This is a genomic window from Mycolicibacterium houstonense, assembly GCF_900078665.2.
GTDB classification, from domain to species: domain Bacteria; phylum Actinomycetota; class Actinomycetes; order Mycobacteriales; family Mycobacteriaceae; genus Mycobacterium; species Mycobacterium houstonense.
Map to the genome: position 1 here is coordinate 21,502 of NZ_LT546208.1, position 56,727 is coordinate 78,228.

55 protein-coding genes and 2 pseudogenes (1 of these 57 only partly in view) are annotated in these 56,727 nt (G+C 66.3%); 12 read left to right on the forward strand and 45 right to left on the reverse strand.

What is annotated here, in order from left to right; all coding sequences use genetic code 11:
- Positions 1–27 precede the first annotated feature (27 nt).
- The 3 genes from BN4332_RS28025 to yczE are packed head-to-tail and all read right to left on the reverse strand — an operon-like array spanning position 28 to position 2,383.
- The gene (locus BN4332_RS28025; RefSeq protein ID WP_066902831.1) at positions 28–870 is read right to left on the reverse strand and encodes an NUDIX hydrolase; all 843 of its coding nucleotides are present in this window, start codon (positions 868–870) and stop codon (positions 28–30) included.
- Positions 867–1,736 (reverse strand): ABC transporter ATP-binding protein, encoded by an 870-nt coding sequence (locus BN4332_RS28030; RefSeq protein WP_066902833.1) that lies wholly within the window; start codon positions 1,734–1,736, stop codon positions 867–869. Before BN4332_RS28030 ends, BN4332_RS28025 begins: the two co-directional genes overlap by 4 nt.
- Positions 1,667–2,383, reverse strand: a complete 717-nt coding sequence (gene yczE / locus BN4332_RS28035) for a membrane protein YczE (RefSeq protein WP_066902835.1) — start codon at positions 2,381–2,383, stop codon at positions 1,667–1,669. Before yczE ends, BN4332_RS28030 begins: the two co-directional genes overlap by 70 nt.
- Positions 2,384–2,651: 268 nt before the next feature.
- Between yczE and BN4332_RS28045 the strand changes: the two are divergent.
- A pseudogene (locus BN4332_RS28045) lies at positions 2,652–3,704 on the forward strand (aminotransferase-like domain-containing protein); the annotation flags it as partial.
- A 9-nt stretch (positions 3,705–3,713) separates the two neighbouring features.
- Here the strand turns inward: BN4332_RS28045 and BN4332_RS28050 are convergent.
- From BN4332_RS28050 to ctaD, 3 genes are read right to left on the reverse strand one after another with little or no spacing between them, the layout of a single operon-like run.
- Positions 3,714–4,022 carry a hypothetical protein gene (locus tag BN4332_RS28050; protein WP_066902837.1) on the reverse strand — a complete coding sequence of 103 codons (309 nt, stop codon included), beginning with the start codon at positions 4,020–4,022 and terminating at the stop codon, positions 3,714–3,716.
- 46 nt (positions 4,023–4,068) lie between these two features.
- Positions 4,069–5,322 carry a phosphoserine phosphatase SerB gene (gene serB / locus BN4332_RS28055; protein ID WP_066903119.1) on the reverse strand — a complete coding sequence of 418 codons (1,254 nt, stop codon included), beginning with the start codon at positions 5,320–5,322 and terminating at the stop codon, positions 4,069–4,071.
- A gap of 42 nt (positions 5,323–5,364) precedes the next feature.
- A complete protein-coding gene (gene ctaD / locus BN4332_RS28060; protein WP_066903121.1) occupies positions 5,365–7,092 on the reverse strand; it encodes an aa3-type cytochrome oxidase subunit I in 1,728 nt (575 codons plus the stop codon).
- Between the two features lie 176 nt (positions 7,093–7,268).
- Here ctaD and BN4332_RS28065 point away from each other — a divergent pair, with 176 nt between their 5' ends.
- A complete protein-coding gene (locus tag BN4332_RS28065) occupies positions 7,269–8,336 on the forward strand; it encodes an iron-siderophore ABC transporter substrate-binding protein (RefSeq protein ID WP_066902839.1) in 1,068 nt (355 codons plus the stop codon).
- Here the strand turns inward: BN4332_RS28065 and BN4332_RS28070 are convergent.
- The 8 genes from BN4332_RS28070 to BN4332_RS28105 are packed head-to-tail and all read right to left on the reverse strand — an operon-like array spanning position 8,329 to position 16,934.
- Entirely contained in the window at positions 8,329–9,393 is a 1,065-nt protein-coding gene (locus BN4332_RS28070; protein ID WP_200820454.1) for an isopenicillin N synthase family dioxygenase, read from the reverse strand. The two genes, BN4332_RS28065 and BN4332_RS28070, sit on opposite strands and share 8 nt — an antisense overlap.
- Entirely contained in the window at positions 9,390–9,923 is a 534-nt protein-coding gene (locus tag BN4332_RS28075; RefSeq protein WP_235654316.1) for a hypothetical protein, read from the reverse strand. The genes BN4332_RS28070 and BN4332_RS28075 overlap by 4 nt, the downstream gene beginning before the upstream one ends.
- Positions 9,920–10,777, reverse strand: a complete 858-nt coding sequence (locus tag BN4332_RS28080) for an N-acyl homoserine lactonase family protein (protein ID WP_066902843.1) — start codon at positions 10,775–10,777, stop codon at positions 9,920–9,922. Before BN4332_RS28080 ends, BN4332_RS28075 begins: the two co-directional genes overlap by 4 nt.
- Positions 10,777–12,357 carry an ABC transporter substrate-binding protein gene (locus BN4332_RS28085; RefSeq protein ID WP_066902845.1) on the reverse strand — a complete coding sequence of 527 codons (1,581 nt, stop codon included), beginning with the start codon at positions 12,355–12,357 and terminating at the stop codon, positions 10,777–10,779. Before BN4332_RS28085 ends, BN4332_RS28080 begins: the two co-directional genes overlap by 1 nt.
- Positions 12,354–12,989: a cysteine hydrolase family protein gene (locus BN4332_RS28090; protein WP_066902847.1), complete on the reverse strand. Its 636-nt coding sequence runs from the start codon at positions 12,987–12,989 to the stop codon at positions 12,354–12,356. The genes BN4332_RS28085 and BN4332_RS28090 overlap by 4 nt, the downstream gene beginning before the upstream one ends.
- Positions 12,990–13,994 (reverse strand): ABC transporter permease, encoded by a 1,005-nt coding sequence (locus BN4332_RS28095; RefSeq protein WP_066902849.1) that lies wholly within the window; start codon positions 13,992–13,994, stop codon positions 12,990–12,992.
- A gap of 31 nt (positions 13,995–14,025) precedes the next feature.
- Positions 14,026–14,895, reverse strand: coding sequence for an ABC transporter permease (locus BN4332_RS28100; protein WP_066902852.1), 870 nt, complete (start codon positions 14,893–14,895; stop codon positions 14,026–14,028).
- Positions 14,895–16,934, reverse strand: coding sequence for a dipeptide ABC transporter ATP-binding protein (locus BN4332_RS28105; RefSeq protein WP_084459436.1), 2,040 nt, complete (start codon positions 16,932–16,934; stop codon positions 14,895–14,897). The genes BN4332_RS28100 and BN4332_RS28105 overlap by 1 nt, the downstream gene beginning before the upstream one ends.
- Positions 16,935–17,158: 224 nt before the next feature.
- Here BN4332_RS28105 and BN4332_RS28110 point away from each other — a divergent pair, with 224 nt between their 5' ends.
- The 3 genes from BN4332_RS28110 to BN4332_RS28120 all read left to right on the forward strand — a co-directional run bounded on the left by BN4332_RS28110 (position 17,159) and on the right by BN4332_RS28120 (position 19,333).
- Complete coding sequence (locus BN4332_RS28110) at positions 17,159–17,836, forward strand: TetR/AcrR family transcriptional regulator (protein WP_066902854.1); 678 nt, start codon at positions 17,159–17,161, stop codon at positions 17,834–17,836.
- 10 nt (positions 17,837–17,846) lie between these two features.
- Complete coding sequence (locus tag BN4332_RS28115) at positions 17,847–18,122, forward strand: YciI family protein (protein ID WP_066902856.1); 276 nt, start codon at positions 17,847–17,849, stop codon at positions 18,120–18,122.
- Between the two features lie 161 nt (positions 18,123–18,283).
- On the forward strand, positions 18,284–19,333 hold the full coding sequence (locus BN4332_RS28120) for an NAD(P)-dependent alcohol dehydrogenase (protein ID WP_066902858.1): 1,050 nt from the start codon (positions 18,284–18,286) through the stop codon (positions 19,331–19,333).
- Here BN4332_RS28120 and BN4332_RS28125 read toward each other — a convergent pair.
- The 6 genes from BN4332_RS28125 to BN4332_RS28155 all read right to left on the reverse strand — a co-directional run bounded on the left by BN4332_RS28125 (position 19,330) and on the right by BN4332_RS28155 (position 27,709).
- Positions 19,330–19,686 carry a DUF3349 domain-containing protein gene (locus tag BN4332_RS28125; RefSeq protein WP_066903127.1) on the reverse strand — a complete coding sequence of 119 codons (357 nt, stop codon included), beginning with the start codon at positions 19,684–19,686 and terminating at the stop codon, positions 19,330–19,332. The genes BN4332_RS28120 and BN4332_RS28125 overlap by 4 nt on opposite strands.
- 1,602 nt (positions 19,687–21,288) lie before the next feature.
- The gene (locus tag BN4332_RS28135; RefSeq protein WP_066902860.1) at positions 21,289–22,665 is read right to left on the reverse strand and encodes an alpha/beta hydrolase; all 1,377 of its coding nucleotides are present in this window, start codon (positions 22,663–22,665) and stop codon (positions 21,289–21,291) included.
- A gap of 253 nt (positions 22,666–22,918) precedes the next feature.
- The gene (locus tag BN4332_RS28140; RefSeq protein WP_066902862.1) at positions 22,919–23,905 is read right to left on the reverse strand and encodes an FAD binding domain-containing protein; all 987 of its coding nucleotides are present in this window, start codon (positions 23,903–23,905) and stop codon (positions 22,919–22,921) included.
- Positions 23,902–24,426: a (2Fe-2S)-binding protein gene (locus tag BN4332_RS28145; protein WP_066902863.1), complete on the reverse strand. Its 525-nt coding sequence runs from the start codon at positions 24,424–24,426 to the stop codon at positions 23,902–23,904. The genes BN4332_RS28140 and BN4332_RS28145 overlap by 4 nt, the downstream gene beginning before the upstream one ends.
- Positions 24,423–26,651 (reverse strand): xanthine dehydrogenase family protein molybdopterin-binding subunit, encoded by a 2,229-nt coding sequence (locus BN4332_RS28150; protein WP_066902865.1) that lies wholly within the window; start codon positions 26,649–26,651, stop codon positions 24,423–24,425. Before BN4332_RS28150 ends, BN4332_RS28145 begins: the two co-directional genes overlap by 4 nt.
- Positions 26,648–27,709: a cupin domain-containing protein gene (locus tag BN4332_RS28155; protein ID WP_066903129.1), complete on the reverse strand. Its 1,062-nt coding sequence runs from the start codon at positions 27,707–27,709 to the stop codon at positions 26,648–26,650. Before BN4332_RS28155 ends, BN4332_RS28150 begins: the two co-directional genes overlap by 4 nt.
- A 195-nt stretch (positions 27,710–27,904) precedes the next feature.
- Between BN4332_RS28155 and BN4332_RS28160 the strand changes: the two genes are divergently transcribed.
- Positions 27,905–28,558, forward strand: a complete 654-nt coding sequence (locus tag BN4332_RS28160) for a response regulator (protein WP_066902869.1) — start codon at positions 27,905–27,907, stop codon at positions 28,556–28,558.
- Here the strand turns inward: BN4332_RS28160 and BN4332_RS28165 are convergent.
- Positions 28,536–28,898 (reverse strand): response regulator, encoded by a 363-nt coding sequence (locus tag BN4332_RS28165; RefSeq protein WP_066902871.1) that lies wholly within the window; start codon positions 28,896–28,898, stop codon positions 28,536–28,538. The genes BN4332_RS28160 and BN4332_RS28165 overlap by 23 nt on opposite strands.
- Before the next feature lie 105 nt (positions 28,899–29,003).
- Between BN4332_RS28165 and BN4332_RS28170 the strand changes: the two genes are divergently transcribed.
- Entirely contained in the window at positions 29,004–30,512 is a 1,509-nt protein-coding gene (locus BN4332_RS28170; RefSeq protein ID WP_096867152.1) for an ATP-binding protein, read from the forward strand.
- An 88-nt stretch (positions 30,513–30,600) separates the two neighbouring features.
- Here the strand turns inward: BN4332_RS28170 and nrdF are convergent, their stop codons facing one another.
- From nrdF to BN4332_RS28185, 3 genes are all read right to left on the reverse strand, one after another.
- Positions 30,601–31,563, reverse strand: coding sequence for a class 1b ribonucleoside-diphosphate reductase subunit beta (nrdF, locus tag BN4332_RS28175; protein WP_066902874.1), 963 nt, complete (start codon positions 31,561–31,563; stop codon positions 30,601–30,603).
- A gap of 75 nt (positions 31,564–31,638) precedes the next feature.
- Positions 31,639–33,180: a flavin-containing monooxygenase gene (locus BN4332_RS28180; RefSeq protein WP_066902876.1), complete on the reverse strand. Its 1,542-nt coding sequence runs from the start codon at positions 33,178–33,180 to the stop codon at positions 31,639–31,641.
- A gap of 80 nt (positions 33,181–33,260) precedes the next feature.
- Positions 33,261–34,001 (reverse strand): TetR/AcrR family transcriptional regulator, encoded by a 741-nt coding sequence (locus BN4332_RS28185; RefSeq protein ID WP_066902877.1) that lies wholly within the window; start codon positions 33,999–34,001, stop codon positions 33,261–33,263.
- Positions 34,002–34,152: 151 nt separating this feature from the next.
- Here BN4332_RS28185 and BN4332_RS28190 point away from each other — a divergent pair, with 151 nt between their 5' ends.
- On the forward strand, positions 34,153–35,337 hold the full coding sequence (locus BN4332_RS28190; RefSeq protein WP_066902879.1) for an NAD(P)/FAD-dependent oxidoreductase: 1,185 nt from the start codon (positions 34,153–34,155) through the stop codon (positions 35,335–35,337).
- 117 nt (positions 35,338–35,454) lie between these two features.
- Here BN4332_RS28190 and BN4332_RS28195 read toward each other — a convergent pair whose 3' ends face one another.
- From BN4332_RS28195 to BN4332_RS28210, 5 genes and pseudogenes are all read right to left on the reverse strand, one after another.
- The gene (locus BN4332_RS28195) at positions 35,455–36,387 is read right to left on the reverse strand and encodes a class I SAM-dependent methyltransferase (RefSeq protein ID WP_066903133.1); all 933 of its coding nucleotides are present in this window, start codon (positions 36,385–36,387) and stop codon (positions 35,455–35,457) included.
- Positions 36,374–37,087: a TetR/AcrR family transcriptional regulator gene (locus BN4332_RS28200; RefSeq protein ID WP_066902881.1), complete on the reverse strand. Its 714-nt coding sequence runs from the start codon at positions 37,085–37,087 to the stop codon at positions 36,374–36,376. The genes BN4332_RS28195 and BN4332_RS28200 overlap by 14 nt, the downstream gene beginning before the upstream one ends.
- A 100-nt stretch (positions 37,088–37,187) precedes the next feature.
- A complete protein-coding gene (locus BN4332_RS28205; RefSeq protein ID WP_066902883.1) occupies positions 37,188–38,060 on the reverse strand; it encodes a GNAT family N-acetyltransferase in 873 nt (290 codons plus the stop codon).
- Between the two features lie 57 nt (positions 38,061–38,117).
- Positions 38,118–38,453: a cupin domain-containing protein gene (locus tag BN4332_RS33860; RefSeq protein ID WP_200820466.1), complete on the reverse strand. Its 336-nt coding sequence runs from the start codon at positions 38,451–38,453 to the stop codon at positions 38,118–38,120.
- Positions 38,448–39,125, reverse strand: a pseudogene (locus tag BN4332_RS28210) (LysR substrate-binding domain-containing protein); the annotation flags it as partial. The gene BN4332_RS33860 and the pseudogene BN4332_RS28210, both read right to left, overlap by 6 nt.
- A 94-nt stretch (positions 39,126–39,219) precedes the next feature.
- Here BN4332_RS28210 and BN4332_RS28215 point away from each other — a divergent pair.
- The gene (locus tag BN4332_RS28215; RefSeq protein WP_066902885.1) at positions 39,220–39,606 is read left to right on the forward strand and encodes a DUF5997 family protein; all 387 of its coding nucleotides are present in this window, start codon (positions 39,220–39,222) and stop codon (positions 39,604–39,606) included.
- An 84-nt stretch (positions 39,607–39,690) separates the two neighbouring features.
- Here BN4332_RS28215 and BN4332_RS28220 read toward each other — a convergent pair whose 3' ends face one another.
- From BN4332_RS28220 to BN4332_RS28265, 10 genes are all read right to left on the reverse strand, one after another.
- Entirely contained in the window at positions 39,691–40,071 is a 381-nt protein-coding gene (locus BN4332_RS28220) for a WhiB family transcriptional regulator (protein WP_066902887.1), read from the reverse strand.
- Entirely contained in the window at positions 40,068–41,714 is a 1,647-nt protein-coding gene (locus BN4332_RS28225) for an APC family permease (RefSeq protein WP_066902889.1), read from the reverse strand. Before BN4332_RS28225 ends, BN4332_RS28220 begins: the two co-directional genes overlap by 4 nt.
- A 331-nt stretch (positions 41,715–42,045) precedes the next feature.
- Complete coding sequence (locus BN4332_RS28230; protein ID WP_066903135.1) at positions 42,046–43,059, reverse strand: amidohydrolase family protein; 1,014 nt, start codon at positions 43,057–43,059, stop codon at positions 42,046–42,048.
- A gap of 5 nt (positions 43,060–43,064) precedes the next feature.
- Entirely contained in the window at positions 43,065–43,586 is a 522-nt protein-coding gene (locus tag BN4332_RS28235; protein WP_066902891.1) for a 3-hydroxyanthranilate 3,4-dioxygenase, read from the reverse strand.
- The gene (locus tag BN4332_RS28240) at positions 43,583–43,999 is read right to left on the reverse strand and encodes a RidA family protein (RefSeq protein ID WP_066903137.1); all 417 of its coding nucleotides are present in this window, start codon (positions 43,997–43,999) and stop codon (positions 43,583–43,585) included. Before BN4332_RS28240 ends, BN4332_RS28235 begins: the two co-directional genes overlap by 4 nt.
- A 26-nt stretch (positions 44,000–44,025) precedes the next feature.
- Entirely contained in the window at positions 44,026–44,796 is a 771-nt protein-coding gene (locus BN4332_RS28245) for a 2-keto-4-pentenoate hydratase (protein WP_066902894.1), read from the reverse strand.
- Positions 44,793–45,848, reverse strand: a complete 1,056-nt coding sequence (gene dmpG / locus BN4332_RS28250; RefSeq protein ID WP_066902896.1) for a 4-hydroxy-2-oxovalerate aldolase — start codon at positions 45,846–45,848, stop codon at positions 44,793–44,795. Before dmpG ends, BN4332_RS28245 begins: the two co-directional genes overlap by 4 nt.
- Entirely contained in the window at positions 45,835–46,800 is a 966-nt protein-coding gene (locus BN4332_RS28255; RefSeq protein ID WP_074133212.1) for an acetaldehyde dehydrogenase (acetylating), read from the reverse strand. The genes dmpG and BN4332_RS28255 overlap by 14 nt, the downstream gene beginning before the upstream one ends.
- A 1-nt stretch (position 46,801) precedes the next feature.
- On the reverse strand, positions 46,802–47,611 hold the full coding sequence (locus tag BN4332_RS28260; RefSeq protein WP_066902898.1) for a 2-keto-4-pentenoate hydratase: 810 nt from the start codon (positions 47,609–47,611) through the stop codon (positions 46,802–46,804).
- On the reverse strand, positions 47,608–49,074 hold the full coding sequence (locus BN4332_RS28265; protein ID WP_066903141.1) for a 2-hydroxymuconic semialdehyde dehydrogenase: 1,467 nt from the start codon (positions 49,072–49,074) through the stop codon (positions 47,608–47,610). The genes BN4332_RS28260 and BN4332_RS28265 overlap by 4 nt, the downstream gene beginning before the upstream one ends.
- Before the next feature lie 147 nt (positions 49,075–49,221).
- Here BN4332_RS28265 and BN4332_RS28270 point away from each other — a divergent pair, with 147 nt between their 5' ends.
- Entirely contained in the window at positions 49,222–50,193 is a 972-nt protein-coding gene (locus BN4332_RS28270; RefSeq protein WP_276079607.1) for a LysR substrate-binding domain-containing protein, read from the forward strand.
- A gap of 19 nt (positions 50,194–50,212) precedes the next feature.
- Here the strand turns inward: BN4332_RS28270 and BN4332_RS28275 are convergent, their stop codons facing one another.
- From BN4332_RS28275 to BN4332_RS28290, 5 genes are all read right to left on the reverse strand, one after another.
- Positions 50,213–50,896 carry a flavin reductase family protein gene (locus BN4332_RS28275; RefSeq protein WP_084459440.1) on the reverse strand — a complete coding sequence of 228 codons (684 nt, stop codon included), beginning with the start codon at positions 50,894–50,896 and terminating at the stop codon, positions 50,213–50,215.
- Positions 50,897–50,907: 11 nt separating this feature from the next.
- Complete coding sequence (locus BN4332_RS28280; RefSeq protein ID WP_074133213.1) at positions 50,908–51,684, reverse strand: SDR family NAD(P)-dependent oxidoreductase; 777 nt, start codon at positions 51,682–51,684, stop codon at positions 50,908–50,910.
- Positions 51,685–51,988: 304 nt separating this feature from the next.
- Positions 51,989–52,690, reverse strand: coding sequence for a DUF6891 domain-containing protein (locus BN4332_RS28285; RefSeq protein WP_235654318.1), 702 nt, complete (start codon positions 52,688–52,690; stop codon positions 51,989–51,991).
- A gap of 59 nt (positions 52,691–52,749) precedes the next feature.
- A complete protein-coding gene (locus BN4332_RS33865) occupies positions 52,750–52,914 on the reverse strand; it encodes a hypothetical protein (protein ID WP_200820456.1) in 165 nt (54 codons plus the stop codon).
- A gap of 284 nt (positions 52,915–53,198) precedes the next feature.
- Entirely contained in the window at positions 53,199–53,495 is a 297-nt protein-coding gene (locus BN4332_RS28290; RefSeq protein WP_066902905.1) for a hypothetical protein, read from the reverse strand.
- 115 nt (positions 53,496–53,610) lie between these two features.
- On the opposite strand from BN4332_RS28290, the gene BN4332_RS28295 reads away from it, so the two are divergent.
- Positions 53,611–53,925, forward strand: a complete 315-nt coding sequence (locus BN4332_RS28295) for a hypothetical protein (protein ID WP_066902907.1) — start codon at positions 53,611–53,613, stop codon at positions 53,923–53,925.
- Positions 53,926–54,071: 146 nt separating this feature from the next.
- Positions 54,072–54,905: a MerR family transcriptional regulator gene (locus BN4332_RS28300; RefSeq protein ID WP_066902909.1), complete on the forward strand. Its 834-nt coding sequence runs from the start codon at positions 54,072–54,074 to the stop codon at positions 54,903–54,905.
- Between the two features lie 104 nt (positions 54,906–55,009).
- On the opposite strand, the gene nrdE is transcribed toward BN4332_RS28300, so the two are convergent.
- On the reverse strand, positions 55,010–56,727 hold the 3' portion of the coding sequence (gene nrdE / locus BN4332_RS28305; protein ID WP_074133214.1) for a class 1b ribonucleoside-diphosphate reductase subunit alpha. It continues 451 nt past the right edge of the window; 1,718 of the gene's 2,169 nt are visible here — the last part of the coding sequence; its start codon lies off the right edge, out of view — the gene reads right to left on this strand; its stop codon occupies positions 55,010–55,012.

The following is a 56,727-nucleotide window of genomic DNA, read 5'->3' on the forward strand; positions in this document are numbered from 1 at the left end:
CCCCGGTGATGACGTGGACGAATTCGTTCACTGGCTCGATTCCCCGGCCGTCGCCCCGTCCCGGCCCAGTGGCGCCCGGTGGTTCCTGGCCGCGTTGTAGCGGCCGCTGTCGAAGAACTCGATCTGCCAGCTGCCCTCACCGAGGGAGAGGTTGGGTTCGATGGGCACGATCTTGCGCTCGGTGGCCAGGACGTCGGCCACGGTGCGTCCGTGGAGGGAGTTCAGCTGAGTCCAGGTCGGCGGCAACAGGAACGACTCGCCCTGCTCGAAGGCGTCGAGACCGGCCTGCGGGGTGCTCCAGAACGCCTGGTCGGTTTCGGTGTTCTCACCGTCGGCCCGCTGCCCCTCTGGCAGTGCACCGACGAAGAAGAAGGTGTCGTAGCGGCGGGTGCGTTCCTCTTTGGGCGTGATCCAGTTGTCCCATGGGCGCAGCAGGTCGGCCCGCAGCACGAGTTTCTCGTCGCGCAGGAAGTCGGCGAACGACAGCGTGTGGTTGGCCAGGGCGGCACGCGCCTCGCCGTAGACCGATGCGTCGCTGACGATCCCGTCGGGGTCGTCGGCCGGGCCGGCGAACAACACCCCGGACTCCTCGAAGGTCTCGCGGGCCGCGGCGCACACGAGCGCCTCGGCCAGCCCGGTGTCCACGCCGAGACGCCGGGCCCACCAGTCCGGTTCGGGACCGAACCAGGCGATGTCGGCGTTGCGGTCGCGGTCGTCGACGCCACCGCCGGGGAACACCATCACCCCGGCCACGAAATCCATCGCCGCATGCCGGCGCATCATGAACACCTTGATGCCGGACGGTGTGTCCCGCACCAGCATCACCGTCGCCGCCGGCCGCGGCACCAGTGGGTCCGTCGTCGCGCTCATTCTCGCCTCCTGTGAGCCGCACGGCTCCTGGTCCGCCGGGCGAAGTAACGCCCGTCGATCACGTCCAGCGCGATCGACTGACCGAACGCCTTGGACAAGTTCTCAGCAGTCAACACCTCGGTCAGCAGACCCGAGGCAACCGCCTTGCCCTCCGACAGGATCAGCGCGTGGCTGAATCCGACCGGGATCTCCTCGACATGATGGGTGACCAGCACCATGGCCGGCGCATCGGGGTCGGCTGCCAGATCGGTCAACCGTGCCACCAGCTCCTCGCGCCCGCCCAGGTCCAGCCCCGCCGCGGGCTCGTCGAGCAGCAGCAGTTCGGGATCGGTCATCAGCGACCGGGCGATCAGCACCCGCTTGCGTTCACCCTCGGACAGGGTTCCGTAGGTCCGCTCGGCGAGATGTTCGGCACCGACGCTTTCCAGCATGTCGATGGCCTGGGCGTAGTCGACGTCCTCGTAGTCCTCGCGCCAGCGGCCCAGCACGGCGTAGCCGGCCGACACCACCAGATCGCGTACCACTTCACTGTCGGGGATCCGCTGCGACAGTGCCGAGCTGCTGAGTCCGACCCGCGCCCGCAGCTCGGACATGTCGGTGCGGCCGAGCCGTTCACCGAGCACGTAGGCGGTACCCGACGAGGGATGTTCGGTGGCGGCGGCGATCCGCAGCAGCGAGGTCTTGCCTGCGCCGTTCGGGCCGATCACCACCCAGCGCTCATCGAGTTCCACGGTCCAGGTGATGGGACCGACCAGGGTGTTGCCGCCTCGGCGCAGGCTCACCCTGGCGAAGTCGATCAACAGGTCGGGGTCGGTTCCGTCTCCGTCATCGTTGGTTGTCGAGTCGGTGAGTTCCCCTGCGGCCACTCGCTCATCGTAGTGACCGGATCCTGATCCGCTCGGGCGCGCCCGCCGCTGAAATCGTGGAACAACAACGAGCGCGGGGTGAGCCGCAGGAACAGCTGCACGAGCGGGCCGATTCCGACGGCATAGACCACGGTGCCGACGCCGACGGTGCCACCCAGCAGCCAGCCCACGGCCAGCACGGTCGCCTCGATCGCGGTGCGCACCAACCGCACTGACAATCCGGTGCGGGCCACCAATCCGGTCATCAGGCCGTCACGGGGCCCGGGGCCGAGGCCGGCACCGATGTACAGCACGGTGCTGATCGCGTTGAGCACGACGCCGCCGAGCAGCATCGCGATGCTCGCCGGCAGCGCCGACGGCGCGGGCAGCACGGCCAGCGTCGCGTCCACCGTCACGGCGAGGACGATGACGTTGAGGATGGTCCCGATTCCGGGGCGGTTGCGCAGCGGGATCCAGGCCAGCAGGACCACGACGCCGACGACGGCCGAGGCCATGCCCAGGCTCAGCGGGGTGTGCCGGGTCAGGCCCTGGTGAAAGACGTCCCACGGATCCAGCCCCAGCCCGGCGCGGACCATCATCGCCATGGATACGCCGTAGCCGCACAGGCCGATCACGAGCAGCGCGCCGCGAGTGAACGCCGTCCTCATGCGTGATCGGGGAATCGGGCGCGGATCGCGTCGAGCTCGCTCTGCACGCGGCGGGCGTCCACGTCACAGGCCCCGCCGGGCAGGTTGGCGGGGTCGTGCAAACGGCGGAGATTCTCCGCCAGTCGAGAAATCCAGTTCCGAGGCATGCGTCCATATTCCTGGTGATGTGGCTTGCTACTCAATAGCCAGTTAGCGCATACTGGCCTTATTATGTCGACAGATATGGCTGCCCGCGCCCTCGATGTGGACCTTTTGGCCCGCGAACTTGGCAACTGGCGTCNGCGACATCGCGCCGTACCTGCGCGAGCCCGGGCACGAGTTGATGGGCGTCGCCCCGCTGCGCGCCGCCATCGCCGAAAGGTACTGCGCCCGTGGGTTGCCCACCGATCCCAGCCAGATCATGGTGACCAGCGGCGCCCAGCATGCCATCGGTCTGATCCTGGCCAGCCACACCCAGCCCGGTGATCGGGTGCTCGTCGAGCAACCCACGTATCACGGTGCGCTCTCGGCGATCTCGACCGCCGGGGCACGGGCGGTCCCGGTCGCCCTGACCGACGACGGCTGGGAGCTCGACGCGGTCCACGCCGCCGTGCGGCAGCTGGCCCCCAGCCTGGCCTACCTGGTTCCCGACAGTCACAACCCCACGGGGTTCACCATGTCCCCCGCGGAGCGAAAGCGGTTGGGGCAGATCATTTCCGACACCCGGACCCGGACCATCGTCGACGAGTCGATCGCGGACATGTGGATCGACGAGGCTCCTCCCGAGCCGCTGGCCGCCTCGGTGGCCCGCGATGACCTGGTGCTCACCATCGGCTCGATGTCGAAGTCGTTCTGGGGTGGCCTGCGGGTCGGCTGGATTCGCGCCGAACGAGGCACCCTGGCCACCATCGCGGCGATCCGGCCGTCGGTGGATCTGGGCACCCCGATCCTCGAACAGCTCGCCGCGGCACGGTTGCTGGGGATGCGCGCGGAGGTCCTGCCCGAACGACGCGAGATCATCCGCGCGCGTAGGGAGTTCCTGGTGGCGCTACTGGCCCGCGAACTTCCGGATTGGCGGCCCGGCCACGGGCGCGGCGGGATGTCGTTGTGGGTGAGGCTGCCCGCGCCGATGAGCACGGCGTTGTCCGCCGCCGCGATGCGCCTCGGCCTGGACGTGCCGGCAGGCCCACGGTTCGGGGTGGATGGCACCCTCGAACGGTTCATCCGGTTGCCCTATGCGCTGCCGGAACCGGAACTCGAAGAGGCCGTGCAGCTGCTGGTCCGCGCCTGGCACAGCATCACCGGCACGCACAGTGCGACGCCGCAGACGCTGGTGGTGTAGCCGAAGGCCCTACGGCTGCTGCGACATGGCGTAGCAGGTGCTGTAATGCTCGATGGTGCACGGAATTCCGTTCACCGTCGGCAGCTGGCCGGGCCGGCTCTGGATGTTGGCGTCTCCGGTGCCCGGCGCCATCACCGGCGGTGCCACCGCACCCATCCCGCCGCCGGAACCACCGGCCACGCACACGCCGTCGAACTTGGTGGCCTTGGTGCCCGACGGGCAACGCTTGGCCTCGGCAGGGGCCGCGACCGCCAGCTGGCCCAGGACTGCCGCCACGGCGAACGCGCCAACCATGACCGTGTGCTTCAGGTTCGCCATGGCCCCACCCTACTTCAGAACGGGCGCCGAGTTCACCCGCGTGCGCTCAGTCCTCGGGGATCTCGACGCGGCGCAGCACACCGTCGAGAGCGTCCGCGGCCTCGATCTCGCCGCGGGTCACCCCGAGGATGAACAGCACGGTGTCCAGGTACGGGTGGCTCAGCGAGGCGTCGGCTACCTCCCGCAGCGCGGGTTTGGCGTTGAACGCGACGCCGAGCCCCGCGGCGGCCAGCATGTCGATGTCGTTGGCCCCGTCGCCCACGGCCACGGTCTGTTCCATCGGCACCCCGACCTGCTGGGCAAAGTCGCGCAGCGCCTTGGCCTTTCCCGGCCGGTCGACGACCTGGCCGATGACCCGCCCGGTCAGCTTGCCGTCTACCACCTCGAGTTCGTTGGCGGCGACGTAGTCCAGCATGAGCTCGTGCGCCAGCGGTTCGATCACCTGGCGGAATCCGCCTGACACCACACCGCAGTAGAAACCGAGCCGGCGCAGGGTCCTGATCGTGGTGCGCGCCCCCGGTGTGAGTTCCACCTGCTCGGCGACGTCGTCGAGCACCGAGGCCGGAAGCCCGGCCAAGGTGGCCACCCGGCGGTGCAGGGATTCGGCGAAGTCGAGTTCGCCGCGCATCGCGGCTTCGGTGACGGCCGCCACCTGAGCTTCCATCCCCGCCCGGGCGGCCAGCATCTCGATGACCTCGCCCTGGATCAGGGTGGAGTCGACGTCGAAGACGATGAGCCGCTTGGCCCGCCGGGCCAGGCTGTAGTCCTCCAGCGCGATGTCGACGCCCTCGTCGGCCGCCACCTGCGACAGCGCCGATTGCAGTGCGCTGTACACCGAGTTTTCTGGACCGGCCGGAACCGACACCCGCAGTTCCAGCCCGGTCACCGGGTAATCGGAGACGCCACGGATGGTGTCGATGTTGACACCCAGCCCGGCCACGGCGCGGGCCACCACACTGAACGCCTCCGCGGTGATGGGCCGGCCCAGCACCACGATCGTGTGGGTTGACGGCTCCCGCATGACGGGCATGTCGTCGCTGCGCTCGACCGTCACCTCCATGCCGAGCTGGTGGATCGCCGCTTCGACGTCCGTACGCAGGACGTCCCCGTCGACGGTCTCGGTCGGCGCCGCGACCAGCACACCCAGGGTGAGCCGGCCGCGGACGACGACCTGTTCGACATTGCGCAGTTCGACCTGATGCCGCGCCAGCACCTCGAACAGCGCCGAGGTGACGCCGGGTCGGTCGACTCCGGTGACGGTGATCAGTACCGACGAGCGCTCGCGTGAAGCACCGGTCATCGGATCACCTTCGACGTGCTCACCCCCGGATGCTGTCACCCGTCAACTGGAGCGGTCCGCGGACTCGAGCTCCGGGTGATGCGTGCGGCCCACGTGGGCCTCGGCGCGCATCCGCTCGACCATGTGCGGGTAGTGCAGCTCGAACGCCGGGCGCTCGGAACGGATCCGAGGCAGCTCGGTGAAGTTGTGCCGCGGCGGCGGGCAGGAGGTCGCCCACTCCAGCGAGTTGCCGTAGCCCCAGGGGTCGTCGACCATCACCGGCTCGCCGTAGCGCCAGCTCTTGAACACGTTCCACACGAACGGCAGCGTGGAGATGCCGAGGATGAAGGCACCGACCGTGGAGATCACGTTGAGCGTGGTGAAGCCGTCGGTGGGCAGGTAGTCGGCGTACCGACGCGGCATGCCCTCGTCACCGACCCAGTGCTGCACCAGGAAGGTGGTGTGGAAGCCGATGAAGGTCAGCCAGAAGTGCAGCTTGCCCAGGCGCTCGTCGAGCAGGCGTCCGGTCATCTTCGGGAACCAGAAGTAGATGCCCGCGTAGGTGGCGAACACGATGGTGCCGAAGAGCACGTAGTGGAAGTGCGCGATGACGAAGTAGCTGTCGGTGACGTGGAAGTCGATCGGCGGGCTGGCCAGCAGCACGCCGGACAGGCCACCCAGCAGGAAGGTGATCAGGAAGCCGACCGAGAACAGCATCGGCGTCTCGAATGTCAGCTGGCCCTTCCACATCGTGCCGATCCAGTTGAAGAACTTGATGCCCGTGGGCACCGCGATCAGGAACGTCATGAAGGAGAAGAACGGCAGCAGCACCGCACCGGTGGCGTACATGTGGTGCGCCCACACCGCGACCGAGAGTGCCGCGATGGCCAGCGTCGCGTAGATCAGGGTGGTGTAACCGAAGATCGGCTTGCGGCTGAACACCGGGAAGATCTCCGACACGATGCCGAAGAACGGCAGCGCGATGATGTACACCTCGGGGTGACCGAAGAACCAGAACAGGTGCTGCCACAGCAACACACCGCCGTTGGCGGGGTCGTAGATGTGGGCGCCCAGGTGGCGGTCGGCGGCCAGACCGAACAGCGCGGCGGTCAGGATCGGGAAGGCGATCAGCACCAGGATCGAGGTCACCAGGATGTTCCAGGTGAAGATCGGCATGCGGAACATCGTCATGCCCGGTGCGCGCATGCACACCACGGTGGTGACCATGTTGACGCCACCGAGGATGGTGCCGAGACCACCGACGGCCAGGCCCAGGATCCACAGGTCACCGCCGGCACCCGGCGAGTGGATGGCGTCGGTCAGCGGCGAGTAGGCCGTCCAACCGAAGTCAGCGGCACCGCCCGGCGTGATGAAGCCGCCCAGGGCGATCAGCGCGCCGAACAGGAACAGCCAGAACGACAGGGCGTTCAACCGCGGGAACGCCACGTCGGGCGCGCCGATCTGCAGCGGGAGCACCAGGTTGGCGAACCCGAACACGATCGGGGTGGCGTAGAACAGCAGCATCACCGTGCCGTGCATGGTGAACAGCTGGTTGAACTGCTCATTGCTCAGGAACTGCAGGCCGGGCATCGCCAGTTCGGTACGCATGAACAGCGCCATCAGACCGCCGATGAAGAAGAAGGCGAAGCAGACGACGCAGTACATCATGCCGATCAGCTTGTGATCGGTCGTGGTGATGAGCTTGTAGATCAGGTTGCCCTTGGGGCCCATCCGTTCCGGAAAAGGACGACGTGCCTCGAGTTCTCCGATTGGGGGCGCTTCGGCTACCAAGAGATCCTCCAAAGATTCGTCGGGAAATCCCGCTTATCGAACTGAATCCTAACGCTCCCGGCGGCCCGGGCGCCCCTGGGTCCTACAAACTGTCGTACTGCGTGGCGTTCCGTCGTCGCAACTTTCCGCGGCAACGCCCTGACCAGCGGCGAAGCGCTGAATGTTACGGTCGCCCGGTGCTGACCAACCGACCCCGCGCCGCCGCCGCGGCGATCGTCGCCGTCGCAACGCTTGCCAGTGGGTGCGGCTCGTCCGCGCAGACCCCTCCGGCGCAGCCGTCGATGACCACGAGCGTCACCAAGATCGCCGACGCCGGGGTGCTGGGTAATCAGCGCCGCCCCGACGAATCCTGTGCGCCGGAGCCTGCGCCGGCCGATCAGGGGGCGCGGGAGGTCCGCAACGCGCGGGGTGACGGTGTCGCCGAGGCCACCGAGGTTCGGGGCGATCCACAGCGCATCGTCGCGCTGTCCGGCGACCAGCTCGATGCGCTGTGCGCGCTCGGCCTGCAGTCTCGGATCGTCGCGGCCGCGCTTCCCGACGGCTCGTCGCAGCAGCCGTCCTATCTGGGCACCGTGGTGCACGAGGTGGCCCCTGCCGGCAGCCGGGGCGCACCCGACCTGGCGGCCATCGAGGCCGCCAAGCCGGAGCTGATCCTGGGTTCGGCCGCCCTCACACCGACCGCCTTCGGGGCACTGTCGGCGATCGCACCGACCGTGTTCACCGGTGCGCCCGGGGCCGCGTGGCGCGACACGTTGCGGGCGGTGGGCGCGGCGACCGGCCGCGCCGACGCGGCCGCCGATCTGATCGCCAAGTTCGACGACGCCGCCCGCGAGACCGGCATACAGAACGACGCCGGTCACTTCCAGGCCTCCGTGGTGCAGCTGACGGACAACACCGTGCGGGTCTACGGCGCCGACACCTTCGCCGGCAGCGTGCTCGCCACGGTCGGCCTCGATCGACCTGCGGCGCAACGATTCACCGACAAGCCGTACGAGGAGTTGGGCACCACCGACGCCGATTACGGCATCGCCGACGCCGACATCGTCTATGTCTCCTTCGCGTCGGCGGCGGCCAAGGACAACGCCCCGAAGATCCTCGAAAGCCCGGCCTGGCGGGCGCTGTCCGCGGCCCGCGACAACCGGGTGTTCGTGGTCAACAACGAGATCTGGCAGACCGGGCAGAACATCGTGGCCGCCCGCGGCATCCTCGACGACCTGCGCTGGGTGAACGCCCCGATCAACTGATCCGGCCGTCGGCCTCGCCGACAGCCTGCCGACCGAATTGACCGGTGGCCAGCGACCCGTCGGGTAACACCAGTTCTCCCGCCTGGATGCGGCGGCGCAGATAGGTGAACGTCTGCGCGGTCTGGGCGAACAAGTGCTCCCCGGCTCGCAACGGCGGGCGCTGGGGCCCGCCCTCTGTGACGAACCGAGGCAGCGGTCTCACCTCGGTGTGGTAGTCGACGTTGAAGAACAGCGGGAACGAATACCGCTCCTCGACCACGCGACGCACCCGGTGGCTGGTGGCGACGAACGTCCCGTTGGTCCACAGTTCGAGCAGATCCCCGATGTTGACGACGAAAGTCCCGTCCACCGGGGGCACGTCGATCCACTCCCCGGCGCCGTTGAGCACCTCCAGGCCGGGGGCGGTGGGCTTGAGCAGGGTGAAGCACTCGTAGTCGGTGTGCGCGCCGATGCCCTGGCCGTCCTGCGCGTCGGCGTTGTACGGGTAGTGCATCAACCGAAGTTGGCTGGGTGTCTTGGTGGCGTGCCGGGCGAACACCTCGGGATCCTCCCCCAGCGCCACCGCGAACGCCCACAACAGTTGCTTGCCGACGCCGAGTACGGCCCGGTAGTACGACGTCACCGCCTCGGCGAACCCCGGGAGATCGGGCCAGGTGTTCGGTCCGAGCATCGGATTGCCCGCCAGGTGGTCGGGGTCGTCGGCCGGCAGGTCCAGGGCGGTGTCGAAGGCTTCCTTCAAATCGGGGCGGCTTTCGTTCTCGAGGCCTTCCTCCCCCACCGGGACGTAGCCTCGATGGCACCGCGACAACCCGATGTAGCTGCGCATCTTCTCTTCCAGCGGCAGCGCGAAGAACTCCTGCGTGGCTGCCAGCATCCGCTCGAACAACGCCTCGTCGATACCCGTTCCGCCGATGTAGAAGAAGCCGATCTCCCGTGCCGCCGTGCCGATCTCGGCCGCCACCCGGTCCCGCTCGTCCCGCCGTTCCGAACGCAGCCCACTGATGTCGATGACCGGCACGCAGTCGAACGCCGCCAACGATGATCCACTGCCACTCACAGATCCACTGTCCCTTCACTTCGCTCCACGACCCAGTGCACGCCGTTGGCCCGGATCTGCTCATCTGCCAGATCGATTGCGAGCGCATCCCAAAGTGGTCCGCCCACGGTGCCGATCACCACCTCACCGCCGCCCAACCAGCCGAACGTCGGGCCGACCCGAACCAGGACGGCCGGGCTTCGGTCCGGCGCCCTCAGGAACAATCCACCGCGTGGCACCGTCGGCCCGGAATCGCGCACCCAGTGCTCGACGTAGTCCTCGTGGACGCCGGTCTCGATCAGAGTGTCTCCGTCCCAGCGCATCTCGCCCTCGTCGGGGACCGGTCCCGACGGCGTGAGCTCGACATCACGCCGCCAGGAGAAGACGGCGCCACGCTGGATCAGCTCACCACCGAAGCCGCGGGAGTCGACGTAGGCACTGCCGGCCTGTAACCACTCGACATCGGTGGCGGTGTCGCGCGATCCGTCCGCTTCGATCAGTAGGGTGCGCCGCCACCGCCCGGCGCATTCCGAGGCCACGACCGGTTTCACGGGCATTCCTGGTGGCGCCCATGGGTGACGGGCCCGAAGCGCTCGTGAAAGTGCTCGGTCAATCCCGGCCAGACCTCCGGGTCATGACCGGGGATCAGCTGATATCCCTTGTCGCGCGCCAGCTTCTTGAGCTTGCGGATCGGTTCCACCGTGTCCTCGGGCGCGACGTCGATGAATCCGCCGATCGGCAGTTCGTGCTCGATGTTCTCCGTCAGATCCGCGGCGTCGAAAGCGAACACGAATCCGCCGCCGCCGACCGCCTCGTCGAGTTCCACCGCGAAACTCTGATGCCCTGGCGTGTGTCCGTACGTCGGTATCGCGGTGATACCGGGTGCGATGGTGGCCTCACCATCGGCCAGCCGCCAGTCGATGTTCGGATCGTCGAAGTCGACCCGAACGATCGCATTGCGTTCCGGCTCAGGGTGATTCGACAGGCCGTACTCGAGCTCTCGACGTTGGGCGTGCACCGGAACCTTGCCCGCGAACAGCTTGAGCCCACCGGCGTGGTCGTGGTGCAGGTGGCTGACCGCGACGGTGTGGATGTCGTCGATGTCGACGCCGACCTCGGCGAGCCGCTGCTCGATCGGCTCGCCGGGGCCCGGCAGCACCGGTCGGTACTCGACGGTCGGGAAGAACCGGCGGTACAACGCGGGGTCGCGCACCAGCGCGGTGTTGAATCCCGTGTCGAGTAGCACCCAGCCGCCGTCGGTCTGAAGCAACACACCCGGAACGGGTTCGCGCATCCGCGCCTCGGCCGGCGCCCCGTACACCGACACCGATTTCGGCAGTTCCTCCCAACCCAGGGTGAGCAGAATGATGTGGCGGACTCCGCTCTTGCGGACCAGTGTCGCCATCAGCCCACCGACAATGCGGCAAGCCGCAGCGAGTTCGGATTGGTCACCACATGGGCCTGTTCGACACCCTTGAGCCATGGCTGGGCCACCATGAAGTCGTTGACATCGGCGATGTTCAGCCAGCAGCCGGTCTTCACCGCTTCCATCCCGGCCCGTGAGAACACGGCGGAGTCACCGGTGGGCAGGCCACTGGCGAGCGCCTCGGTGACCGGCGCCGCGGAGCAGCCCAGATAGTTGAGTCCCCCGTCGGGATCCCACGAGATATGACCCCAGGTGTACGGGGACGGCGCGTCGGGCCAGGCCAGGGCGGTGAAGATCTCCGGTGCGGACTGGCCGTCGGTGCCGATCCACCCGTAGATCTCCGATGTCGGGTAGGCCTGCACTTTCGCGGTCAATCCTGCTGCGGCGAGCTGTGTCTGGAGGAGGTTGCTGATCAGTTGGTTGTCGGGGTTGCTCGAGTCGTAGCCGATCGTGATGGACTTCTGCTCGGCAGGCAGTCCCCCCGCGATGCCACTGAGTGCCGACGGGTCATGAGCCACGGCCTGATTGGCGAGGTCCGAGGCCATCATGTTGGGCGGGTAGATCTGCCCGGCCACATCTCCGCGCCCGAAATATGTCTGCTTGACCAGCTCCTCGACGTTGATCGCCCGCAGCACCGCTGTGCGATTCTCGCCGTCGGCCATCATGCCCTTGTGTGGGTTGATGTACAGGTAGTTCGACATCATGGTCGGCAGTGAGTAGTGCGCGAAAGCCTGGTTGTCCAGGTAGGACTGGACCGCGGACGAGGGCAGGTCATGCAGGATCGCGGCCAGCTGCCCATTGTTGAACTGCAGCTGCTGCGCCGAGACATCGGTGATCACCGGCATCTCGACCTTCTCGAAGTACGGTTTGGCTCCCCAGTACTCGGGGAAAGCCGCCAGCGCATAGCGTGATCCGACCTCGGCCGCGGTGAGCGTGTACGGGCCGGTCCCCAGGTCGTGATTCGTCAGGTAGCTCTGGGCGTGGTCGGAACCTGCGTTCCGTTGCAGGCCAGTGGGACTCAGCATCCTGGGTCCGTACGCACAGGCGAGGTAGTCGAGAAAGGCCGCGTTGGGGGCCTTCAGCGTGATGGTGACGGCGTAGTCACCTTGTGCGGTAACCGATTCCACGTCCTTTACCATGTAGGACGGGCCCTGGTCGACGGCGAGGCGGCGATCGAAGGAGGCTTTGACGGCCTCCGCGGTGAACGGTGTGCCGTCGTGGAACTTGACGCCTTCGCGCAGCTTGAAATCGAACACCCGGTTGTCCGGCGAGGCTTTCCACTCGGTCGCCAGCAGCGGTTCCAACTCGGGCTTGTCGGTGCCCGCCTTGTACTGCAGCAGACCCTCGTAGACGTTGGTGGTGAGCAACAGGCCCTGGCCGGCGTAGTAGATGTCGGGGTCGGGTGGCTGACCGGGGTCCTGCAGGAACGACAGGTGCAGCACCTTGTCGGTCGGCGCGGCGCTCGGCGTGGCGGTGCCCGAATCCGATCCGCCGCAGGCACTCAGCGTCAGCGCCGCCACCGCACTCACGGCAGCGACGAGCTTCCATCGGTTGATCATCGGGCGGCTCCTTCAAGAACGGGCTGGGCGGTACCGAGTTCCTCGAAGGCGGCGAGGATCTCGTCGGAGGTTCGCAGAGCACCGGTCTGCAGATATTCCATGGCGTCGAGCGCGGCATCGTGCCGGTACTGCGACGATCCGCCCACACAGTCGGTGACGACGCGGACATAGAAATCGCGCTGATGGGCGTCGGCGAACGTGTAGTGCACACACACGTCGGTGAGTCCGCCGATGAGGATGAGCGTCGACGCCTTGAGACCGGACAGCACGATCTCGAAATCCGTTCCGATGAAACCCGAGTAACGTCGCTTCACGATGTGGAACTCGTCGGGCAGCGGTCGCAGGCTGGGCTCCAGGTCCGTGCCCGGCCTGCCCTCGACACAGTGGACGCCCTCGGTGCCGTCGAGCTCGCGGCCGAAGTCGATTCCGCTGGGCCGGTGCATCTCCTGGAAGAACACCACCGGCACCCCCGCCGCGCGCGCGGCCGCGAGCAGCTTCTCGGCGACCGCGACGCGCTCGGCATGACCGGGCATCACCGCGATGCCCGCGTCTTGGGCCGACATACCACCGCCTTCCTGTATGTCGACCACGACAAGGACCGGATTACCCACGATGAGTGGCTGTTTGGGCACCTAACCTCCTACTACTGCGATACGGGGATCGGCTGCCGCCTGGAGCAGGTCCACGGCGGTGTTGATGACTACGTAGAGCGCACCCAGCATCAAGGTGACGCCTGCGATGGCCGGGAAATCGGCGACCGGGATGCTCTGCGCGATGTACTGGCCGATACCGGGCCAGCCGAAGACCTGCTCGACGACGAGCACGCCGGAGAACATCAGGCCGACCTGAAGGCCCGTCATCGACAGCGCCGAGCTCATGGAGTTGCGCAGCACATGACGCGCCATGATCTGCCCCTCCGACAATCCCTTGGACCGGGCGGTGCGCGCGTAGTCACTGTCGATCTCGGTCATCAGGCTGCTGCGCAATACCCGGCCGATCGCCACCGCAGGCGCGATGGCGATGACCAGCGCAGGCAGGAGTAGGTGATGTAGGGCGTCGGCCACCACGTCGAACCGACCGTGCACGAGCCCGTCGACCGTGAGCAGCCCGGTCGGCCCGGTGGGCGGGTCAGCCACGGCGACCCGGCCGTTGGCCGGAACCCACCCGAGGTTCTGATAGAACACGATCAGCCCGAGGATGCCGAGCAGGAACATGGGTGCGGCGGCACCGGTGAACAACACCGCCCGAAGCGCCTGGGCGCCGGGCCATTTCAGCGTGGTACCGAATGCCAGCAGGGTGGCCAGCACCACGGCGATTGCGATTCCGAAGATCGCCAGTTCCAGCGTGGCGGGCAGGAAACTACCGAGGTCGGACAACACCGGGTGCCGGGTGCGGTAAGAGGTTCCGAGATCACCGGTGACCGCATTGGTCAGGTAATGCCAGAACTGCACCAGCACCGGCTCGTTCAGACCGAGTGCCTCGCGCCTGTCGGCGACCGCCTGGGCCGAGGCCTGGGCCCCCAGTTGCGCCTTCACGGGGTCGAGCGGTGAAACTTGCTGGAGCACGAACATCACTCCGGTCAAGGCGATCAGGATGACCACCATCGCACCCAGCCGGGACACCACGAAAGTTTTCACTGCCGAACTCCTCTCGTCCTCGCCACGCCGGTCACCGGTTCTTCATCAGATTGCGCAGGCAGTCCCCCGCGATGTTGCCGACCAGCGCCAGCACCAGAACGCCGAGACCCGGCATGACCGGAATCCACCACTGCTGCAGGAAATAACTCAGGTTTCGCGCCGAGTCGGCGCCCAGTTCGGGGGCCGGTGCGGCTTGGCCCAGCCCAAGGAACGACAGCGCGGCCACGGTGAGGATCAGGGTGCCCAGATCGAGGCTCGCGGCGACGAGTGCGTTCGGCACCGCACCGGGCAACAGGTGCCTGGTCGCCAGCCGGAATCGGCTCACCCCAGCCAGTTTCGCGGCCTCGACGTGGGGCCGGGCGGCCAGGCGCGCGATCTCGCCGCGCACCAGCCTGGCGTAGAACGGCCACCAGACTATCGACACCGCGATCAGGGTGTGGGCGAAGCCCGGCCCGAGCGCGGCGACAACGGCGATGGCGAGTACCGGGGCGGGAAGGGACAGAAACGCGTCGGTGATGCGCATCAGCAGGGCGTCCAGCCAGCCTCCGGACGCACCGGCGATCAAGCCGATCAGCCCACCGACCACCAGACCGACGGCGACGACGACGAGCGCCGCGAACCAGCTCGAGCGGGCGCCGTAGAGGACCCGGGACAAGATGTCGCGGCCTACCGAGTCGGTGCCGAGCAGAAATCCGTCCTTACCCGGGGCCTGCAGCGGCATGCCCACCGGGGTGAGCGGGTCGTGCGGGGCGATCAACGGCACCGCGATGACGAGCAGGGTGAGCACGACCACCATCGAGAAGCCGGCCCAGTTGAGCACCGTGGCCCGCGGCCAGGCCCATGACAACCGGCCGGGAGTACGGCGGTCGGCCAGGGTCGGAAACGCAACGGCTATCGCCATCAGATCGCCCGCCTTTCGATACATGCCACGTGGTGGGGATTGCCCGGTGTGCCTTCCAGCCGGACGTCGAGTTCGCGACCGCCACAGGCCGGCACCGAGATCGGACATCTGGGATGGAATGCGCAGCCGTCCGGCGGCGACAGTGGGCTGGCGGGCTCGCCCGGGAGTACCCGCGATTCGCGCCCGAGGTCGGGGATGGCGTCGACAAGCGCCTGGGTGTAGGGGTGGGCCGGGTCGCCGATCACGCGATCGGCGGGGCCGATCTCGACGATGCGGCCCAGGTACATCACCGCGATCCGGTCGGCCACCACCCGGGCCACCGACAGATCATGGGTGACGAAGACGACGGACATGTCCAGGCTGCGTCGCAGTTCTGCGATCAAGTTGAGCACTGAGGCGGCAAGCGAGACATCGAGCGCGCTGGTCGGCTCGTCGCACAGCAACACCGATGGCGGCACGATCGTGGCCCGTGCCAGCGAAACCCGTTGGCGCTGACCGCCGGACAACTCCCCTGAGCGCGCTTTGGCCACCTCGGCCGGAAGGCCCACCCGTTCCAGGACGTCACGCACGGCGATCCGGCGCTGCGCCGCGGACATTTTGGTGCCGCGCAGTCGTTCGCCGACCAACTCACCGACCGACAGCCACGGGGTCAGTGAGGCGCCGGCGTCCTGGAAGACCATTTGCGGACGTTTCCCACCGGTCACCTCGACCGAGCCCGAGGTCGCGGTCTCCAGCCCGGCGATGATCCGCAAGAGTGTCGACTTGCCCGAGCCGCTCTCGCCGACCAGTGCCACGGATTCGCCCTGGCGCACCCGCATGGTCACACCGCGCAGGGCGTGCAGTTTTCCGTGATTGTCCGAGCGGTCCAGCCGGCGTCGCGACACGGCAAACGTCTTGGTGACATTGGCCAGTGCCACGGCCGGTGGCTGCTCAGGGCCGCCTTGTTCGCTGGCCATGAGCACCGATTCGGGGCCGACCGAGGTCGCCGGCGTGTTGCTCACCTCCGGCCGGATGCAGGCGCTGATCCGTTGGGGAGCAACCACAACCGGCTCCGGCACCGATGTCGAGCAGTCCCGGATGGCCGTGGTGCAGCGCGGCGCGAACGCGCAACCGGGCAATGGTGCCGCCGGGCTGGGCACCGCGCCGGGCAGCGCCGTGAGCTTCTGGCCGCGTGGGGTGTCGAGGGTGAGCCGGCTGGCGAGCAGCCCCTTGGTGTACGGGTGAGCCGGCGCGGCCAGCACTTCGGCGGCGGGGCCGATCTCGGCGATCCGCCCGGCGTAGAGCACCGCGATGCGGTCGGAGATCTGCGCGGCCACACCCAGGTCGTGGGTGATCAGCACAATGCTGCAACCGATCTCGTCCCGCAGCCGCTGTAGTAGCCGCAACACCTGAGCCTGAACGGTGACATCGAGTGCGGTGGTCGGTTCATCGGCGATGACGAGTTCGGGGTCTCCCGCGACCGCCATCGCGATCATCACGCGTTGGCGCAAACCGCCGGAGAGTTCGTGCGGGTACGCCCGCATCCGACGCTCGGGTTCCGGGATGCCCACCGCGGTGAGCAGACGCAGCGCCTCGGCCTCGCTACCGGCCGCCTCTGCCACCTGCTTGCCGATCCGCATCGTCGGGTTCAACGAGGTCATCGGATCCTGGAACACCGCACCCAGGTCGAGGCGACGCACTTTGCGCAACGCCTTGGTGTCGCCGTTGACCATGTCGGAGCCCGCCACCCTCACCGACCCGCCGACCGCGGCACCGGAAGGCAGCAAGCCGAGCATCGTGAACCCCAGAACGCTTTTGCCGGAGCCTGATTCGCCGACCAAACCGATGATCTCCCCGGCGGCGACGGTGAGGGAGACTCCGCGTATCGCGTGCACGTGACGGCCGTTGCGGCGAAAGGTGACGCACAGGTCATCGATGGCGGCAACCGGTTGTGGACGTGAGAGTGCCGCTGCTGCAACATGTATCGACGAGTCATCAGCCGCGGAGACATCGGCACCGAGGTCCGCGGGAAGGGTGACGTCGATCGTGGCCTCAGCCATCGTGGGCCTCCCAGAAGCGATTTGGCAACATCTGCGCCACCACCGTGTGCCACAGCCTGTCGAGCGACAGTTTTCACTGATCGCGGCGTCGCTGGGTGTCAAAGGCGTTAATGCGGCGTAAAGGAATCGACGGGTCCGGTAACCGTCAGGTGTCCCGCGTTTCTATCGAATGACCGATACCGCGTGCGCTGGCCCTTCGTCGCCCGAGGGCCAACTATGGCTTTATGGCGGGACGACCACGCGTGCACGCCCAACGCCGGCACGGGATAACGGCCCGCGACGAAATCCTCGACGCCGCAGGCGAATTGTTCACCACAACCGGGTACTCCGGAACGTCGACGCGGGCGATCGCCGAAGCGGTCGGCGTCCGGCAAGCATCCCTGTACCACTACTTCGACACCAAGGACGACATTCTGTGCGCACTGCTCGAGCAGACCGTGGCACCGACACTTGAGTTCGTCCCAGCCTTACTGGGCACCGAGCCCGCCCTGACCGCCGACGAACATCTACACGCCTTGGCGGCGTTCGACGGTGGCCAGCTGTTGTCCGGGCGGTGGAACCTCGGCGCGCTCTATCTGCTTCCCGAGTTGCGTGAGGCCAAGCTGGAGCCGTTCTGGTCGGACCGGGAGCGGCTGCGGTTGCACTATCTGTCGTTGAGCCGCGCGCTGAGCCGGCGGACCGGGGTTCACGAAGCCGCGGCCGACCTGCCGTTCCGGCTCGTCGAATCGTTGGTCTACGTGTGGTCGATGCCGGCCGGGCCGGAGCGTTCCGAAATGCCGTTCCATGTGGCGGACGCCTGTATGCGCGTCCTGGGCCTTCCCGGCGACGCGGCGGCAGCCCGGCGTTCGCGGAGTCGCCTGGAGATCGACCGACATAATCGGGACCGACCGGCCGGCCCGTAGTCTGCTTGGCATGTTCCACGTCCTCACCACGACTTACCTGAAGCCCCTCGACGTCGTCGACCAGACCCGGCCCGCCCATATCGCGTGGCTCGAGGAAGAGGTGGCCGCGGGCCGCATCGTGCTGGCCGGGCGGCTGGAATCGGCGACCGGCGCGGTGCTCATCACCGGCGACCTCACCGATGAGGAGGTCGAGGACGTCATCGCCCGCGATCCCTACACCGTGGCCGGGCTGGTCAGCTGCGAGCGCACGTCCTTCAACGGGGCGTTCCGCGCGCCCGGGTTGTGACCGCTGCCGGCGCCGAGCCGGGAGATATGTCACATCTGCGGCGGGATTAACTTCGATGCCCTGCGTCGTTGCAGGAGCTGGTCTGCCTCTCAGGCAGTAGTCAGTTAACCGGACTAATCTTTTCCGGGAAAGCCTAAAGACGACGAACAAAGAGGGCCTCGATGAGCACTGTTTATGCCTATGCCGCGAACTCGGCGACCGAGCCGCTGGCCAAGACCACCATCACCCGCCGCGAGGTAGGGCCGCATGACGTGGCATTCGACATCCACTTCGCCGGCATCTGCCATTCCGACATCCACACCGTGAAGGCCGAGTGGGGTACCCCGAATTACCCCGTGGTGGCCGGCCACGAGATTGCCGGCGTCGTCACCGAGGTCGGCTCCGAGGTCACCAAGTACCAGGTCGGTGACCATGTCGGCGTCGGCTGTTTCGTCGATTCCTGCCGCGAATGCGACAACTGCAAGGCCGGGCTGCAGCAGTACTGCACCGGCGGCGGCATGATCGGCACCTACAACGCGATCGGGCGCGACGGCACCCCCACCTATGGCGGCTACAGCGGCGCGATCGTCGTCGACGAGAACTACGTGCTGCGCATCCCCGACAGCATTCCGCTCGACAAGGCCGCTCCCCTGCTGTGCGCCGGCGTCACGCTGTTCTCGCCGCTGCGCCACTGGAACGCCGGGCCGGGCAAGAAGATCGCCGTGATCGGCCTGGGTGGCCTGGGCCACATGGGCGTCAAGCTCGCCCACGCGATGGGCGCGCACGTCACTGTGCTGTCGCAGTCGCTGAAGAAGATGGAAGACGGCCTGCGCCTGGGCGCCGACGAGTACTACGCAACCAGTGACCCGGACACCTTCCGGAAGCTCGCAGGCAGCTTCGACCTCATCCTCAACACGGTGTCGGCCAATCTCGACCTCGGCGCCTACCTGGGCCTGCTCAAGACGGACGGGACCCTGGTCGAGCTCGGCGCGCCGGAGAAGCCGCTGGTGGTGCCGTTCTTCCCGCTCGGTGCCTACCGTCGCAGCCTGGCCGGTTCGATGATCGGCGGCATCCCGGAGACCCAGGAGATGCTCGACTTCTGTGCCGAGCACAACGTCACCCCCGAGATCGAGGTCATTCAGCCCGATTACATCAACGAGGCCTACGAGCGCGTGCTCGCCAGCGACGTGCGGTACCGCTTCGTGATCGACACCGCCTCGCTGCGCGCCTAGTCGGAATCAGAGGTTTCGCCGGGGCCGGCGTCGGACACCAGGTCGACGCCGGCCAACGGCCAGCCCGCGGCGGCCAGCTTGGCCGCCACCCGCGCAATGTTCTCCGGACCCGCGTCGTGATCGGTCACCTCGGCGATGAACTCCGCGATCACGTCGCGGTCGATGGGATCGTCAACGTCCGCGGGCGCCGAGGCCTCGGCGATGTTGCGCACCACCTCGGTGACCTGCTCCTCGGTGAGCGGGGTGGCCCGCAACAGCGCCAGCAGCGGCACTCGATCGGTGCCAGGGACACCTTCCGGATAGCCGGCGCGCAACCAGTTCAGGACCGAGATCAGTAGCGACTTTGTTGACACCCAGAAAGTTTCGCGGCTGACCGGCCAACCCACCACTGGAGGAGTCGACAGTTGGTCGGCCATTCATTCGTGGTTCATCGCCAAAAACAATCCCGCTGAGCACAACCGCTGACCTTCGCGCGACGGCCCGGCAGGCTCGGCACAGTGACTCGTGTGATCCGCTTCAACGCCTTCGACATGAACTGCGTCGCCCATCAGTCGCCCGGTCTGTGGCGGCATCCGGAGGACCAGTCCTGGCGGTACAAGGACATCACCTACTGGACCGAATTGGCGAAGCTCTTGGAACGCGGGCGGTTTGACGGCCTGTTCATCGCCGACGTGCTGGGCACCTACGACGTCTACGGCGCCAGCGACGAGGCCGCGATTCGCCAGGCCGCGCAGATCCCCGTCGGTGACCCGATGCTGCTGGTGTCGGCGATGGCGCTGGTCACCGAGAATCTGGGCTTCGGGATCACCACCGGCACCGGATTCGAGCATCCCTATCCCTTCGCCCGGCGGATGTCGACACTCGACCACCTGACCAACGGCCGCGTCGGCTGGAACGTCGTCACCGGCTATCTTCCCGCCGCGGCGCGCAACATGGGCCAGACCGACCAGCCGGCTCACGACGCGCGCTACGACCACGCCGACGAGTACCTCGAGGTGCTCTACAAGTTGTGGGAAGGCTCCTGGGAGGACGACGCGGTGGTCCGGGACGCCGAACGCGGCGTGTTCACCGACCCGGCCAAGGTGCACCACATCGGTCATTCCGGAACGCATTTCAGCGTGCCCGGGGTACACCTGGCCGAACCGTCGCCGCAGCGCACTCCGGTCATCTACCAGGCCGGGTCCTCACCGCGCGGGGTGCGCTTCGCCGCGGAGAACGCCGAGGCGATCTTCACCGCGGCCCCCACCAAAGCCTTGCTGCGCGAGACGGTTTCCACGATCCGCGCCGAGCTCGAGCTGGCCGGCCGAGACCCGTACTCGGCCAAGATCTTCAACCTCACCACGATCATCACCGGCGCGACCGACGAAGAAGCCCACACCAGGCACGCGGAGTACCTGGCCTACGGTGACCCCGAAGGCGCACTCGTGTTCATGTCCGGCTGGATGGGTGTGGACCTGGCCCGCTACGGACTCGACGAGCCGATCGGCAATGTCGACTCCAACGCAATCCTGTCCGCGGTCAAGGCCTTTCAGTCCGCCTCCGACAAGGGCGGCGAGTGGAACGTGCGCGATATCGCCGAGTGGGGCGAGATCGGCGGCATGGGACCGCGCATCGTCGGGTCCGGGGTGCACGTCGCCGACACCCTGCAGGAGTGGGTCGAGGAGACCGACGTCGACGGCTTCAACCTGGCGTACGCGATCACGCCGGGATCCTTCGAGGAGTTCATCGCGCACGTCGTTCCGGTGCTCACCGAGCGCGGCGCTTACCAGTCGGCGTATGCACCGGGCAGTCTGCGCAACAAGCTGCTGGGCCAGGGCGACCGCCTGGCCGATGAACATCGCGGTGCCAGTTACCGAGTGGGAGGCGCGAACTCGACGGTCATCGAGCGCCCCTCGNGATACGGCGACCACCGAGATCTACACTCTTTCCCTACACGACGCTCTTCCGATCTTAACTCAGTGCGGCGCGGCCTGGACGCCGGGCTGTAACTCCACGGTCGAGGGCGGCAGGCCGGTCACGTCCACGCCCGGCGTGTGCAGTTGCCCGGCCAGCCACGGTAATGCGGCACCAAACGCGTTGGCGGCGAAGGCCCAGTCGTGGCGGCCCGGTGCGGCCTGCACCGAGCATGCGATCGACTCGGCCCGGGCCGCATTGCACAGCGTGGTCGCGGCGACGTCCTGAGCCTCGGGATTGACCGTGGGATCGTGGGTGCTACCGCCGGCCCCGGAAACCGGCACCTCGAACCAGGCCGTGACATCGGAGTATGGACCGTGCCGCCGCATGACGGTCACCGGATCGTAGGACGCCCACGCGTCGGCGTCGCCGCCGAACAGGCGGCCGATCGTCTGCGCCATGTCGCCGGTGTTGGGGCGCAGGTCCCCAGCGATGTCGACGAACGACCGGAACATGTCCGGGTGCATCAGGGTCAGATCCACCGCGCAGGTGCCGCCCATCGACCAACCGGCGATCCCCCACCCGTCGCGGTCAGGGCGTACTCCGAAGTTCGAGATCAGGTACGGTACAACGTCTTTGGTGAGATGGTCGGCGGCGTTGCCACGGATCCCGTTGACGCACTCCGTGTCGTTGGTGAACGAGCCCGTCGCGTCGACGAATACGAACACCGGCGCGTTCCCGTCGTGTGCCGCCGCGAATCCGTCGATGATGCCCAGCACATTGCCGGCGCGCAGCCAGTCAGCTGGGGTGTTCAATTGTGAGCCGATCATCATCACCGCCGGCAGTCGCGGCGGCGGAATGGTGGCGAACCAGGCCGGGGGCAGATACACGAGTTCACCGCGGTGGGCGAACCCTGAGGCCGCCGCATCGATGGTCACCGGAACCAGAACACCGCCGGCGGGGCGGACATGGGCCAGCTGCATCTTGGTCACGGTCAACCGGTCTGTCTGCCCCGGCAGCGGAGTCGAGATGAGCTGACTCCATACCGCGTGCACCGTCGGGAAATACCCGACCCACATGTTCAGGGTGAGCGCACAGGCCAGCCCGCACACCCCGATCGCCGCCACCGAGGCGGCTCGTCGCCACCATCGCGCGCTCACCCACCCCACCAGCGCGACGCCGACGGCCAGCACGGTCAACGCGATCCAGACCCACAACTCGGGCGGACCGGCGTTGCCGGCCACCCCGATCGAGTCGATGTACCAGTAGCTGAGGCCCGCCAGCACGGCCGCCGACAGCGTCAACGTCGGCAACACCCGGAAACGCCACTGCGGCGAGCGGCGGCCCACAGCGGCTCCCAGCAGTGCTACCGCGATCAGCTGCACGACGACGGGGAACCAGCCGTGGATCAGCGAGATCCGCGAAATGAGCTGGTGCATCAGCTCATTTCATAGCAACGCCAGCTGTCAGCTCGCTGAGTGGTTGCCATGCGAGCGGCCGAAATGCGCGGCCACCGGGCTGGCACTGTGCGCTCTGGCGATGCTGTGTGCCAGGTTACGACATGTTGGCGTGATGCGCAGACTGATGCCGGTGGCCCTGATGAGCGCGGCGGTCGGCGCCACCCTTGGGCTCCCCGGCGTGGCCGCAGCCGCTCACCGAAGGGTTTCCGCGCGGGCCGCCCACATTGAATCCTCAATCAGTCACTCCCACAGCTTTCTGCAGGGCCCGCACGACACTGTTCTTCGCCAGATCGATCTTGTACCGGTTCTGCGCCAGCGGTACCGCGTCGGCCGCAATCAGCTCAGCCGCCCTGCGGAACACCGCCAGGCCAGGCCGCGCCCCGATCAGGGCCGTCTCCGCCGTGGCTGACCGCCACGGTTTGGCAGCCACCCCACCAAGCGCGAGACCCGCCGAGGCGATGACACCGTCAGCAAGCTCGATCCCCGCTGCTACCGACACCAGGGCGAACGCATAACTGTGCCGGTCGCGAACCTTGAGATACCAGCTGTGACGGGCCAGCCGCGACGGCGGTAGCTCCACAGCGGTGATCAGCTCAGCAGGCAGCAACGAGTTGTCACGCTCCGGGGCCACACCCGGTAGCACGAAGAACTCGCCGATGGGAACCGTGCGCCCGCCCGCCGGGCCGCGCACATGTACGCGCGCATCGAGCAAGGCCAGCGCCACCGCCATGTCCGAAGGGTGCACCGCCACGCACGCCTCACTGGCGCCGAACAGTGCATGTTCGCGGTTGAAACCCCCACGGGCGGCACACCCGGTTCCCGGCTCCCGCTTGTTGCAGCGCGCGAATGCGGGATCCATGAAGTAGGGACATCGGGTGCGTTGCATTAGGTTTCCCCCGACGGTGGCCATGTTGCGAATCTGTGTGGTTGCCCCGGACAGGATCGCTTGTGAGAGCACCGGATACCGCTCGCGGATCAGCCGATGGTTTGCGGCCGCACTGTTGGTTACGCCCGCCCCCACGAGGACGCCGCCGTGGCTGGTCTCGGTGACGCTGCGCATCGTAAGCCTGCCGATGTCGACGAGCGCGGTCGGTGCTTCCACGCCGAGCTTCATCAAATCGAGCAGGTTGGTGCCGCCCGCGTAGTACCGGGCACCGGCCGCGGCACTGCGGACCGCGTCGTCTACGGTCTCGGCACGCGTGAAAGCAAAGGTCTTCACGCTATGGCCCCCGCGTCCTTGACCGCCGCAACGATATTTGCGTACGCACCGCATCGGCAGATGTTCCCGGCCATTCGTTCCCGAATCTCGGCGTCGGACAATCGGACCGGCCCATCATGAACAGCGCACCGGCCGGCGTCGAACGAGGCCGCGGAAAGGTCACCGCGTGCATGCTCGCGCAGCAGTGCCCGCGCCGAGGTGATCTGACCCGATGTGCAGTAGCCACACTGAAATCCGTCGCGGCAGAGGAATGCGCGCTGGACCGGGTCGAGCTCTCCGTCTTCGGCAATCCCTTCGACGGTGCGGATGTCGGCCCCGTCGATCGATACAGCTAGCGTCAGGCAGCTGAGCACCCGTTCACCATTGACGTCGACGGTGCAGGCACCGCACAGGCCGTGGTCACACCCCTTCTTGGTTCCGGTCAGTCCCAGGCGTTCTCGCAGCAGATCCAGCAGAGTGCTACGGATATCGCCGCCCACCCGGCGCGGTGTGCCGTTGACGGTCAAGCACAGCTCGATCATGCGGTCTCCTCGGTGGACGGGTCGAACGGCTGCAGCAGCATCTCCAGCGTGATCGGCAAGTCTCGCGACCGTCTCCCGGTGGCGTGATGGATGGCGTTGGCTATAGCGGCCGGCACTCCGCATGTTCCTATCTCACCGATGCCCCGCACCCCGATCGGGCTGAGTGCATGGTCAGGCGCATCGATGAAGGTGATCTCGAATTCGGGGCAGTCGGCATGGGTCGGTACGTAGTACTCCCCGATCAGCTGGCCGGTACGCCCGTCGCAGGGCACCCGCTCCATCAGCGCCATCCCGAGCCCGAACGTAATGCCCCCCATGATCTGATTCTTCGCAAGCTTCGGATTGAGCACCCGGCCACAGTCCATCACCGCGACCCAACGCGTCACAGATACCCGGCCGATCTGCTCGTCGACCTCCACCTCGCAGAAATGGGCACCGAAAGACTGTGAGAGTGGTCCTGATTCGTCCCGTCCGCCGCTACTCACGGTGAACGACAGCAGCTCACTGAGCGCGGTACCGCCGGCCGCCAGAACCTCGCTCAACTCGGCAGCTGATGCTACTGCCCGGCCGGTACCGGAGAGCCAGCACTGCAGACGCTGCCTCCACAATGTGCCTGCACGGTGCACTGCCGACCCAACGGTGGCCGTGGTCTGGGAGGCGCCACTGTACGGCGCGTCCGGGAACAGCGAGTCGCCGGTTTCGACGATCAGGTCCCGCAGTGGCATTCCGGTGGCGTCGGCGGCCACCTGCGCCATCACGGTGCGCACTCCGGTGCCGATCTCGTGGGTAGCGACGGCGAATCGGATGCGGCCGTCCGGTGTGGTGTCGACCCGGCAGTCCGCGGGCATTCTGCGACCGGGGTAGCTTGCCGTCGACATCCCCCATCCGACCTGAACTCCATTGCGGTGCAATGACCGTGGCGCTGCTGGCCGGTGTGCCCAGCCAAACAGTTCGGCACCTTGCAGATAGCATTCCCGAAGGTGTTTGCCCGACCACGGTCGCCCACTGGGCTGATCGCAGGCGGGGTCGTTGTCCAACCGCAGTGCGACGGGGTCGGTCCCGGTGGCATACGCGAGTTCGTCCATAGCAACCTCGAGGGCGAACAACCCTGGAGCCTCCCCCGGTCCGCGCATGAAACATGGTGTCGGCGCGTTGATCCTGGCGACGTTGTGCGAGACGACCAGTCGCGGTGACTGGTAAAGGAAGCGCGCCGACAATCCGACCGGTTCGCAGAAGTGCGCCACCGTCGAGGTCTCCGTGAGCGTGTGCTGCTCGGTGCTCAGGATCCCACCATGCGCATCGGCCACCAACGCCACCTGCTGGTCGGTGCGCGGGCGGTGACCGGTGGAGGTGAACATCTGGTTCCGAGTGAGTACCAGCTTCACCGGACGGTCCACCGCGCGGGCAGCCACCGCGCACAACACGACGTGCATCCATAAGAAGCTCTTAGACCCGAAGGCCCCGCCCACCAGCGGTGACAGGATTCGGATCTGGTCTTCGGATATGCCCAGATAGCACGCCAGGGCCCGGCGTTCCCCGGTGATCCACCGGGTGCTGTCATGAACCGTCAGGTGGTCACCGTCCCAATGTGCGATGGTCGATGACAGTTCGATCGGATAGTGCGCGTTGGCCGCGGTGGTGAACCGGGCCGCCACCTTGGTTCCCGCGGGCTCGTCGGCGGGGCCGCGACGGTCCTGCAACTTCTCTTCATCCAGTTTCACGAAGTGGTCCGGCCGATAGGTGCCGTACCGGATCTGACCGTTCTTCTCGTCGGCCGGAACCGGCTGGCTCAGCACGTCGTCGACGGTTAACTGGGCGCGTTCGGGAACGTAGTCGAACTCCATCAGCGCTGCCGCTGCGGTGGCGTTCTCCGATGAGTCGGCGACGACGAGCGCCAGATGCTGACCGCTGTACTGGACCGTCAGATCCGACAGCGGCGGACGCCGCTCAAAGGGCAGGTCCCAGGTCAGATCCTCCGGAAGAAGCTGCAACGGTGGGCAATTCAGAGGAGTGAGCACGTACAATACGCCTGGTGCCGCACCGGCACGGTTCGCGGCCGCGGCCATCGATTCGGCGGTGATGCGGCCGTGCGCGATAACGGATTGCACCAGCACGCCGTAAGTGACACCGTCCACCACGGTGTCGGCGGCGTATCTCGCCGCCCCGGTGACCTTGTCCCGACCCTCGACACGGTCGACGGCCCGGCCAACCCTCGCCGGCGTCACTGGCCGACGGCGTAGGAGTCGACCGGGTTGCGGCGGCGAACGATCAGCGGATCAACTGGGGTGAAAGGGAATTCGGGCAGATCCTCGATGTGGCTGTCGAACACGGCCGCCAGGGTCGCGCGCGAGTAGGCGCTCATCGATGCCCGGTAGCCGATATCAGCCGGGGTGGCCTGGTCGAAAAAGATCAGGAAGTGCAGATCGGGTGAATCGACCACTTCAATGTGGTGCGGGTATGCCCGCGGCACGAAGTAGACGTCACCGCGGCGCAGGAGCCAGGTGTCCAGGGAGCCATCGGGGTTCATCACCGTCATCCGCGCGGAACCCGATTGCACATAACCCATTTCGGCGGTGACCGGATGCCAGTGCGGCTCCCGCATGCCGTCCTCGCGGATGCGCAGCGAGTACATCGACAGGTCCTTGAGTGCCGGCCAGAACTGCTTGCGGGCGGTGCGCGCCGACCCGTACTCCTGGATAACCGGGGCACTCATCGCCTCCACTCCGAACTTGTGCGGGTCCCCGAACCTGGCCGTGGACGGGATCACCGGTTCACCGGTGCGCGCGGCCAGAGTGCGGTCAACGGTGCTGCGGCGCAGTGTGGACAGATCGCCGCTGTCCAGGTCGTAGGTGTTGCCCAGCACCGCATCCGTCATTGCACCCAAGGAGGCGGCCAGCCCGAAATCTTCGGGGCGTTCGTTCCGGAAGGTGATGATGAACTCGGCCGGCTCGGTGCCGATGTTCTCAATGTGGTGCAGTGCGCCGGAATCGATGTGGAACATCTCACCGGCGCTGATGGTGAACGACGAAAAGCGACTGCCGTCATCGAGAACCGACACCAGCGCCGTCCCAGACACACAGTAGGTGAGTTCGTTGGCGTTGGCGTGCCAGTGCGGCGTCCTCATGGCGGCGGGGTTGAGGACCAGCCGCTTGATTGACATGCCCCGCAGAATCGGAAAACTGTCGGCGGTGACACGGTGGATGGATCCGAGGTCGGACTGTTCGACATCGGTGCTGGCGAGAAGCGAGACAACGTGTGCGCTCCGAACGGATGCTGTGGTCATGCGGAGGTCCTCCTCGATTCGGTAGTGGCTGCATCCAGCGTCGCGGCTGGCGGTCGCGGTGTCCTCGACGCTGGCGTCCATACCTGGGGCCGGGTTCCCGTAGTCCGGACTACCGGCTAGCCACCATTCCCGTCACGCACCACGCGGGGAATCGCGCCGCGGTGCGACAATGCAGCCGCGCAGAAGGAGGTAGTCATGTGCGCGCTGCGGGTGGCCATCGCCGACGACGACGTGCTGCTGCGGGAAGGGCTTGCCAGTCTCCTGCAGCGGGAGGGATTCGAGATCTCCGGCCAGGCCGGGAATGCGACCGAACTGCTGCGCATCGTCGAGGAGACTCAGCCACAGCTGGTGCTTGTCGATATCCGCATGCCGCCGGATCACCACACCGAAGGCCTCGATGCCGCCAGGGCAATCCGACATCGGTCGCCGCAGACGGCCATCCTAGTGCTGTCGGCCCACGTCGACGTCGAACATGCGATGGAACTGCTGGCCAGCGGCCAGAGCATCGGGTACCTACTGAAGAGCCGGGTCACCGATGTCGCCGATTTCGTCGATACCCTGCAGCGAATCGCCAACGGCGCCTCGGTGGTCGATCCGGCCCTGGTAGCTGAGCTGGTGTCGGCGCGGCGCCGCCATGATCCGCTGGCAGCACTCAGCGCCCGGGAGCGGGAGGTGCTGACGCTGATGGCGGAGGGACTGTCCAATGCCGCGATCGGGCGTCGCCTCTGGGTAACCGAGGGCACCGTTGAAAAACATGTGCGCGCGATCCTCACCAAACTGAACCTTCCGGAAACCGGCGATGACCACCGCCGGGTCCGGGCCGTGATCATGTTTCTCGAGGCTCGCTGAGCATCTCCCGCACCGCTGCCGGGGACAGGGTGAGCTTGGGCAGGAAGCCACGGGCTGGACTGGCCGCGATCAGGTCAGCGAAATCCTGCTCGTCGTGGGTGGAGATCAGGATCACCGCCACGTCGGCCTGTTCACGGACAAGTAGCTCGGCGGTGTCGAACCCACTTTCGGCCCCGAGGTCGACATCGACCAGCACCACATCGGGGTTCAGTTCCCCGCGTCGCGCCAAGGCCTGTGCGCTGTCGCCTGCGGTGCCGACGACCGCGATCCCGTCGCGTTCCAACATGACGCGGGCGGCATCGCGGAACTCGGCGCTGTCATCGACTATGAGACAGCGCACTGGCGGATTACCGGACGACACATTTCGAGCTTGGCACCACGGCGGTCGAAATTCATTACCGTTAGCCGGAATCCTTCCCTGGGCCGCCCGGATTACGCTCGGCCCGTGAACTGGCAATCGCTGCGGAGCCGGTTTCTGGCGCATATCGTGCGCCCGACCGCGCGTCCGATCGGCTGGGGTGTGTTGGTGGCGGCGTCGTTCATCACGGCCGAGGCGCTGCTGGTATTGATGCTCAAGCAGGTTGCCCCGGAGAACACGTTCGGCGCAGTCTTTCTGCTCGGTGTACTGGTGGTCTCCGCGGGCTGGGGTTTTGCGCTGGCCGTCGCTACTTCGGTGGCCAGTGCCCTGGTCTATGTCTACTTCCACCTGGAAGGCGGTGACAGCCTGCTGCCGGCTACCACGGTGTTCTTGGTGCTGGCGCTACTGGCTAATCTCCTTGTCGGACAGGCCCGGTTACGCGCCGCCGAGTCAGAGCGGATCACCGCGGAAGTCAGCAGGCTGGCCAGCCAGCAGGTGGCGCTGCGGCGGGTGGCCACGCAGGTGGCCCACGGCGCCGTCCTCCCCGAGGTGTACCACGTGGCGGTGCAGGAACTCGCTAAGAGCCTGCACGTCGACCATGTGACCGTCCTGCGTTTCGACCCTGACGGGCAGTGTGTAGTGGTGGCCGCCCACGATCATCGCAACGGCCCCGGTCTGTCTGAGGGTGAACGGTTTTCGCTGGACGGCGAAAGTGTCAGCGCGCGGATCCGGGATACCGGACAACCCGCCCGAATCGAAAGTTACGATGCGGCGCCCGGCGCCATCGCCGCCCGACTGCGCGGCTTGGGCATAGGTTCGGGTGTAGGCGCGCCGATCATCGTCGATGGCCTGGTGCGCGGCGCAGTAGTCGCTGGCAGCCCTGGCATCATCAGCGATCGCGTTCAGCCCCAGATCGCCGATGTCGCCGACCTGATCGCCACCGCGATCGCCAATGCCGAGACGCGCGCGGAACTCACCGCGTCACGGTCCCGGATCGTCGCGGCGGCCGACGGCGCGCGGCGGGGATTCGAACGGGATCTGCACGACGGTGCCCAGCAACGCATCGTGTCGCTGAGCCTGGAGTTGCGCGCAATCGAGGCCTCCGTGCCTGATACCGACAGCGAATTGCGCAGCCAGTTGTCCAATGTCGTCACCGGACTCGCCGGGCTGTACTCCGATCTGCAGGAATTGTCCCGGGGCATCCATCCCGCCATCCTGTCCAAGGGCGGGCTCGGCCCAGCGATCAAGACGCTGGCGCGGCGATCACCGGTCCCTGTCCAACTGGACGTGAACGTCGACCGCAGGTTGCCCGAGTCAGTGGAGGTCGCCGCGTATTACGTCGCCGCAGAAGCGATGACCAATGCTGCGAAGCACGCGAAAGCCGCAGAGATCACGGTGTGCGCGGTCCTCAACGACGCCCGGCTGCATTTGTCGGTCACCGACGACGGTGTCGGCGGCGCAACACCCGGCGGCGGCTCGGGACTGATCGGTCTCAAAGACCGGGTCGAGGCACTATCGGGTCAACTCTCGGTGACCAGTCCACCAGGCGACGGCACAAGGGTGACTGCGACAATCCCGGTACTTCACCCGACATGACGCAGCGAGCAGATCTGAATGTCCCCCGAAATCCGTTGATCTCATGCACTGTTTCGTCCGCTCGCGCTTGGGACTCGCATGGGAAACCCTAGAAATCCCAGTCCTCGTCTTCGGTGACGACGGCCTTGCCGATCACGTACGACGAACCAGAGCCCGAGAAGAAGTCGTGGTTCTCGTCGGCGTTCGGTGACAGCGCGGACAGGATCGCCGGGTTCACGTCGGTCTCGTCCTTGGGGAACAGCGCCTCGTAGCCGAGGTTCATCAGGGCCTTGTTGGCGTTGTAGCGCAGGAACTTCTTGACGTCCTCGGTGAGCCCGACCTCGTCGTAGAGATCCTGGGTGTACTCGACCTCGTTGTCGTACAGCTCGAACAGCAGCTCGTAGGTGTAGTCCTTGAGCTCCTGGCGCTTCTCCTCGTCGACCAGGGCCAGCCCGCGCTGGTACTTGTAGCCGATGTAGTAGCCGTGCACGGCCTCGTCACGGATGATCAGCCGGATCATGTCGGCGGTGTTGGTCAGCTTGGCCCGGCTGGACCAGTACATCGGCAGGTAGAAGCCGGAGTAGAACAGGAAGCTCTCCAGCAGCGTGGAGGCCACCTTGCGCTTGAGCGGCTCGTCGCCCTTGTAGTACTGCATGACGATCTCGGCCTTGCGCTGCAGGTTCGGATTCTCCTCCGACCAGCGGAACGCGTCGTCGATCTCAGCGGTCGAGCACAGCGTCGAGAAGATGTTGGAGTAGCTACGGGCGTGCACCGACTCCATGAACGCGATGTTGGTGTAGACGGCTTCCTCGTGCGGGGTGAGCGCATCGGGGATCAGGCTGACCGCACCGACGGTGCCCTGGATGGTGTCCAGCAGCGTCAGGCCGGTGAAGACGCGCATGGTGAGCTGCTTCTCGTGCGCGGTCAGGGTGCCCCACGACGGGATGTCGTTGGACACCGGCACCTTCTCCGGCAACCAGAAATTGCCGGTCAGCCGATCCCAGACCTCGGCGTCCTTCTCGTCCTGGAGCCGGTTCCAGTTGATCGCTGAGACACGGTCGATCAGCTTCATGCCTTCGCTCACCAGAACCCCATTTCACCAGGTCGTTGTGTTTGCCGGACAGCACCCAAGACACTACCCCTGGGGCTAGGCCCCCGCGGGGACCCCAGCATCTAGTGTTTTCGTGTCGCGCCCAGCGTGGATGAAATCGAACTCTTTCGGGTCGAGTTTCCGCGTTGCCAACCAGTACTGCCAGGTCATGCCGCTCCACAGGGTGCGGTTGACGCCGTGGGCGTCCATGTACCAGCTCCGGCAACCTCCGGTGTTGAACACCGTGCCGGCCAGATCGCGTTGCAGTTCGTCGTTGAACGCGGCCTGGGCGGCGGGGCTGGGCGACAGCGCGGCCGCCCCGGCCTTGTCGACCGCGGCGATGGCCTGGCCGACATAGCGGATCTGCGATTCGATCATGAACACCACCGAGTTGTGCCCCAGCGCGGTGTTAGGTCCGAGCAGGAAGAACAGGTTCGGCATGCCCGAGACCGCGATCCCGCGGTGCGCGGCCATCCCGTCGCGATTCCACCGGTCCACGAGATCCTCGCCCCCGGCGCCCTTGATGTCGACGTAGGTGTAGGAGTCGGTGACGTGGAATCCGGTGGCGTACACCACGACGTCGACGGGATGCTCGACGCCGTCGGCGGTGACGATGCCGTTCGGCGTCATCTGGGTGATCGATTCGGTGATCACCTGGGTCTTGGGGTTGGCGATCCCGCGATAGTAGGTGTCGGAGTTGAGGATTCGCTTGCACCCGGCGCGATACCGCGGGGTGAGTTTGCGGCGCAGCTCGGGGTCCTTGATGCTGCGGTTGATGTTGTAGCGCCCCATCGCCTCGCCGATCTTGAGCAGCCACGGCTGCTGCGTCATGGCGAAGCCGACACCCTCGTGGATCCAGTAGATGGCGGCGCGCATCAGCGCGCGGGTTCCGGGCACATAGCTGAACACGCGGCGCATCCACAGCGGGAACTTGTTGTTCACCCGCGGCATCACCCAGGCCGGCGTGCGCTGGTAGAGGTGAAGCTCGGCAACGTCTTTGACGATCTCGGGCACGATCTGGATGGCGCTGGCGCCGGTGCCGATCACCGCGACGCGCTTGCCGGTCAGGTCGACGCTGTGATCCCACTGCGCGGAATGGAAAGCCGCCCCGGCAAATTCTTCGCGCCCCTCGATGTCGGGGATCTGCGGGATGTGCAGGCCGCCTGCGCCGGAGACGAGGAACTGGGCGATGAATTCCTGGCCGGTGTCGCTGAACACGTGCCAGCGCAGCTCCTGGTCGTCCCAGTGCGCGCGATCGACATGGGTGTTGAACCTGGTGTAGCGGCGCAGCCCGTACTTGGCGGCCACCCCCAGCAGGTAGTCCTGAATCTCCGGCTGGAATGACCACATGTGGCTCCAGTCGGCCTTCGGCTCGAAGGAGAACGAGTACATGTGCGACGGGATGTCGCAGGCACAACCCGGGTAGGTGTTGTCGCGCCACGTCCCGCCGAATTCGTCGGCCTTCTCCAGGATCAGGAAGTCGACGCCGCGGCGTTGCAGCTCGATCGCCATCCCCATCCCAGAGAACCCGCTGCCGATGATCAGGGCACGGGTCTCGATTGGTTGCTGACCCTGCGACGAGGGTTGGGCAGCCGTCATAGCTCAGGTCCTTTTCTGGGAACGGCGGTACCGGATACTTCCCAGTCTCCGGACCTGGGACGCGACTGTCAACGAGTTGGTCAGCTGGCGTGCTGACGCCGCTGAACGCCCTCGTGCAGCGGCAGGTCCGGGTCGATCCAGATGCCGAGGAGTTCGCAGGTGCCGTTGATGGATCCGACCATGATGGTGGTGAGGTGGTTGACGAATTCGTCGGCCGGCATCCGGCGCGGGCTGTCCTCGTCGGTACCCAGCCACCAGTCCGTGGCCGACGCACACGCCCCGAACGTGGCGAATGCGGCCAGCTCGATCGCGGCCCCGTCGAGTTCCATCTCGCGCAGCTCGTTGGAGAACATGTCGGCCATCGCCAGGGTGATGCCGCGGCCTTCGTTGAGCGCCCGCATGGTCGATTCGCTCTGCTCGGCGAACCGGCCCTGGATCAGGAAGCGCAGCACGTTGGGGTGTTCGTCGACCAGCCGCACGTACTGTTCGACGCTGCGCCGGATGACTTCGCGGGCCGGGTCGGCGCCGAGGTTGATGGCCGGGAAGATCGCCGACCACAGCATGTCGCGCAGCCGCTCGCCGATCGCCTGGAACAGATCGGATTTGTCGGCGAAGTGCCGGTAGATCTTGGGCTTGGCAGTGCCTGCCTCTTCGGCAATCTCACGCAGGCTGAGCTCGGGGCCCAGCCGGTCGATCGCCCGGAACGACGCGTCGACGATTTCCGAACGCACCTTCTTACGGTGCTCACGCCAGCGCTCGCTGCGGGCGTCCACCTTGACGCCCGGGCCATCGCTGGAATGTGATCTCGACGTTCGCCGCACGCGATCACTGTACCCGCCCTGATGGCGCTGACCTGCCCAGACCGCCACACAACACGCGGTTTCACCCTCTGACCCGGGCGTTCGCCCGCCGAGCCGAGGGCACCGCGCTTCGGTAATATCGCAGCGACAGTCAACCTACGAGACGAGACTCATGACGCAGCGATACGACCTGGTCATTGCGGGTGGCGGCCCATCGGGTTCCGCCGCGGCGTGGCAGGCCGCTCAGACCGGCGCCAAGGTGCTGGTCCTGGACAAAGCGGAGTTCCCCCGCGACAAACCCTGTGGCGACGGACTGACCGCGCGCGCGGTGAGTTATCTGCAGAAGATGGGCCTGGCCGACGAGGTCGCCACCTATCACCGGGTGAACCGCGTGACGGTGTTCAGCCCCAGCGCATGGGAGCTGTCCTTCCCGCGCCGCCCCGGGATGCCCGATCACGGGCACACGGTCAGCCGGACGCATCTGGATACCGTGTTGCTCAAGCATGCCGAGTCGGCGGGCGCCGAGGTGCGTCAGGGCGCCGAGGTGGCCGGACCCGAGTTCGACGCCAATGGCCGCGTGGTCGGTGTGGTGCTCAAGAGCGGCGAGAAGGTGTACGGCGACGCGGTCATCGCAGCCGACGGTGCCTACTCCCCCATCAAGCGCGCACTCAAGATCGATTCGGAGTACAACGGCTACTCGGCCATCGCAATCCGGTCGGAGATGCACGCGAACCGGCCCGACTCCGACAGCCTCGACATTTACCTGAAGCTGGTGTTCCAGGGCGATCAGTTGCCCGGCTACGGCTGGGTGTTCCCGATGGGCAACGGGCTTTTCAACATCGGCCTGGGCTACGTCAACAGCTACAAGAACTGGCAGTCCATCAACGCCACCCAGTTCCTCGGCGAGTTCCTGCGGACGCTGCCGAGCGAATGGGAATTGCCGCCGATCGAGGAACTCAAGAAGAACAAGAGCGTGCGGGCCTGGCGATTGCCGATGGGCTTCACGGCCTGGCCGCCGTGGCGTCCGGGCGTCCTGTTCACCGGCGACTCGCTGGGTGCGGGTAAGCCGGCCTCGGGTGCCGGTATCTCCAAGGCACTGGAATCCGGCTTGGCGGCGGGCGAGTGCGCGATCGCGGCGCTGCAGAACGGTGGCCCGGACGACTTCACCAACTATGCGCAACGCATGGAGGCCGCGTGGGGTCGGGAGTACCGCCGCGGTCGCTACATGCACAAGTTGATCGGTTATCCGAAGCTGGCCGATGCCGGCATCAAGCTGATCGACAATGCCGCCTTCCGCGACCGGATGCTCAAGGCGCTGTACAAGAAAGCCCAGGGCCCACAGCACACCCTCAAGTAGGCCGACGACACCTCACGAGTGCGAAGCCCCTGCGACGATCGGTTGATCCTCGCAGGGGCTTCCCGCGTTTCGGCGTTCGTCAGTTCCGACTCAATCCGCACCGCATCTCGTCGGACATCAAGGCGCCGGGGCCGGCGACGACGTGCCGGTGAGCACGGCACTGACGGTGCGGGCATCGGCGAACGCGGCGAACATCTCGTCACCCGGGAGTTCAAACCCGTTAGCGGCGTAAGCCTCTTCGAGCGTCTGAGCCGACACGTCCCAACCACTTGCGCTCAGATGGTCGATGACGGAGTTGCGCCGCCCGTGGTAGACCAGCTGGGACAGCTCCCCGTCGAAGCCGAACCGCCGGAAGCCATCCGTGACGCCCCGAGATCGGTCTTCGGAGAACGCCGAGGCGTCGGGAATGTACTCGGTGGCGAGATGGCTGCCAGGTGCACTGAGTCGGGTGATGTTGTCGAACAACTGGTCCTGCGCCTGTGGCGGCAGGTAGATCAGCAACCCTTCGGCGATCCACGCGGTGGGCTTGTTCGGGTCCAGTCCGTTGTCCACCAAGGCTTTCGGCCAGTCATCGCGGAGATCGATGGCGATCGCGCGACGCGTGGCGGTGGGGTTGGCGCCCAGGCCGGCGAGCGTGGTGGTCTTGAACTCGATCACCTCCGGCTGATCGATCTCATACACGACGGTTCCGGCCGGCCACGGCAACCGGTAAGCGCGCGTATCCAATCCGGCGGCCAGTATCACGGCCTGCCGTACGCCCGCGGCGGTGGCGCGGGTGAACAGGCCGTCGAAGAACCGGGTTCGCACCGCCATCGCCTCTGCGAGCTGCTTCCTGCTGAGGGCAACGACGGCGACGTCGGATCCTTCGTCGCCGTCGAGCATGGTCGCGACGACATCACCGCCGACGGCACGGACCAGCGGTTCGGCATAGGGGTCGTTGATCAGCGGATCCGGCCCTCTCGAGGCGATGGCACGCTGCGCGGCCACCACGGTGGCCGTCGCACCGACGCTCGATGTCAGATCCCAACTGTCGTTGTCACTGCGGCTCATCGCGACCTCCTTGCTCATAGGTGATGGCTCGAAACTGCTCGGCGATCCGTTCATAGAGTGCGACGACCTCGACTGCTGCGGCATCCAGGTGTTTGCGCGCCGGTGGTCGAGGTGGTTCGAAGGCGCGCTGCAACGTGCCGGCCAGTTGATCGGCCTTGTCCTGCAGACTCAGCGCGAGTTCGCCGGGCAGCAGCGGGTCGGCCGAGAAGAAGCCGTAGACGGTCGCCGTCAGCGGGTAGTGCACATCGGCCGGGACAAGCCCCTCCCGCAGCAGTCCATGCCGGTGGACGATCTCCAGGTACTCCCGCCAGCCGGCGAAATTGGCTCCGCCCATTGCCTTTTGGGATCGGTCGGTCGCCAACGCGTCCACCGTTTCGATGTCCTGCGTGTAGATCGCACGCAGCACCGGACGGCCCATCGCCTCGATGAAGATTCGCCGCATGAGCCGGTGCGGCAACACCGTCTCGGGATCGGCCCGCATGGACTCGGTGACCGCGTCCACCATCCTGGCGGTTTCCCGCGATCCGACGGCCGCGAGCATCTGTTCACGGGTACGCCAATGCAGATAGACCGTTCCCTTGCCGATCCCCGACCGCTTGGCGACCTCGTCGATCCTTATCCGGCGATAGCCCCAGCGCAGCAGCAGATCCGACACCGTATCGAGGATCCGGTCCGCTCGTTCCCGCCGCACGTCCGACATCGCACCTCCCACGCCCTGTGACACCAGGATTGACCAAAAAACGATTTTGGTCAAGGGTCAGACTTGGGGCGCTTCCGATGGGTGGTGGTCGCGACCATCTTCAATCCGGAGCGACGTCCGAATAGTCCAGCGGTTGACCCGTTTTCATCAGCTTGCACCGCACATTCTCGGCGACCGCCTCGAACCCGATACGCCGATAGATCCGGTTGGACACCGGGTTGTCGACATCGGCGAACAACACCACCGCGTCGGCGCCTGCCCGGATGGCAAACTGCGACGCGGCGGTGGTGACCGCGGCCCCATAACCGTGGCCACGATGCTCGGGCGGGGTGTAGACCGGGCCGATGCGCGAGGCGCCGACCACGGGATGGCGCACCCGCGCCATGCTGACCGGTCTCCCGGCCACCGACCACACCAGGAGATGGTCGCCGGACTCGGCCATCGAGGTGAGCATCGCACGACTCGCGTCGAGGTTCGAGGGCTCGTCGAAGGCTTCGGTGAAGAACTCATCCAACCAGCGCGCCAGCATCTCCGAGTCACCGGCCTGCGCCGGCCCCCACTGACCAGCGACGCCGCTGGGCGGCCTCAGCGTCCCCAGTCGGTAGAGCACGTCGCGCGATGACACCGTCGCTCGCACACCGGTGACCTCATGCCAGGCGTCGATGAAAGCCGTTACCGTCGAGGGTGTTCCGCGTACTCCCTCCAGAGTGGCCGCAACGCCGGCGAGCGCACCCGCCGCTGTCGGCGCCGCCTCGGGCGGCAGACCATTGACCAACAGCACCGAATCGTGGGTCTGTACCGCCGCGCCGATCGCGCCGTGACGGTTGAACACGGACAACAGGATTCGCTCGGCAGGCCACGGAGCGGTGCGTAGCGTGGTCAGCTCGGAGGTGAACAGCACCGGGTCCAGGCGGTACACGGACCCGGTGACGGGTTCAAAGTCGGTCGGCGACTGATACAGGCGAGCCTCCATGCTCCCAGCGTGGAGGCTGGACCCGACGATCGCCAATGGTTTTCGAGGCGGTGGTGTCTAGCCTTCGGGGTAGAAGAGGAACAGCACACACCCCTGCGCGGATTGCGGTACGTGCCACGACCCCGCCGGCGCGTGCAGGAAAGTTCCTGCGGTGTAGTCGTTGACACCGTCGTTGAACACGCCCGAAACGACGTAGACCTCTTCGGGGCCCGGATCATGCAGGTCTTCGCCGACCCAGACCGCACCCGGTGCGATGGTGGTGATCGCCGCTTTGGCACCGTTGGCCCCCTGCCAGAGCAGTTGGACGGTGATTCCGGGAAAGACCTCGATCGGTTCGACGTCTGCAGCCGACTTCCACACGTATCCCGGCGCGTTGGGACCGAAAGACGCGATAGCNCCCGCCGCGGCGCGGGCGGCCTGCTTGGCGAGCGTCTTCTCCCGGGCAGTGCGTTTCGGGGCCGCCTCGGCCTGCCCCCGCGACGAACCGGGTTTGCGCCCGCGCACGATACCGATGAACTCCTCGACCAAGCCTGACTGTGGTCCTTCCGGGAAGGCCAGCGCCACCGCACAAGTCGGGGCGTCGGTGATCGGGCGGTACGTGAGGTCCTTGCGGTGATACAACCGTGCCAGCGACTGCGGAACGATCAGTGCCCCCAGCCCTGCGGCGACGAGCTCTATCGCGTCCCTGGTCGTCTCGGGTCGGTGCTCGATCGGGCTACCCGGAGCGTCGGCCCAGGCCACGACGTCGTCGAGTGGGAGCAGTGTCGGCTCACCGTCGAGGTCCGCGGCGGTGATCGTGTCAGCAGCAGTGAGAACGTGCTCGGTGGGCACCACGGCCACCGTGGTCTCCTCGTAGAGGGGTATGACGGCCAGCGCTGAGGTGTCGGCGGGCAGCCGGAGCAGCGCCAGGTCGACGGCGCCGTCCCGCACCGCGGCGGCCGCATCTGCGGCATCGACGGCGCACAACTGCAGCGGCACCTGCGGGTGACGCTCCGCCCAGATCCGGGCCCACTTCGCGGGCGTCCCACCGGGGACGTACCCGAGGGTGAGGGAGAGCGGGGTCACCGCCTCAGGCTACCGATACGCTGGTGGCCATGAGCGACGCTCGCGGAGCGAATCAACAGGCCGCATGCGGCACCCGAGCCGGCGAGGGGACCGCATGAGCAGGCCGAACTCGCAGTCCATGAAACCCGCCACGGCGGCCAAGAAGCTGGACGTGTACCTGCCCGCGACGCCTGCGGAATTCCAGGAGAACCCGATCACCCGCGAGGAGCTCGCCGCTCTTCAGGCCGACCCGCCGCAGTGGCTCAAGGACCTCCGCAAGAACGGGCCGCACCCGAAGAACCTCGTGGCCGCCAAGCTGGGCATCTCGATCGCCGGTCTCACGCGCGGCGGCGTCGAGAAGGCACTCACCACCGAGCAGATCGATCAGCTGCTCGAGGAGAAGCCGGAGTGGCTGATCGCCGAACGCGAGAGCTACCAGAGTGTGCTGCAGGAGGAGCGACGCCTGAAGGCGCTGCGCGCGGAGCAGGCGCGCGAGCGCTGAGCCCGGCGGCACCCGACCGCCCCAACCCGGCCTTTGACAAGGCAGCCCCGACCGACGAATCGGTCGGGGCCGCGTCACGTCTGGTCAGGAAATTGTGCTGCCGCCTCTGGCGGAGTTGGCGGTGCGCCGCGGCCCGGCACCGAACCTCGACGGGCGGTGGCGATTGCGGTCCCGCGGGTTGTTCAGGATCAGCTCGCGCTCCTCTTCGGACACGCCGCCCCACACCCCGAATCGCTCATTGCGCTCCAGTGAGTACCTCCGGCACGCCTGCACCACCGGGCACTGCGCGCAGATCGCCCGCGCGCACTCGGCGCGGCGCGCACGCGCTTGTCCGCGTTCCCCGTCCGGGTGGAAGAACAGCGCAGGATCCATGCCACGGCAGCGGGCCTGCAACCGCCATTCCTCCGACAGCACCGCCGGAATTCTCCGGATATCCGCCGCGAGGTGCTGGGCCGCCACTGTCATACTTCCGCCATCGGTGTGCTCTCGTCGGCGATCCGTTGGCGCTCGATGTTGTCTTCCACCTCGGCTGTGGTGAGCCGGACGACCTGCCCGACCGCATATGACACGGCCGAAAGGGCCACGAGCGCAACGGCGCTGGTCGGTTCGTTCAACACGCCCAGGCCGTCGCCGTAGGTGCCGAGCCAACTGATGACGGCCAGTCCACTGAACCAAATCAGAATCCACGCGCCCTGTTTGAGTTGCAGCGGCGGGATCAGGGTGCGGTCTTTCGCGAAGCGGTAGTGCAAGCCGAGGACGATGTAGCCGACCGCCACGGCGATGAACACCCGCATGTTGGTGGACCACCCCGCCCAGTAGACGATGAAAGACGCCGCGAGGAGCGCGAGGAAGGGGATCACGTCGCCCCCCGGGACCTTGAACGGCCGCTCCTGTGCGGGCAGCTGACGGCGCAGAGCGCCCATCACGACCGGCCCGGCCCCGAACGCCAGAACTGTTGCGGTGGTGATGAATGCGGCCAGGCGTTGCCACGACGGAAGCGGCAGGAAGAACAGGCATCCGACGGCGAACATCAGCAGCATCGATGTCCACGGCACTCCACGCTTGTTGAGCAGAGTGAGCCACTGCGGAGCATTTCCGTTGCGGCCCTGCGCATATGACAGGCGTGCGGCCGAGGCGGCGTAGATGAGGCCGGTGTCGAGCGGGGAGATGACGGCATCGACCCGGATCAGCACCACCAGCCACACGAGGCCGAGCGCGCCGGCCAGTCCCGCCAGCGGGCCGATGTCGTGATGGACGGTCAGGTCGCTCCATCCCCCGCCCGTCAGCACGTCGCGGGGAATCGACCCCGCGACGGCGATCTGCAGACCGATGAGAATCGCACCGCAGATCAGGATCGAGCCGATCAGGGCGAACGGGATGTTCACCTTCGGCTTCGTCGTCTCGGCCGCGAGCTCGACGGCCTGGCGCGCACCCATGAGGGTGAACAGGACCCCTCCGGACGACACGGCCGCGAAGATGGCCCCGAACCCGAACGGGGCGAAGCCACCGGTCTCGGTGGAGGTCAGCACATCGCCGTCGAACGACATTGCCAGCAGCGCCAGGGCCATCACCGCCACGGTGGTGAGCTTCCACCACACCATGACGTTGTTGATCCTGGCGAAGAACCGGACACCGAGGATGTTGACGACGGTGTACATGCCCATGAGGACCACCGCGACGGCGATGCCGATGGGAGTCAGGACCGCCGCGCCGGCCTCGGTGCGGAACAGGCCGGGGATGTAGCTCGACGAGTACTGGAGCGTCGCCAGCACTTCGATCGGTGGCACCGCCGCGACGCCCAGCCACGTGATCCACCCGACCGTATAGCTGGTGAACGAGCCGTAGGAGTACTGCGGGAACCGGGTGACACCACCGGCCACGGGGAACATCGCGCTCAACTCGGCGTAGGTCAGCATGATCACGGTGATGAGCGCGATCGCGATGAACCAGGACACGATCGCAGAAGGCCCGGCGATCTGCAGTGCGGTGATCGGAACGAACAGCCACGACGACCCGATGATCGCTCCGCAGCTGACGAAGAGCAGCCCAAGCTTCCCGATGTCTCGCCGCAAGCCCTTGTCCGCCGGCCCGGTAGCCACCTCGGTCACGGGGCGACCGCCGCCTCGTTACCGGGGAAACACGGAACGAGTCGCCACCGACAATGCCAAATGTGGTTACTGATACCAATATTCATGGCGTTAGTGTTCGCCATCACACGTATGTGGACAAATGCTGAATATGCCTCTAGTTATGCGCGGGCAGGCATGGCGGCAACGGGGGCACGACGGCGGCCGTTCTGGCCACATCGGCAAACACGACAACGGCGGCATCGGCTTCTGAGCACGCGAAAACCCGACCGTCGTGAAGACGGCCGGGTGTGGGCGAATATGCGGCTGCCCAGCCTTTCAAGGGCAGCTGTTTTTCACGCCTGACGCGGTGTCACGTCGTCGCCGGAAGCGCTGGCGCTCCGAGGAAACGTCGGGCATTGTCGCGGGTGATCAGTGACCGGGTGGGCTCGTCGAGCCACGGGCTGTTGGTCACGACGCTGCCCACCGGACGCTCCCCGAGCGGGTACGGGTAGTCGCTGCCCACCAGCACGTTGGTCGCACCGAGGGTGTCGACCAGCAGCCGCAGTGGGCGCTCGTCGAAGACGACCGAGTCGACATAGAACCGGCCCGCGTAGTAAGACGGCGGGAACATCGAGGTGCCGATCACATCGTGGCGGTTGTGCCAAGCATTGTCCATGCGTCCCACCCAGAAGGCGAACGACCCGCCGCCGTGCGCGAACGCGATCCGCAGCCGCTCATCGACGCGGTCGAACACTCCGCCGAGGATGAGTGCCAGGATGGACAGGTGCGTCTCGGCGGGCATCGCCGTGAGCCACTGGGCCATCCATCGATCGAGACGCGGCGAGTTGGCCATGTCCCACGGATGGACGAACACCGGCACGTCGCGTTGGGCGCAGTGCTGCAGAAACGTCACCACACCTTCGCTGTCGAGATCCAGATCGCCCACATGGTTACCGATCTCGACCCCTCGGTGACCGTTGTCCAGGCAGCGGTCGAGCTCCTTGCATGCCAGGTCAGGGTCTTGCAACGGGACTTGGCAGAACGGGATGAGGCGGTCCGGTGCCGGAGCCACGATGTCGAGCGCCAAGTCGTTGAATATCTGCGCGATCTTCGCCGCGTCCGAGCCTGATCTGCCGTAGTGGAACAGTGCCGGCGTAGGTGAGACAACCTGCATCTGCACACCGTCGGCATCCATGTCACGCAGTCGTTCCTCGGCGTCCCAGCAGTTCGATTGGATGCGGCGGAACTCCTTGTGCCCTATCATCATCATCGCCTCGGACTCACTCTCTATCCGCAGCCACGGCGCATCGGGACCGGCCTGTGCTCCGATGTCGGGCCAGCCCTTCGGCACGTAATGCGTATGTACGTCGATGATTCCGCTCACGTCGGTCACGCTCTGCCCTTGTGCAGGGCACCGCATTCGGAACACTTGCGTGCCCGCGGGTCGTTGTAGAACTCCTCGAAGACCGGTGGCAGATCGGCGACGATATCGCGCACCTGCAGTTCGATCTCGTGGACCAGCGCATTGCATTCCGCGCAGTACCACTGGAACTTCTCGAGGGTGCCCTCCTCCCGGACCCGCTCGATGACCAGGCCGATCGACCCCTCGGTGGGCCGCTGCGGCGAATGCGGGATGTTGCGTGGCAACAGCCACGCCTGGCCCTCACGGATGTGCACGTCGTGGGGTCCGTCGTCGGTCATCAGGGTGACGTAGATGTCACCTTTGATCTGGTAGAACCACTCCTCGTACGGATCGAGGTGGAAATCGGTCCGCTGGTTCGGGCCACCGACGATCTGCACGATGAAGTCGTCGCCCAGGGCCATGGTCCGGTTGTTCACCGGCGGCACCAGAAGGTGGGCGTTCTCGTCGATCCACCCCTGGAAATCGACTACGGGCGGGATGGTGGTCATCGTCGGGTCTCCGTTCGCAGTTCGGTTGCCGATCGCCGGTGTGCGACGGCCTGGATCTCGATGAGCAGATGTGGGTGCGGTAGCTGGTGAACGGCCACCGTGGTCCGGGTCGGGCCGGTCTCGTCGAAATAGTCGGCGTAAACCTCGTTGTAGCCGCCGAAGTCGTTCATGGAGACCAGGTATGACGTGATCTGGACGACGTCGGACAGATCCGCACCGACCTCGCCGAGTATCGCGCCGATGTTCTCGATCACGGCGCGGGTCTGGGCACGGATGTCGAGGTTCGTGGTGCCGAACTCGTCCACCTCGACGCCGACGAAGGTGTTGTCGGGGCGTCGAGAGCTCGTGCCCGAGACGAAGATCAGGTCGCCGACGATCTTCACGTGCGGGAATCTCCCCCGCGGTGTGGCCATCCCTTCGATGACCCGGCTGGCTTCGGTCACGACCGGACTCCCTTCAGTGTGACGGTCCCCAGACCGGCGACCTCGCAGTGTGCGATACCGGGGGTGAGCGGCAGCGCGGCGGTTGCCGCTCCGGCGAGGATGACGTCGCCCGCGCGCAGTGTGATCCGCCGCTGCCGGCATACGCGATCCAGTGCGTGAAGTGCGCGCACCGGATCGCCGAGGATCGCCGAGGTGGAGCCGACGGCCTCGTTGCCACCCACGGAGAGTCTCACCGCGCGGTTGTCCACCTGCTGCACCGGTTTCCAGGCCCCGATGGCAAACCCGGCGGCCGAGGTGTTGTCGGCCACCACGTCGGTGTAGGTGAACTTGAAGTCCCGGTACCGGGAATCGATGATCTCCACGGCCGGCGCCACGGCATCGACGCTGTCCGCGATACTCGTTGTGTCACCATCGTTTCCGACGTCACGCGACAGCCGGTAGGCGACCTCCGGTTCGATCTTCGGGTGGATGAAGCGGGACAGGTCGACGTCGTCTCCATCGGAGAACCGCATGGCGTCGGTGAGCCGGCCCACGATCACCTCCGACACGCCCATCTGGGCCATCTTCGCCTTGCTGGTGAACCCCAGCTTGGCGCCGACGACCTTCTCGCCTCGTTGCTCACGGAGTCCGACGAGCAGGGCCTGGATGGCGTAGGCCTGGTCCACGTCGATGTCGGCCTCCTCGGCCAGGCTCAGAGTATCCGTGCGATGCACCTGCGCCTGGTCGAGACGGTGGGCAAGGGCATCGAGTTCCGCTGGGAGGCTCATGGATTCGGGACCGCCTTACTCGTGTGTTCCGGCATCTGGTCCTGAAGGTCCAGTGCGATGTCGATGATCATGTCCTCCTGGCCGCCGACCAGCCCGCGGCGGCCGACCTCGACCAGGATGCTGCGGGTGTCCAGGCCGAACCGCTGGGCGGCTCGTTCGGCGTGCAGCAGGAAGCTTGAATAGACCCCGGCATAGCCCAACGTCAGCGTCTCGCGGTCCACCTGGACCGGTCTGGTGCGCAGCGGTCGGATGACGTCGTCGGCGGCGTCCTGCAGGGCGAACAGATCACAGCCGTGTGCCCATCCGTTGAGGTCCGCCACGGCGATGAACGGTTCGGCGGGACAGTTGCCTGCGCCGGCACCTTGTCCGGCCAAGGCGACATCGACCCGGTAGGCGCCGTGTTCGACTGCTGTCACGGTGTTGGCGACCGACAGGGACAGGTTCTCGTGGGCGTGGATCCCGATCTGCGTGGCTGCATCCAGCACGTTTCGGTACGCGTCGATGCGCTCGGCCACGTCGCGCATCCGAAGCCGGCCTCCCGAGTCGGTCACGTAGACGCAGTGTGCCCCGTAGCTCTCCATCAGTGCCGCCTGCCGGGCCAAGGATTCGGCATCGGTCATGTGGCTCATCATCAGAAAGCCCGAGACATCCATGCCGTGCTCGCGCGCCCACTCGATGTGCTGGGCCGCGATGTCGGCCTCGGTGCAATGGGTGGCGACGCGCACGCTGGTGATACCCAGGTCGCGCGCTCGGCGCAGGTCTTCGATCGTGCCGATGCCCGGGAGCAGCAGCGTGGTCAGGACCGCGGCGTGTACCGACTCCGCCGCGGCAGTGATCCACTGCTGGTCCGTGTGCGCGCCGAAACCGTATGTGGCACTGGATCCGCCGAGCCCATCGCCGTGCGCGATCTCGATCGCGGCGACGCCCGCTGCATCGAGGGCGGATACGATCTGGCGCACCTGCTCGACCGTGTACGAGTGGTTCATCGCGTGCATTCCGTCGCGCAATGTGACGTCCTGCACGTAGATGCGGGTCGTGTCATCGCCGGCCATCGGCGGTCCACCCTCTCAGCTCCGAGATTCGTTCCGCCGTGCGCAGCGCGGCGGACGTCATGATGTCGAGGTTGCCCGCGTACTCGGGCAGGTAGTGCGCCGCGCCCCGGACCTGCAGCAGCACAACGACCCTGGTGCCCGTCACGCGACGACCGAGCGCCGGAACCAGCACATCGGAGAACGGCTCGAACTGGACATCGTGCTTGAGCCGGTACCCGGGGACGTATTCGGCGACGGCGGCCGCCATCTGAGTCACCGAGGTGGTGATCGCCTCCTTCTCGGCTGCCGAGAGGTGACCCTCGATCAGACAGAACACGGTGTCCCGCATGACAATCGGTGGATCTGCCGGGTTCAGTACGATGATTGCCTTGCCGCGCTCCGCACCACCGACGGCGCAGATGGCGGCGGTGGTGGTCTCGGTGAACTCGTCGATGTTGGCCCGAGTTCCGGGTCCCGCTGACCGGCTCGAGATCGAGGCGACGATCTCGGCGTATGCGACCGGCGCGACGCGTGAGACGGCGGCGACGATGGGAATCGTGGCCTGCCCACCGCAGGTCACCATGTTCACGTTGTCGTTGTCGCTCAACGCATCCAGATTGACGGGCGGCACGACATACGGACCGATGGCGGCCGGGGTGAGATCGATCATCACCTTGCCGTGTTCGGCGGCGATCGCCGCGTGGTGTTGGTGCGCTTTGGCGGAGGTGGCGTCGAAAATGCATCGGATGCGGTCGAATTCGGACATCTGGATCAGCCCGTCGATGCCCTCGGCGGTGGTCGGCACCTTCATCCGCTTCGCCCTTGCCAATCCGTCTGATTCGGCGTCGATTCCGACCATGGCCGCCATCCGCAGCGTCGGCGACAGCCTCATGATCTTGATCATCAGGTCGGTCCCGATGTTGCCGGACCCGAGGACCGCTACCGGGACGCCAGCGTGTTCGGTGTCGTTCACGTCAATCCCCCTCGATCGTGGCTTCAACGTCACCCAAGGTGTCCAGACGGAGCCGGAATCGTCCTGGGGCATCGACGGCCACCATGGGTCCGAGCGCACCGGACATCACGGTGTCTCCGGCGCGCAACGGGCTTCCGCGCCGGTACATTTCACGTGCCAGCCAGGCGACCGCCGTTACCGGAGATCCGAGGCAGGCGTGGCCGGCGCCGTGCGACACGGCTTCCCCGTCGCGTTCGAACACCATGCCGATCCGCGACAGGTCGAGCCCGATGAGGCGGTGCGCCGTCGTGCCGAGCACCACCGCACCGGCCGAGGCATTGTCGGCCACGGTGTCGGCGATGGTCAGATCCCAGCCGGCGATTCGTGAGTCGACGATCTCGATGGCCGGCAGCACGAATTCGGTGGCAAGAAGCACGTCCGCCACCGATGCACCCGGTTTGTCGATGTCGCGGCCTAGGACGAAGGCGATCTCACCTTCGACCCGTGGCTGCAAGAACCGGCTCAGGGGAACCGGCTGGCGGTGGCAGAACACCATGTCGTCCAGCAGCGCGCCGAAATCCGGTTCGAATACGCCGAACTGCTGCTGCACCACGGGAGCGGTGAGCCCGATCTTGGCGCCCACGATGCGGGCCCCCTGCGCTACTCGCTCTGATACCAGCAGGCGCTGCACACCGTAGGCCGCTTCGATACCGTCGGCGCCCAAGAGGTCACGCACCGGCGGGCACGGCACTCCGGTGCGGGCCGCGGTGCGCAGACGCTCGGCGGCGTCGAGAATGGCGGTGGGCGGGCCGGCGATTTCCGTCTGCGTCATAGCTGCACGCAGACGTTGGTCGGCTCGGTGTAGAAGTGCAGCGATGAGGCGCCGCCCTCGCGCCCGAGCCCGGACAGCCCCATGCCGCCGAAGGGCGACCGGAGGTCGCGCAGAAACCAGGTGTTCACCCACGACATGCCCACGTGCATCGCCTGGGCGACGCGGTGGCCACGGCGAAGGTCGTTGGTCCACACCGATGCGGCCAGGCCGTAGTCGGTGTCGTTGGCGAGCTCGATGGCCTCGCTCTCGTCGTCGAACGGGATGAGCGCGGCCACCGGTCCGAAGATCTCCTCGCGTACCGCAGCGTCATTGTTGGTCAGGCCGGTCCACAACGTCGGTTGGATCCAGGACCCACCGTTCAGTTCGGCACCGAGATCCGGCACGCCTCCGCCGACGAGCACCTCCGCGCCCTCGTGCTGCGCCAACTCGAAGTAGCGCAGCACCTTCTCGCGATGCGCCGCGGAAATGAGCGGGCCGGTGGTGGTGGCGTCGTCGGTGGGGCGACCGAGCTCCAGCTCGTGTGCGCGCTTGATCAGCCCGGTGGCGATGTCGTCGAAGATGCCCCGTTGGATGTACAACCGCTCGGTGCACAGGCACACCTGGCCGGTGTTGGCGAAGACGGACCGGGTCAGGCCGTCCAGCGTCTCGTCGAGATCGGCGTCGTCGAACACCACGGCCGCGTTCTTCCCGCCTAGCTCGAATGAGACCGGGCGCACCCGCGGCGCCACCGCGCTCATCACACGCGACCCGGTGGCGGAGGATCCGGTGAACGTCACGCCCGCGATGCCGGGGTGCCGGCTGAGGGTCTCCCCCACCTCACCGCGGCCGTGCACGACGTTGAACGTTCCCGCCGGCAGCCCAACCTCGGCCAGCACCTCAGCGAGAAGTGTTGCGGTGGAAGGTGTTTCCTCACTCGGCTTGACCACGACCGCGTTGCCGCACGCCAAGGCGGGCGCCACCTTCCAGGTCAGCAGCAGCAGCGGCAGGTTCCACGGCACTATCACGGCCACGACGCCGAGCGGCTTGCGCACGGCGTAGTTCAGTGCCCGTCGACCGTCGCCGGTCTCGGTGATGAACGACTCCTGCCCGGCGGCGGCCACGGTGTCGGCAAAGCTTCGGAAGTTCTGCGGCGCCCGACGGACGTCCAGCGCCCGCGCCTGGGTGATGGGCTTGCCGGTGTCGCCGACCTCGGCGGCGACGAACTCGTCGAAGCGCTCTTCGATGCGGTCCGCCGCGCGGCGCAGTAGCGCCGCCCGCTCGGCGACGGGTGTCTGCGACCACGCTGCGACGGCTCGGCGACCCGCCGTGACGGCGCGATCCACCAGCGCCTCGTCAGCCTCGTGCACCCGACCGATCGCGGCTCCGGTTGCGGGATCGATGTTGTCGTACCAACGGGTGTCGTCTGGTTCGATGAATGCGCCGTCGACGAAATTGCGCACCCATCCCTGGGCCGTCTTTGCCATGTCAGCCATCATCGAGTCCGGCAGCCATGCCCACAAATGCCAAATCTAGGCATACATATGCATGAATGAACATCGCTCTCGGTGACATGGACTCGCGATATGCACGCATCACGCCGATAATCACTTCTATCATGCACAGATGGGCATATGGATGACAGCAAGGACAGCCGGACAGTGAACCCACCGAAACTGCTCGACGGACGATTGAAGATCCGGCACCTGGTTCTGGTCGATGCGCTGACGCGCCAAGGCTCGGTGGTCGGCGCGGCCGCCGAGCTACACGTCACGCAGCCGGTCGCCACGCGCGGGCTGCACGACATCGAGGAGATCCTCGGGGTGTCCCTCTACGAGCGCGGCCCGCGCGGCATCACCCCCACGATCTTCGGGCAGGCGTTCACCGAACACGCCCGCGTTGTTCTGGCGCAGTTGAATCAAGCCGGCCGGCACGTGCTCGAACTCGCCGAGGCCGAGCGCGGCACCGTCGTCGTGGGGACGCACCTGGCCGGGTCGAACAACCTGCTGCCGGTGGCGATCGGGCGGCTCAAGCAGGTGCGGCCGTTGCTCACGGTCATCGTGCGCGAGGGGACGCCGGACGCGTTGCTGGCCGAACTCGAAGGTGGGCGCGTCGACGTGATCGTCGGGCGCCTCACCTCACCGACAACTGAATTCGTCTCGCGCACAACGCTCTACAACGAGACGATCCGCCTGTACACCCGCGCCCAGCATCCGCTGTCCCAGGCGCCCGCGGTGACGCTGCGGGAGTTGGCCGATTACCCGTGGATTCTTCCCGGAAGCGAGACGTCGCTGCGCCGCGAACTCGAAGAGTTCTTCGCTCGGCACGATGTCGACCTACCGCGCAATCGGGTGGAGGTGACGTCCTTTCTCACGATCCGACACCTCCTGATGGAGAACGACTACGTCGTGGCGCTACCCAGCATCGTCGCCACCGAGGATGTCCGCATCCGACCGCTTCCGGTGTCCCTGGACAACATCGGGCACAGCGTGGGTATCACGACGGCTGCCATGCGCGCCTTGAGCCCGTCGGCGGTGGCTCTGATCGACTGTCTCAAGACCACGGCCAACCACCTGTGGACGGGATCCCGGTTTTTCGATTCCTGAACGCGCTACCGAACCGGGCTCACCGTTCGGACGACGGGTTTTCGGCCATCAGCCCGCGGTATGTGACCGGTGTGGGTCGAAGGCTGGACATCAGGTCATCGACGTCGGACCCGAGCGTTATCAGCGTTTGTTCGTAGGACGGGGCGAACGTCAGGCCGTACGGGCCGCCGCAGTATGTTGCCGGCCGAGCCACATCCCAGCGGAGCATGCCATCGGCATCGATCACGTCGGGTGAGCAGGATGCCGCCACGACCTCGCCGACGATGGTGAGCCGATCGCGCCACTGCGTATTCCACAGGACGCGGCATTCGAAATGGCGGCTGTACTCGGCGATGCGCGGCGGCCGGACCACGCGCCCCGCCAGCGCGGTGAGCCCCGCGTGGTCCAACTCGTTCTCGCCGGGGGCGAGGTCCGCACCGGTCATGCACAGGGCCCGCAGCTCGCTGGGTTCGAAGGACGGGATGTTGACGACGAACTCGCCGGTGGCCAGCACGTTGTTGGCGGTGTCCCTGCCGATCCCGATCGTGAACATGATCGCCACGGGATCGTGGGCGATGCGAACGCACGCCCCCAGCGCCGCGGCGTTGACATTCCCGGCCGCGTCGACCGTGGTCACGACGGCCAGCGCGGAGCTGGGCGCGTACAACCGATCCCAGTGTTCGGGGACGACGTCGACGAATGATTGTGTTGCTGCTGATGACATGTCGGGTCTCCTCAGATGTGCTTGACGCTGCCGCCGTTGACAGGGATATCGGACCCCGTGATGTAGGAACCTTCTTCGGAGACCAGGAATGCGACGGCGTTGGCCACGTCCTCAGCTCGACCGGGCCTGCCCAGGGTGATCCGCCGCTCGTCTTTGACGTAACGCCCGATCGCGGTCTCCACATCGGTGTTGTGCCTGATCGCGAGTTGCTCGGAGAACCCGCCGGGCTGGTCCCACAACGGCGTCCGGATCGAGCCCGGCGACACTGCGTTGACCCGGATTCCGTCGGCGCCGAGTTCCTCGGCGAGACCGCGGGTTATCGCCAGCAGGCCGGCCTTGGTCGCGGCATAGTCGACCCAGTAGGGGTCCGGGACGCGCGCCGTCGAGGAGCACATCATGACGATCGAACCGTTGTCGGATTCCCGCAGCAGCGGAATGCCCGCGCGCGTGATCCGGACGGCGCTCATCACGTTGACGTTCCACAACTTCAGCCAGTCATCGTCGGTGATCGACTCGAACCCGTCGCGGGTCGGTGCGATACCGACGTTGTTCACGATGGCGTCGAGTCGGCCGTGGTCGTCCCTCACCCGGTTGACCAGAGCCTCACATCCCGCGGCCGTGGACAGATCGGCAACGACATCGGTGACGTTGGTCAGCTGCTCCGGAAACGGGGCGAGGTCACCCGAGACGACATGTGCCCCGAGGGAAGCCAACTTCCGCACCGTGGCCAACCCGATACCTGACGATCCTCCCGTGACGATTGCTACTCGCCCGTCCAAAGTCGTCATGCGTGTCCTCCTCATGTTGGCGCCCTATCCGTTCCGCCGAGCTGCGGGTGGCGGCTCCGTCGACCGTCCCGGGCCGGCTCCAGGTTCGGATCGACCTCGAAACCTGCAATAGCAATTCGCAAGCCTGCCGAACGTGTTGCAGGCCTGTCCAATACCCAATTGCGGTTCTGCCATCTCGTTTCGAGCATGGCGGCGGTGTGGAGCGGGCAGCTGTGTGAGGCGCACTCCGCGCTCAAGGAGGGGTGTCGAGGAGTGGCCGGCGAGCCAGATGCCTCAGCCAATTCGCTTCTGGCCCAAACGAAAGTCAGCTTTCGATCGGCGAATACCAGTCGGCGTTGGTGAGCAGGACGCGGGTCCCGAGATCGCGGTTCCACTCCGGCTCGATGCCGTGGCGCCGCACGATGGGGAACACGACCTCGTCGAGCATCCGCATCACGTCGCCCCGGTACAGATCTTCCTTCGCCTCGTCACTGAGCTGGTTGTAGGCGTCCTCGTCGAAGTTCTCCGGCTCGAACGCCCCATAGCCGATGTATGTGCTGCCGTCCTCGACAAGGCGGTCGGTGTCCTGGTTGTGGAAGTAGATGTATCCCCGCCAGTGACGGCTGTCGTCGCGCTCGTCGCCGATCTCGGCCGAGGCGCAGGTTCCGCAGCAGCTGAAGTCGGCCCGGGCGACCACGCCGTTGGCATTGAGCTCCTCGAACGCCGCCAGCGTGCGGGACCGGTAATCGCCGATCTCCGACTGCTGCCGAAGCCGCGCCTCACGCAGCGCGGCGAAGGCCGACGTGAGCTGCTCCTCGGAGAGCTCGTAGTCCTCGGCGTAGATGTCGAGGAAATCCTCGGCGTCGTCATTACCGGTGACCAACTGGCCCCAGATGCCGGCGATCAGCTCGGCACGCTCGTCGGCGTCGATCGGCAGATCAGGGAGCACGGCGTAATCGGGGATCGCGTTGGGATACAGCGGTGCGCTCACGGCGCTGGCCTCCAGGATGCAGTCGGAACCGAGCAAATTGCGGACGGTGCGATCGTAGCCGCGGATCGCGATTCCAGCCTCGTCGAGTCGTGCGGCTATCGGTCGAACTTGTCGCTGAGGCGATCGAAGAAGCGATCGATGCGCTGCTCGAGTCGAGTGCCTTTACCCCACTTGTCCCACGCGTAGATCAGACCGAATAGGGCGGCGACGATGCCGAGAACCAGGGCGGTGACGAGGATGGCCTCAACCGTTGTCGACATCGGAACATCGTCTCCGACGCCCGCGCGAACGCCAACTGCCCCGCGCGTATCCGATCGGTGCGAATACTCGTATCGGCCTTCCCTCGATCGGGCATGATGGCGCCGTGAACTGGCGGCGGCTGAGGTTCGTAGACCGGATCCTGTACTGGCTGGGCTGGTTTGGCCCGTTCGTGTACTTGGGGGTCGGCATCTACATGTGCTGGCTGGCGATCCGCTGGATCCCGAGCACTCCCATGCCGGACCAGCTCTTCACGTGGCTACTTCTGGTCATCGGTCTGGTGTGCCTACGGCAGTCCTACAAAGAGTTTCTCGAAGTTCGCGATGCTGAGCTGCTGTACCCGTCCTCCGAGCGGGACGATAAGCCCGAGTGGCGGCACCCGCTCACGCCGGAGCTGCGAGAACAACTGCTGTCCATGTTCTCCTTGTTGAAGACCGCCGGGATTATCGGCCCTGACGAGGTGACCGACGAAGAGGTCGTCGACTGCGCCGAACACACCGACGTGTTCGAGGACATGGACATCCACTCCGTGAGCATGGTTTTGGAATCGCTGGCCGACGAGCGGGAACCACCGCTCGACCATTTCACGTTCTTTACCGACCAGGCAGGGCCCTACGACGACGATGCGTTCGAGATCGTGGGTGAATTCGCTCGTATCAGCGGATATGGACGGTCCATTGCATCAAGTCAGATGCGAAATGACCGGCGGCTACCCCGACCCTTACGACGTGGACTCCGCTCCCAACGCCGTCGTCGAATTCGAATTGGGCACTGCCCGGTACTCGCTGCCCGTGACCATGTATCGCAAGTACCTACCCAACGGGCTGATCGAACAATTGGCATCGATCTTCACCCCGCCCGACAGTGCAGAACAGTTCTATGTCTCGTGGGTCGCCACCAATCTGCAGATCACATACACAACCCCGGCCAAGATCGAGAAATTCAATGCCGCAGTTGGACCGGAACCGACCTGGGTGCCGATCGAGCACAAGTCGTGTTCTCCTGAAGGTTGAGCCGCGACTGCGACCGCACTCTCCAACGCCGAATGGCCAGTTATGACACCGATTTTCGGGATCTGCGTGCAACAACTGGCCATTCGACCTAGCACCTGCCAAACGGGCTTGACTCTCACATGGTGTGAGGCGGCACAGTCGTAACCGTGACCGACACCCCGCCCTTGATGCCGATCGGCAGGTTCTCCTCGCTGAGCCGTATCTCCGTTCGCATGCTGCGCCACTACGACGCCCATGGAGTCCTGGTGCCCGCGCAGGTGGACGCGATCAGCGGCTACCGCCGGTACGCCGCGACGCAGCTGACCGACGCCGCCGTGATCCGGCGGCTCCGCGACATCGGGTTCGGCGTGTCCGCCATCGGAGCCCTGCTCGCCATCCGCGGCACCGCGGCGTTCGACGCAGCCCTCGCGGCCCAACGCATCGAACTGGTCGCGGCGGCCGAGGAGGCCAACGCGCGGCTCCGGCTCATCGACCACTTACTTTCCGAGAAGGAGCTCACCATGACCGACACCGTCACCGAAGAAACCGTCCCCGCCCGGACCATCGTGTGCCTGCGCGACACCGTTGCGAACTACGCCGCCGAAGCGCAGCTGTGGGAGCGGTTCATGCCCGCCATCGCCGAGCAGAACATCACGCCGGGCATGTTGGGCGGATGCATCGAACACGATGACGAGTTCCGCGAATCGGATGTCGACGAATCGGTGTTCGTCGAGGTTCCCGCCGACACCACGGCCCGGGATCCGCTGAGCGTGTTCGTTGTGCCCGCTCGCCGGGCCGTGGTGGCCAGCGTGACTGGGCCGTACGCCGAGGCGATCTCGCGGGCGCACGAGCTCATCGGCGCCTACATGACCGAGCACGGGTTGACCCTGACGCGCACCGCCGACGACATCACGACGCACCACTACAACATCTACCTCGACGACCCGCGCGACGTGCCCGAGGACCGCCTGCGGACAAAGGTGTACGTGCCGGTTCAATAGACCGGCCTACCGCCCGCAGTCCTCCAATGCCGAATGGCCGGTTATTGCACACCTTTTCGTGATTTGCGTGCAATAACTGGCCATTCGAGCCGCTCAACAGTGCGTCACAACATGCAGCTGACGCAACCTTCCACCTCCGTGCCCTCCAAAGCCATCTGGCGGAGCCGGATGTAGTACAGCGTCTTGATTCCCTTGCGCCAGGCGTAGATCTGCGCCTTGTTGACGTCGCGGGTGTTGGCGGTGTCCTTGAAGAACAGCGTCAGGCTCAAGCCCTGATCCACGTGCTGGGTGGCCGCGGCGTAGGTGTCGATGATCTTCTCGTAGCCGATCTCATACGCGTCCTGGTAGTACTCCAGGTTGTCGTTGGTCAGATACGGCGCCGGGTAGTAGACGCGGCCGATCTTGCCTTCCTTGCGGATCTCGATCTTGCTCGCCACCGGGTGGATCGAGGAGGTCGAGTGGTTGATGTAGGAGATCGACCCGGTCGGCGGGACTGCCTGCAGGTTCTGGTTGTAGATGCCGTGCTCCTGCACTGAAGCCTTCAGCGCACGCCAGTCATCCTGGGTCGGAATGTGGATCTCGGCGTCGGCGAAGATCTGCCGCACCTTGTCGGTGGCCGGCTCCCACACCTGATCGGTGTACTTGTCGAAGAACTCCCCCGACGCGTACTTCGAGTCCTCGAACCCGCCGAACTTCGTTCCACGTTCGATCGCAATGAGATTCGACGCCCGCAGCGCATGGAACAGCACCGTGTAGAAGTAGATGTTGGTGAAGTCGATGCCCTCTTCGGAGCCGTAGTGGATCCGCTCGCGGGCCAGGTAGCCGTGCAGGTTCATCTGCCCCAGGCCAATGGCGTGCGAGCTGTTGTTGCCCTGCTCGATGGACGGCACCGACCAGATGTGGGTCTGATCGCTCACCGCGGTCAGTGCCCGGATGGCCACCTCGATGGACTGGGCGAAGTCGGGTGAGTCCATCGTCTTCGCGATGTTCATCGACCCCAGGTTGCACGAGATGTCCTTGCCGACCTTCTTGTAAGACAGGTCGTCGTTGAACTCCGAGGCGGTGGAGACCTGCAGGATCTCCGAGCACAGGTTGGAGTGGGTGATCTTGCCGGCGATCGGGTTGGCCCGGTTCACCGTGTCCTCGTACATGATGTACGGGTAGCCCGACTCGAACTGCAGCTCGGCCAGCGTCTGGAAGAACTCGCGCGCCTTGATCTTCGTCTTGCGGATCCGCGCGTCGTCGACCATCTCGTAGTACTTCTCGGTCACCGAGATGTCGGCGAACGGAACGCCGTAGACCTTCTCGACGTCGTACGGCGAGAACAGGTACATGTCCTCGTTCTTCTTGGCCAGCTCGAAGGTGATGTCCGGGATCACCACACCCAGCGAGAGCGTCTTGATCCGGATCTTCTCGTCGGCGTTCTCGCGCTTGGTGTCGAGGAACCGGTAGATGTCCGGGTGATGGGCATGCAGGTAGACCGCACCGGCACCCTGGCGAGCGCCGAGCTGGTTGGCGTAGGAGAACGAGTCCTCCAGCAGCTTCATGATCGGGATGACGCCCGAGCTCTGGTTCTCGATGTTCTTGATCGGCGCACCGTGCTCACGAATGTTGGTGAGCAGCAAGGCGACTCCGCCACCGCGCTTGGACAGCTGCAGCGCCGAGTTGATCGAGCGCCCGATGGACTCCATGTTGTCCTCGATGCGCAGCAGGAAGCAGGACACCGGCTCACCGCGCTGCTTCTTACCCGAGTTGAGGAACGTCGGCGTGGCCGGCTGGAAGCGGCCGTCGATGATCTCGTCGACCAGCTTCTCGGCCAGCA

Bases quoted from the DNA above. Each gene is read 5' to 3' on its own strand.
- BN4332_RS28025 (WP_066902831.1), bottom strand. From the start codon at position 870: ATGAGCGCGACGACGGACCCACTGGTGCCGCGGCCGGCGGCGACGGTG.
- yczE (WP_066902835.1), bottom strand. From the start codon at position 2,383: ATGAGGACGGCGTTCACTCGCGGCGCGCTGCTCGTGATCGGCCTGTGC.
- BN4332_RS28050 (WP_066902837.1), bottom strand. From the start codon at position 4,022: ATGGCGAACCTGAAGCACACGGTCATGGTTGGCGCGTTCGCCGTGGCG.
- serB (WP_066903119.1), bottom strand. From the start codon at position 5,322: ATGACCGGTGCTTCACGCGAGCGCTCGTCGGTACTGATCACCGTCACC.
- BN4332_RS28080 (WP_066902843.1), bottom strand. From the start codon at position 10,777: ATGGCGACACTGGTCCGCAAGAGCGGAGTCCGCCACATCATTCTGCTC.
- BN4332_RS28085 (WP_066902845.1), bottom strand. From the start codon at position 12,357: ATGATCAACCGATGGAAGCTCGTCGCTGCCGTGAGTGCGGTGGCGGCG.
- BN4332_RS28100 (WP_066902852.1), bottom strand. From the start codon at position 14,895: ATGGCGATAGCCGTTGCGTTTCCGACCCTGGCCGACCGCCGTACTCCC.
- BN4332_RS28105 (WP_084459436.1), bottom strand. From the start codon at position 16,934: ATGGCTGAGGCCACGATCGACGTCACCCTTCCCGCGGACCTCGGTGCC.
- BN4332_RS28110 (WP_066902854.1), top strand. From the start codon at position 17,159: ATGGCGGGACGACCACGCGTGCACGCCCAACGCCGGCACGGGATAACG.
- BN4332_RS28115 (WP_066902856.1), top strand. From the start codon at position 17,847: ATGTTCCACGTCCTCACCACGACTTACCTGAAGCCCCTCGACGTCGTC.
- BN4332_RS28120 (WP_066902858.1), top strand. From the start codon at position 18,284: ATGAGCACTGTTTATGCCTATGCCGCGAACTCGGCGACCGAGCCGCTG.
- BN4332_RS28135 (WP_066902860.1), bottom strand. From the start codon at position 22,665: ATGCACCAGCTCATTTCGCGGATCTCGCTGATCCACGGCTGGTTCCCC.
- BN4332_RS28145 (WP_066902863.1), bottom strand. From the start codon at position 24,426: ATGATCGAGCTGTGCTTGACCGTCAACGGCACACCGCGCCGGGTGGGC.
- BN4332_RS28155 (WP_066903129.1), bottom strand. From the start codon at position 27,709: ATGACCACAGCATCCGTTCGGAGCGCACACGTTGTCTCGCTTCTCGCC.
- BN4332_RS28160 (WP_066902869.1), top strand. From the start codon at position 27,905: ATGTGCGCGCTGCGGGTGGCCATCGCCGACGACGACGTGCTGCTGCGG.
- nrdF (WP_066902874.1), bottom strand. From the start codon at position 31,563: ATGAAGCTGATCGACCGTGTCTCAGCGATCAACTGGAACCGGCTCCAG.
- BN4332_RS28180 (WP_066902876.1), bottom strand. From the start codon at position 33,180: ATGACGGCTGCCCAACCCTCGTCGCAGGGTCAGCAACCAATCGAGACC.
- BN4332_RS28190 (WP_066902879.1), top strand. From the start codon at position 34,153: ATGACGCAGCGATACGACCTGGTCATTGCGGGTGGCGGCCCATCGGGT.
- BN4332_RS28195 (WP_066903133.1), bottom strand. From the start codon at position 36,387: ATGAGCCGCAGTGACAACGACAGTTGGGATCTGACATCGAGCGTCGGT.
- BN4332_RS28200 (WP_066902881.1), bottom strand. From the start codon at position 37,087: ATGTCGGACGTGCGGCGGGAACGAGCGGACCGGATCCTCGATACGGTG.
- BN4332_RS28205 (WP_066902883.1), bottom strand. From the start codon at position 38,060: ATGGAGGCTCGCCTGTATCAGTCGCCGACCGACTTTGAACCCGTCACC.
- BN4332_RS28215 (WP_066902885.1), top strand. From the start codon at position 39,220: ATGAGCAGGCCGAACTCGCAGTCCATGAAACCCGCCACGGCGGCCAAG.
- BN4332_RS28220 (WP_066902887.1), bottom strand. From the start codon at position 40,071: ATGACAGTGGCGGCCCAGCACCTCGCGGCGGATATCCGGAGAATTCCG.
- BN4332_RS28235 (WP_066902891.1), bottom strand. From the start codon at position 43,586: ATGACCACCATCCCGCCCGTAGTCGATTTCCAGGGGTGGATCGACGAG.
- BN4332_RS28240 (WP_066903137.1), bottom strand. From the start codon at position 43,999: ATGGCCACACCGCGGGGGAGATTCCCGCACGTGAAGATCGTCGGCGAC.
- BN4332_RS28245 (WP_066902894.1), bottom strand. From the start codon at position 44,796: ATGAGCCTCCCAGCGGAACTCGATGCCCTTGCCCACCGTCTCGACCAG.
- dmpG (WP_066902896.1), bottom strand. From the start codon at position 45,848: ATGGCCGGCGATGACACGACCCGCATCTACGTGCAGGACGTCACATTG.
- BN4332_RS28260 (WP_066902898.1), bottom strand. From the start codon at position 47,611: ATGACGCAGACGGAAATCGCCGGCCCGCCCACCGCCATTCTCGACGCC.
- BN4332_RS28265 (WP_066903141.1), bottom strand. From the start codon at position 49,074: ATGGCAAAGACGGCCCAGGGATGGGTGCGCAATTTCGTCGACGGCGCA.
- BN4332_RS28270 (WP_276079607.1), top strand. From the start codon at position 49,222: ATGGATGACAGCAAGGACAGCCGGACAGTGAACCCACCGAAACTGCTC.
- BN4332_RS28275 (WP_084459440.1), bottom strand. From the start codon at position 50,896: ATGTCATCAGCAGCAACACAATCATTCGTCGACGTCGTCCCCGAACAC.
- BN4332_RS28280 (WP_074133213.1), bottom strand. From the start codon at position 51,684: ATGACGACTTTGGACGGGCGAGTAGCAATCGTCACGGGAGGATCGTCA.
- BN4332_RS33865 (WP_200820456.1), bottom strand. From the start codon at position 52,914: ATGTCGACAACGGTTGAGGCCATCCTCGTCACCGCCCTGGTTCTCGGC.
- BN4332_RS28290 (WP_066902905.1), bottom strand. From the start codon at position 53,495: ATGGTCGAGCGGTGGTTCCCGCTCGTCGGCCAGCGATTCCAAAACCAT.
- BN4332_RS28295 (WP_066902907.1), top strand. From the start codon at position 53,611: ATGACCGGCGGCTACCCCGACCCTTACGACGTGGACTCCGCTCCCAAC.